Consider the following 55,564-nt stretch of genomic DNA (forward strand, 5'->3'; position numbering starts at 1 on the left):
ATGAGCAACGAGACGTGGGCTGCCGCCAAGCGCGGTATCAGCAATGACATCAGTGCGCATAACTACAAGGCGTGGATCGAGCCTCTGACCTTTGGGTCCATGGGTGCCGGCACGCTGCACCTCGTCTCGCCCACCGACTTCATCGGCAAATGGGTGGTCCAGAATTTCTCGGACGTGATTCTGCGTCACGTGACAGCCAATGGCGAACCGGCAACGCGGGTCACCTGCGCCGCGCAATCCACGGACGCCATTCTGCCCGTGACCACAGCCGCGCCGCGCAAATCCCGCACCGAAAGCGCGCTGGACAAACGGTTCACCTTCGAAAGCTTCGTGGTGGGCAAGTCGAACGAACTGGCCCATGCCGCCGCCCGCCGCGTCGCCTCGGGTGACAGCGTCTCGTTCAACCCGCTGTTCCTGCATGGCGGCGTCGGCCTGGGCAAAACCCACCTGATGCAGGCCATCGCCTGGGAATTGTCGCAGAATTCGCCCGAAACGCGGGTGATGTTCCTGTCCGCCGAACAGTTCATGTATCGCTTCGTGCAGGCGCTGCGCGAAAGGAACACGATGGATTTCAAACATCTGTTCCGCACCGTCGACGTGCTTTTGGTGGATGATGTGCAATTCATCGCCGGCAAGGACAGCACGCAGGAAGAGTTCTTCCATACGTTCAACGCGCTGGTCGATCAGGGCAAACAGGTGGTCATTTCGGCCGACCGCTCGCCCGCGCAGATTTCCGACCTGGAGGAGCGCATCACATCGCGCCTGCAATCCGGCCTCGTCGTCGATCTGCACCCCGCCGATTATGAGCTGCGCCTGGGCGTGCTTCAGAATCGGGTCGAGATGTTCATGGACCGTCACCCGGACTTCCGCATCGCCGACGGCGTGCTGGAATTCCTGGCCGCCCGCATCAGCACCTCGATCCGCGTGCTGGAAGGGGCTGTGACGCGTCTGTTCGCCTATGCCGACCTGATCGGCAAAGAGGTTTCGCTGGAACAGGCGCAGGATGCCCTGTCCGACCTGCTGCGCGAAAGCGACCGCAAGCTGACCATAGACGAAATCATGAAGAAGACCTGCGAGCACTATAACCTGCGCATGTCCGACATGACCTCGTCGCGCCGGTCCCGCTCGGTCGCGCGGCCGCGTCAGATGGCGATGTACCTGTCCAAGAAGCTGACCCCCCGCTCCTACCCGGAGATCGGGCGCAAGTTCGGCGGCAAGGATCACACCACGGTTCTTTATGCGGTGCGCAAGATCGAAGAGCTGATCGCGGCAGAGCCGCAGATCGCCGAGGATGCAGAGCTGCTGCAACGCAAGCTCGAAAGCTGAACCGTCGGATGGCGGGGATCTCCCCGCCCTGCACGGCCCTCTGGCGCGCATTCCCCATTGCACAGCCCCCCGGGACACGTATTCTGCGCGTCCGATCAGGTGAGGAAGCCCCATGAAGTTCTCCATCGAGCGCGCGGCGCTTCTCAAGGCGGTCAGCCAGGCACAATCGGTTGTCGAGCGGCGCAACACCATTCCCATTCTCGCCAACGTCCTGATGGAGGCGAACGGCGCGGACGTGTCGTTCAAGGCCACGGACCTCGACATCGAAGTCATCGACAAGACCCCGGCGCAGGTCGAGCGCGCGGGTGGCACCACGGTCAACGCCGTGCTGTTTCATGAAATCGTGCGCAAACTGCCGGACGGTGCGCTGGTTCAGGTGGTAGAGGATCAGGCTGCGGGGCGTCTGGCCGTGACCGCGGGCCGGTCCCATTTCCAGCTCGCCACCCTGGCCAAGGAAGACTTCCCGGTCATGGCCTCCTCGGATTACGAGGCCAACTTCTCTTGCAAGGCGCCCGATCTGCGGCGTCTGTTCGACAAGACCCGGTTCGCCATCTCGACCGAAGAGACGCGCTATTATCTCAACGGTGTCTATCTGCACGTCGCCGAAGGCGAAGAAGGCCGCGTGTTGCGCGGCGTCGCGACCGATGGCCACCGTCTGGCCCGGGTCGATGCGGACCTTCCGATGGGGGCCGAAGACATGCCCGGCGTCATCGTCCCGCGCAAAACCGTGGGCGAGCTGCGCAAACTGCTAGATGATGACGACGCGCTGATCGCCGTTTCCGTCTCCGAGACCAAGATCCGCTTTGCCACGCCTGAAATCACCCTGACGTCCAAGGTCATCGACGGCACGTTCCCGGACTATGCCCGCGTCATCCCGACCGGCAACACCCGCAAGCTGGAGGTGGACGCAGCCGAATTCGCGCGGGCCGTCGACCGGGTTGCCACCGTGTCCTCCGAACGGTCCCGTGCGGTGAAACTGTCGCTGGACGAAGACCGCCTGACCCTCTCGGTGAACGCCCCCGACAGCGGCAACGCCGAAGAAGAGCTGGCCGTGGCCTACGGCGACGAAAAACTGGAGATCGGCTTCAACGCCAAATACCTGCAGGAAATCGCCGCCCAGGTGGACCGTGAGAACGCCGTGTTCCTGTTCAACAACGCGGGCGATCCGACGCTGATGCGCGAAGGCGACGACACCTCCGCGATCTATGTCGTCATGCCCATGAGGGTGTGACGGCCCCGTCCGACACCGGACGGGTCACCGCACTTGCGCTGTCGCATTTCCGATCTCACCGGCAGACCCGGCTGACCTTTGACGCCCGCCCTGTTGCGATCTTCGGTCCCAACGGCGCAGGCAAGACCAACCTGTTGGAGGCGATTTCCCTGTTGTCACCCGGTCGCGGCATGCGCCGGGCCGCCGCCGAAGAGATCATTCGCACGCCCGAGGCGATCGGCTGGCGCATCGCAGCCCAGATCGCCCCCGATCACGAGGTGGAACTGCGCGCCGAGCCCGGCCAACCTCGTACCACCCGCATCGACGAAAAATCCGCCCCGCAGATCGCGTTGGCCCGTCTGCTGCGGGTCCTCTGGCTGGTGCCCGCCATGGACCGTTTGTGGCTGGAGGGGGCCGAGGGCCGCCGCCGTTTTCTTGACCGCATAACGCTCAGCTTCCTGCCCGACCACGGCGAAGCCGTGCTGCGCTACGAAAAGGCCATGCGCGACCGCAATCGCCTGTTGCGCGACGGGGTGCGCGACCCCCACTGGTTCACCGCCCTGGAGGTTCAGATGGCCGATGCCGGGGCGCAGATCCTCGCCCGCCGCCGCGAGGCCCTGACCCGTCTGCGCGCCGCCCAGCAGGTCGATGGCCCCTTTCCCGCCGCCCATCTGACCCTGTCCGACGACGACACCCCCGCCGACCCACAGGCCCTGCGCGACGCCTTCGCCACCTCCCGCCCCCGCGACATGGGGGCCGGGCGTACCTTGCTTGGCCCGCACCGTACCGACCTGGAGGCGACCTATGCCGCCAAGGACATGGCCGCGCGGCTGTGTTCCACGGGCGAGCAGAAGGCGCTTCTGATTTCGCTGGTCCTTGCCAATACCCGCGCGTTGAAGGCCGAAACCGGAACAGCGCCGATCCTGCTGCTGGATGAGGTCGCAGCCCACCTGGATGCGACCCGGCGCGCGGCGCTTTATGCGGAACTGACGGCGCTTGGCGGGCAGGTTTTCCTCACGGGAACCGGGCCGGAATTGTTCGATGACCTGGCCGGCGCGCACCGGCTGGAGGTGACGGAAACGGGTGGCGAAAGCCGGGTTTCGTCCGTCTGATCCCCCGCCATGCACGGCCGTGCCTGAAACCACCAAATCTTGTGTCACGCACGTGACAATCCCCCGCCCAAGGCGTATATATTGCGCAAGTAAGAGGGATCACTCCGACATGTCAGACCAGACCCCGACGCCCGAAGAATACGGCGCCGATTCCATCAAGGTTCTCAAAGGCCTGGAGGCGGTGCGCAAACGTCCCGGCATGTATATCGGTGACACCGACGACGGGTCGGGCCTGCACCATATGGTCTACGAAGTCGTCGACAACGGCATCGACGAGGCGCTGGCCGGTCACGCCACCGAAGTCAGCGTGAAAATCCACGCGGATTCCAGCGTGTCCGTCCGCGACAACGGACGTGGCATCCCCGTAGGCATCCACGAAGAAGAGGGCGTGTCCGCGGCCGAGGTCATCATGACACAGCTGCACGCGGGCGGAAAATTCGACCAGAATTCCTACAAGGTGTCGGGCGGTCTGCACGGGGTCGGCGTCTCGGTCGTCAACGCGCTGTCCGACTGGCTGGAGCTGCGCATCTGGCGCGACGGCAAGGAACATGTCGCCCGCTTCGAACACGGCGATACGGTCGAGCATCTCAAAGTGGTGCGCGAGGTCGAGGATTCCGGAACCGAAGTCCGCTTCATGGCCTCCACCCAGACCTTTTCAAACCTCGATTACGTGTTCGCCACGTTGGAAAAACGCCTGCGCGAACTGGCCTTTCTGAACTCCGGCGTGAAAATCATCCTGGAGGATGAGCGCCCCGCAGAGGCGCTCCGCACGGAGCTGTTCTACGAGGGCGGCGTGCGCGAATTCGTGAAGTATCTGGACCGGTCCAAGACCGCCGTCATGCCAGAGCCGATCTTCATGGAAGGCGAGCGTGACGGCATCGGCGTCGAGGTCGCGATGTGGTGGAACGACAGCTACAACGAGATGGTCCTGCCGTTCACAAACAACATCCCCCAGCGCGACGGCGGCACCCACCTGGCGGGCCTGCGCGGGGCGTTGACGCGAACCATCAACCTCTATGCGCAGTCTTCGGGCATCGCCAAGAAAGAGAAGATCAGCTTCACTGGCGACGACGCCCGTGAAGGGCTGACCTGCGTTCTGTCGGTCAAGGTGCCGGACCCGAAATTCTCCAGCCAGACCAAGGACAAGCTCGTCTCCTCCGAGGTGCGCCCGGCGGTCGAGAACCTGGTGAACGAAAAGCTGGCCGAATGGTTCGAGGAAAACCCCCAGATCGCCAAGCAGGTCGTGGGCAAGATCGTCGAAGCCGCCCTGGCCCGCGAAGCGGCCCGCAAGGCGCGCGAAATGACGCGCCGCAAGAACCCGATGGACATGAACTTCCTCAGCTCCAAGCTGAAGGATTGCTCGGACAAGAACCCGGCCAACACCGAAATTTTCCTGGTCGAGGGTGACAGCGCCGGCGGCTCCGCCCAGACCGGGCGCGACCGCAAAACCCAGGCGATCCTGCCGCTGCGCGGCAAGATCCTGAACGTGGAACGCGCGCGATTTGACCGGATGCTGGGCAGCCAGGAAATCGGCAACATGGTCATGGCCTTCGGCACCGGCATCGGGCGCGATGAGTTCAACCTGGACAAGCTGCGCTACCACAAGATCGTCATCATGACCGACGCCGACGTCGACGGCAGCCACATCCGCACACTGCTGCTGACGTTCTTCTACCGGCACATGCCGCAGTTGATCGAGGCCGGGCACCTCTATATCGCGCAGCCCCCGCTGTACAAAGTCGCCCGTGGCAAGTCCGAGGTCTACCTGAAGGATCAGGAGGCGATGGAGGATTACCTCGTCCAGCAGGGCGTCGACGGGGCCGTTCTGCGCCTGCCCTCGGGCGAGGAAATCGCCGGTGCCGATCTGGACCGCGTGGTGCAGGCCGCCCGGCAGTTCCGCCGCATCCTCGACGCCTTCCCGACCCATTACCCCCGCCACATCCTCGAACAGGCCGCGCTGGCGGGCGCGTTCGAGGCAGGTCAGGCCGATGCCGACCTGCAGGGCGTCGCCGACCGTGTGGCGGCCCGTCTCGATCAGGTCGCCGTCGAATACGAACGCGGCTGGATGGGCCGGATCACCCAGGATCACGGCATCCGCCTGGCCCGCGTCTTGCGCGGCGTGGAGGAGGTGCGGACGCTGGACGGTGCCGTTCTGCGATCGGGCGAGGCACGCAAGCTGGCGCAGATCTCGTCGGGCACTTCGGACGTCTATCGCGACCCCGCCCGCCTGATCCGCCGCGACCGTGAAAACATCGTCCACGGTCCCATCGATCTGCTGGAAGCGGTGCTGGCCGAGGGCGAAAAGGGTCTGACCCTGCAACGCTACAAGGGTCTGGGCGAAATGAACCCTGAACAGCTTTGGGAAACCACACTGGACCCCGAGGCGCGCACGCTCTTGCAGGTCAAGATCGAGGACGTGGCCGAGGCCGACGACGTCTTTACCAAGCTGATGGGCGACGTGGTCGAACCGCGCCGCGAATTCATTCAGGACAACGCGCTGAGCGTCGAAAACCTGGACTTCTAGACCCACGCAGACCGACAATCGGACCGGGCGGTGCCATCCAGCACCGCCCGGTTTCGTATCAGGCCTTCATCCGCTCGCCCGTCGGGTCGTAGAACGGCTTGAGCGAGGCCTCCGCCTTCACCCGCCGCCCGGCGATCTCCACCTCGTAGGACGACGCCAGCACATCCGCCGGCTTTTCGCCCGGGCATTTGACGTACCCCATGCCCATGCCCGCGCCGAGGTGGTGACCGTAGGCCCCCGACGTCAGGTGGCCCGCGATTTCGCCGTCCCGCAGGATCGGTTCGGCGTGGAACACCATGGCATCGGGTTCGGTCAGGCGGAACTGGACAAGCCGCAGTTGCAGCCCTTCGTCCCGCTTCCGTTCAACCGCGTCGCGGCCGATGAAATCGGTCTTGGTCTTGGACACCGCGAACCCCAGTCCCGCCTCCAGCACGTGATCCTCGGCGGTGATGTCGTGGCCAAAGTGGCGAAAGCCCTTTTCCATGCGCGCGCAATCCATCGCGTGCAACCCGCAGAGCGTCAGGTCCACATCCGCCCCGGCCTCGGCCAAAGTCTCAAAGGCATGGGCCGCCATCTCGGTCGGCACATACAGCTCCCAACCCAGCTCACCCACGTAAGACACGCGGTGCGCACGGGCCAGGCCAAGGCCCAGCTCGATCTCCTGCACGGTGCCGAAGGGATTGACGTCGTTGCCGAAATCGTTGGGCGACACCTGCGACAGCAGCTCCCGCGACCGGGGCCCCATGACCGCGATCACCGCCTCGGCAGAGGTCATGTCGATCAACGTCACCCGCGCCTGACCCTTCAACCGGCGCAGCCGCGCCAGATCCGCCACCAGCGTCGCGGCAGGCGTGACCATCAGATAGGCGTCGGACGACAGCCGGGAAACCGTCACATCCGCCTCGATCCCACCACGCGAATTGAGCATCTGACAATAGACGATCTTGCCCGGCGCGACCGCCAGATCGGCCCCGCAGACCCGGTTCAGAAACGCCTCCGCGTCCGGCCCCTCGATGCGGATCTTGCCGAAGGACGACATGTCGTAAAGGCCGACACCGTTGCGCAACGCCGCAAGCTCCCGCGCGGCATTGCCGAACCAATTCTGCCCGGCCCAGTCGTATTCATACGCGGGTACCTGCCCCGAATCTGCGAACCAATTGGCCCGCTCCCACCCGGCGAGTTCGCCGAACACGGCCCCGCGCGTTTTCAGATGCTCATGCAGGGCCGACCGCCGCACGCCCCGCGCCGTCGCCTTTTGGCGGTAAGGGTAGTGATCGGCATAAAGCAGGCCCAACGCTTCCTTGGCGCGCTGGAACAGATAGGTTCTATTGCCCTGAAACGGCTGCATCCGCGCGACATCCACGTCACCCAGATCAAAAGGTTTCTCGCCCGTGTCCATCCAGGACGCCAGCGCCATGCCCGCGCCGCCCGCCGACTGGATGCCGATGGAATTGAAGCCCGCGGCGACCCAATAGTTGTCCTTCTCCGGCGCTTGGCCCAGCAAATAGGAATCGTCGGGCGTAAAGCTTTCGGGCCCATTGAAGAACGTGCGGATCCCCGCCTCCGCCAGGATCGGCAGCCGTTCGACCGCCTGTTCCAGGATCGGCTCGAAATGATCGAAATCGGGCGGCAACTCGTCGAAGCTGAAATCCGGGCTGATCCCCTCCATCCCCCAAGGTTTCGCGACCGGCTCGAACGCGCCCAGCAACAGCTTGCCCGCGTCTTCCTTGTAATAAGCGCATTCGTCGGGAACGCGCAGAACCGGCAGGTTCTTCAGCCCCTCGATCGGGTCGGTGACGATGTAGAAATGCTCGCAGGCATGCAGCGGCACGTTCACCCCGCTTTTGCGACCCAGCCCGTGCGCCCACATGCCGCCGCAGTTGACCACGTGATCGGCCTCGATGGTGCCCGTCTCGTCGCCCCGCGCCCAGGTAACCGAGGTGATGCGCCGCCCGTCGCTGGCGGTGCCGGTGACCTGGGCGCCCTCGATGACCTGCGCGCCGCGCCGCGAGGCCCCCTTGGCCAAGGCCAGCGCGATGTTCGCCGGGTCGCCCTGACCGTCCAACGGCAGGTGGACGCCCGCAAGAACCCCGTCCAGATTGATATGCGGGTAAAGCGCGGCGATCTCATCGGGCGTCACCCGCGCCACCTCCACGCCAAAGGTTCGCGCCATCGACGCCTGGCGGAAAATCTCCTCGCGCCGATGCTCCGTCAGGGCCACGGTGATGGACCCGTTGCGGCGGAAGCCTGTGGCGATCCCGGTCTCTTCCTCCAGCGCGCCATACAGCTCCTGCGAGTACTTCGACAGCTTGGTCATGTTCTGGCTGGCGCGCAGCTGCGCGATCAGCCCCGCGGCATGCCAGGTGGTGCCGCAGGTCAGCTGTTTCCGCTCCAGCAGGACCACATCGGTCCAGCCCAGCTTGGTCAGGTGATAGGCCACCGAACAGCCGATGATGCCGCCGCCCATGATCACGACGCGCGCCTTGGACGGGATGGGTTTGAGGTCGCTCATGCCCGGAGCCTTTCGTTCTTCGGATCCCACAGACAGATGCGCGGCTGCACCTCGGCGGTGCAGTCGGTGCCATAGACATCGACGGTCAGCACGGTGCCGGGTGCCGCCGACCCGGCGTCGACCATGGCCAGCGCGATGGCCGCGCCAACCCGATGACCATAGGCCGCCGAGGTGACCTCGCCCACGATCCGCCCCCCCATCCGCACCGGTGCCGCCACCGGCGCATCCTTGTCGGACCCCTCGACAATCAGCGACACGATCTTGCGGGCGGCCGTGGCCGTCGCGACAGCAGCCTTGCCCGGATAGGCGGCGGGTTTGTCTTTGGCGATAAAGCGGTTCAGGCGCAGCTGCGCGGGCGTGTAATCGTGCGAAATCTCCGACTTCCACCCGGCATAGCCCTTCTCCAGCCGCATGGAGTTCAGGGCGTACATCCCGAAGGGCACCGCCCCCGCACCGGTCACCGCGTCCCACAGATCGGGCATCGCGGCGGGTGCGGCATGCAGTTCCCACCCCAATTCCCCTGCAAACGACACCCGCAGCAGGCACACCTCGTGCCCCGCGACCTGCGCCGTCTGGTGCGTCAGCCACGGCAGCGACAAGTCCCCATCCGTCAACGGCGCAAGGACGTCCCGCGCGCGGGCCCCGGTCACCAGCAGGGTCGACACCTCCCCCGTCCGGTTCGTGACCGTCACCGATCCGTCAACGGGCACAGCGGCCAGCAACAGGTCACGGTCATGCCATTCGGCGGCGGCGGCGGTGATCAACTCGAACCCGCCCTCGGTGCGGCGGATCGAAAACTCGGTCCGCAGCCGCCCGTCCTCGTCCAGCAGATAGGCCAACCCGACCGCGCGCCCCTTGGGCAAAGCGCAGGACAGCAACCCATCCAGCCAGCGCTCCGCCCCCGGCCCCTCGACCGCAAAGCGCGAAAACCCGCAGAGGTCCAGAACCCCGCACCCGTCGCGCACGGCGGCCACTTCCTCCGCGATCCGCGCCTCCCAAGGGCCGCTCCGCGACCAGGTCAGCGTCGCCTCCTGCGAGGTGTCGTCGCCGTCCTTGGCGTACCAATTGGCCCGCTCCCACCCGCCGTAGACGCCCATTTGACCGCCCGCCGCGCGCACCCGGTCGTCCACCGGCGACAGCTTGCGGTCGCGGCCCGCGGGCCAGGTGTGCTGCGGGAAATGCATCGCGAATTCATGGCCATAGGTCTCCTGGGCCTTGTCGATGCAATACTGCGGGTCGGTGTAGTCGGTGAACCGGCGCGGGTCGACGGACCAGCAATCCCACTCGGGCCGCCCGTCCACGATCCAGTCGGCCAGGACCTTGCCCGCGCCACCGCCCTGCACGATGCCAAAGGTAAACGCCGTCGCCTCAAAGGCGTTGGGCACCCCCGGCATCGGCCCGATCAGCGGCAGGCCGTCGGGCGCATAGGGAATCGGGCCGTTGATGACCTTGCTGATCCCGCTCTCACCCAGCTTGGGGACACGCGCCATGGCGTCCTCCATGTAGACTTCCAGCCGGTCCAGGTCGTCCGGGAACAGCTGGAACGAGAAATCCTCGGGCACCTCGCCCGCGTCCCCGCCAGTCCAATGGGCGCGGCAGTCGCGCTCATAGGGGCCCAGGTTGTAGCCGGTCTTCTCCTGGCGCAGATAATACGAGGTATCCACATCCCGCAGGATCGGCAGCTTGCCCCCGTTGGCGCGGGTCCAGGCCGCGATTTCGGGGATCTCGTCGGTCAGCATATACTGATGCGCCATCACGGCCATCGGCACGGGCCGCCCGCCGAACGGCTCGAACCAGGCCCCCACGCGTCCGGCGTAGTAGCCGGCGGCGTTCACCACGATATCGCAGGTGATCTCCCCTTTTTTATGCGCGACGACCCACTTGCCACCCTCGCGGCGCACCCCGGTCGCCGGGCAGAACCGCAGGATCTTGGCCCCGGCGTCCCGCGCGCCCTTGGCAAAGGCCTGGGTCACCTGCGACGGGTCGATGTCCCCGTCCCAGGGATCGAACAGCACCCGGTCCAGATCATGCGTTTCCGCAAAGGGATAGCGGGCCTGCATCTCGTCGGGCGTCAACATCTCGACGTCCATCATGCCCAGCCGCTGCCCCATGGACCGCACCTTGGCGAATTCCTGCGTGCGGCGGTCGTCATGGCCCAGCCGCACCGCGCCCGACACGTTGTAGTTCAACGGATAATCGACCTTCTCCCCCAGCGCCCGATACAGATCGGTGGAGTATTTCTGGATGCTCATGATCGCGAAATCGGTCGAGAACGTCGGGCAGTTTCCCGCCGCATGCCATGTGGATCCAGCGGTCAGTTCGTTCTTTTCCAGCAAGACACAATCGGTCCAGCCCTTCTGCGTCAGATGCCACAGGATCGAAGTGCCGACGATACCGCCGCCGATGATCACCACGCGCGCGGTCTGGGGGATGTCTGACATGGTCTTCGTTCCGTTCAATATACAGGAGGAGAGATGACCCAGATGGCAACCGCCGGGGTCTCGTAGGGGTTCGACCAGCTGTAGGGCTCGTCACGAATGCGGAAACTGTCGCCGGGGCCGACGGTATAGGCGGCCCCGTTGATGGAAAGGTCCAGCTGCCCCGACAGAAGGTAGCCGATTTCCTGCGTGGCCCGGCGGATGTCCGGGGCGCTTTCGGTGCCCGGATCAAAGACGGCGTGCACGATCTCGAAGGGGTCGGTCAGGTCGGGCGAAACCAGCGTTTCATACAGTCCGTCCTGACGCGGCCCGATGACCCGGCGATTGTCGGCGCGCACGATGCGCCCCGCCTCGCCCGGTGCTTCCTCGGTTGCGACCGCCAGCAGGCTGGGTGCCACGCCCAACGTCGCGGCCATACGGCGGCCATCTTCGGGGGTCAGGGTCGACAGGTCGCGTTCCACCTGGCTCAGCCAACCGACCGATCGGCCCATGGCCTCGGCCAGGGCCGTCAGGGTCAGCGATCTGCTTTTGCGAAGCGCCCGCAGGTCCGCCCCGTTCATTGTCTGAATCATGGTCATGGGACCAGAAGCCCGAGCTCCGTGAAAAAATCAACTCTTTTTTCACGGGGCGTCAGATTGACGGGGCCACGACCCTGCCCGGCTACGTCCGACCTGGATCACCCGTCGGTCACCCGTGGATCACCCCTCCGTCTGTCAGTGAAAATCCCGCGATTTCGGAATCACCGTGACGTCGCGCGGATGCTTCGACGTGTGGCTGGGCAGCGGGGCCTTGATATGATCGGCACGCGCCAGATCAGGCGACAATTCATCCTCGGACAGACGCAAAAGCGCGTCGTTGCGATCCACGATTTCGCGCGCGACCACATGGATGACGGCATCGTCGAACTGCACGTAACCATGTACCGCCATAAGTCGCGAAGACATGATTTCCTTGCGAAATTTCGTGAACACATCGGGCCAGACCACCACATTCACCACCCCCGCCTCATCCTCCAACGTGATGAAACAGACGCCCTTGGCGCTGCCCGGCCTCTGCCGAATCAGGACCAGCCCCGCGACCGAACATTTCTGATTGAATCCAAGGGTTCGGAGGCGATCCGACCGGGTATAGCCCCCCCGATCCATCGACCGCCGCATGAAGGCGACGGGATGCGCCTTCAGCGACAGCCGCGCGGTCTGGTAATCCGCCACAACCTGTTCACGCAAAGGCATTTTCGGCAATTCATGCACAGGATCCTGGCCAACGTCGGGCGCGTCCCCATGGGTGAACAAAGGCAGCTCCGGCGCGGTGCGAATGGCCTTCGCATCCCAAAGCGCCGCACGTCGATCCTGCCCGGCGGATCGGAACGCATCGGCATTGGCCAGCTGCTCACACCCCCGCTTGGAAATCCGCGTCCGCCGTCGCAGATCCTCCACCCCCTCAAAGGGCCGGTCCCGCGCCGCCACCAGCCGCGCCGCCTCTTCCTGCTTGAAGCCGGAAATCTGCCGAAACCCCAGGCGCAACACATGCCCCGTCCCGTCCGGTTGCAGGCTGTTGTCCCACTCCGACAGATTGACGTCGACCGGCAGGACGGAAACCCCGGACTTCCGCGCCATATCAACGATTTGCGCAGGCGCATAGAACCCCATCGGCTGCGAATTCAGCAACGCACAGGCAAAGACATCCGGGTGGTGACACTTCAGATAGGACGACACATAGACCAGATGCGCAAAGCTGGCGGCGTGGCTTTCAGGGAAGCCATACTCCCCGAAACCCTCGATCTGGCTGAAGCAGCGCGCGGCGAAATCGGCGTCATAGCCCCGCTCCACCATCCGCCCCACCATCCGCGCCTTGTGGTCGCTGATCTGCCCCTTCGACCGAAAGGTGGCCATGGCCTTGCGCAGCTTGTTGGCCTCCGCCCCGGAAAACTGCGCCGCGACCAGAGCGATCTTCATCGCCTGCTCCTGAAAGATCGGCACGCCCAGCGTACGGCCCAGAATGTTCTTCAACTCATCAGGGTCATGCGGCGGTCCGGGCTTTGGGAAATCAATGGTTTCCGCCGTATCCCCTGCCCGTCGCCGCTTCAGGTAGGGGTGCACCATGTCGCCCTGAATCGGCCCCGGCCGGACGATGGCGACCTGGATCACCAGGTCATAGAACTCCACCGGGCGCAGCTTGGGCAGCATCGCCATCTGCGCCCGGCTTTCCACCTGAAAGACGCCCAGACTGTCGCCCCGTTGCAGCATCTCATAGGTCGGCCTGTCGCCCTCCTTAACGGTCGCCAGATCCATCTCGATGCCCTTGTGGGCGCGCAACAGGCCAAAGCTCTTGGCGATGCAGGTCAGCATCCCCAACGCCAGCACATCCATCTTGAAGATGCCCAGCGTGTCGATGTCGTCCTTGTCCCATTCGATGAAGGTCCGGTCCGGCATGGCCCCGTTGCCGATCGGCACGGTCGAGGTCAGCGGCTGTTCCGTCAGGATGAAACCGCCCACGTGCTGCCCCAGATGCCGTGGCATCCCGATCAGCTGATCGGTCAGGATCATCACCCGCCGCACCAGCGGATCGGCCACGTTCACGCCCGTATCTTCGGGGTGCATCGCCTTGACCGAAGTGCCCCAGGACCCCCAGGCCGTGCGGGCCAGCGCGTTGGTCACATCCTCCGACAGGCCCATGACCTTGCCCACCTCGCGGATCGCCATGCGCGGGCGATAGTGGATGACGGTCGCGCACAGCCCCGCATGTCGGCGGCCATAGCGGGTGTAGATGTGCTGGATCACCTCTTCGCGGCGCTCATGCTCGAAATCGACGTCGATGTCGGGCGGCTCGTTGCGGTCGGCGGACATGAAGCGCTCGAACAGAAGGTCGTTCAGCGCCGGATCCACCGAGGTGATCCAGAGGCAATAGCAAACCGCCGAATTCGCCGCCGAGCCGCGCCCCTGACACAGGATCCCCTGCCGTCTACCATAGGCCACGATCTCCTGTATGGTGATGAAATAGCGGGCCAGATCCCGCTCGGCGATGAACACCAGTTCCTTTTCGATGGCCACGCGCACCTTCTGCGGCACGCCCTCCGGATAGCGCCGCGCGGCCCCTTCCTCGGTCAGGATGCGCAGGTGTTCGTCCGGGGTCCGCCCCTCGGGCACATCGTCGCGCGGGTATTCGTATTTCAGCTCATCGAGCGAGAACCTCAGCCGTTTGGCGATCGCCAGGCTTTCGCGAATGGCATGGGGCCAGCGCGCGAACAGGCGCTGCATCTCCTCGGGCGACTTCAGGTGCCGCTCGGCGTTGGGATGCAGGTGAAACCCCGCCTCCGCCAGTTTCACCTTCTCGCGGATGCAGGTCATCACATCCTGCAACGGGCGCCGCTCGGGCATGTGGTAATGCACGTCGTTGGTCGCCAGCAGGCGCAGCCCGTGGGCCCTCGCCAACCGGTCCAGCCGTTCGATCCGGGCGTCGTCGTCACCCCGATAGTGATACACGGCGGCGACATGGCACAGGCTGGGCAGGCGCGCGGTCAGACGCAGCAGTTCGGCCTCCCAACCGATCAGATCCTCGGGCGGGATCACGATCAACACACTGCCCGCCTGCCCGGCAGCCAGATCCGCCAGCGTGATGTCGCAGCGCCCCTTGTCCTGCCAGACGCCATCAGGCCCCGTCATCCGCCCCTTGGAAATCACCTCGCAAAGCCGCCCATAGGCGGTGCGGTCGGTCGGATAGGCCAGCAGCTCGGTGCCACAGGTCAGCACCAGCCGAGTGCCGATAAGCGGGCGCATATGGGTAGTCTTCGCCTCTGCATGGATCCGAACCACCCCGGCCATGGAATTGCGATCGGCGATCCCGATGGCGTGATAGCCCATCTTCCAGGCGGTGCTCGCCAGATCAACGGCATCCGAGGCCCCGTGCAGGAACGAGAAACACGAGGCCACCCCCAGTTCCACAAAGGGCGCGGGCGGGTTCGGGGTAAAGACCTGCGCGGGGTCAAGGCTTCGCTTGTCCGGGGTCAGGGGTGCGTCGGGCATCGTCGGGCTTCGATCTCAGGGGGTGCGCCTGACGGCGCGGCGGGAGGGGGGCTCTGCCCCCCGTCGGCCAAGGCCGCCTCCCCCCGAGGTATTTCCGGCCAGAGGAAGACAGACAAACCGCCCGCGGCCCAGGCTCCGCGGCACAGTCCAGCCAGTAACCACGCGTTAAGGTTAACGTGCGATAGTGCCCCTACGGTACAGGCTGAGGAGCTGATGACCGTGCCAGGGGAAGACGCCTCGTTGCCTGTTCCGCCAAGCTGATGCCAGGCGCGGGGCGTCGGAACCACCTGAGGTCCCCGTCTCGATTCTGCGCGGGCCTGTCTTCCTCTGGCCGGAAATACCTCCGCCGGAGGCCACGGGCGCAGGGGGGCTCGATGCCCCTCTGCGCCCGCTCCCTGCGCGACGGGCCTGCCCGGCGCAACACCTGGGGCCTGCCCCCACCTGATCACGCAAACAACCCATGCAGGAACCAGTCGGGAATGGCCCCGCGCCCATCCCCCGCGACCCCCTCGCGATAGAGCCAGTAGCGCCCGCCATCCGCCACCTCGACCTTATAGTAATCCCGCAGTCGCGCATGGGCCGGCACGCGCCACCATTCCGGCGACAGCCGTTCCGGTCCCTGATGCCGGCGGATCAGATAGGGCCTGCGCCGCCACCTGAAGCGGATCGGCGGGCCTTCGGGCACGGCATAAAGCACCTCGATCCGCTCGGGTGCTTGCAGCAGGCGCAGCGGACGCTCGCGGGGGGGGGCGACCAGACCGCCTCCGCCCAGCCCGCCAGGGGCCAGCCGGTCCGCCCGCAGGCCGAGCGCCGAGGTCCAGACCTCGGCCCGTTCCGGCATATGGCTTTCGCAGGGGTCCGGGCGTTGCACTCCGCGAGGCCCCAAGCGGCTGGACAGCCGGTCAATCAACGTGGCCACGGCCACCGCGCCATCGGCCTCACCGTCCAGGCGGGTCTGTGCCGCGGCCTGTTCCTCGACCCGCACCGCCTCCACGGCGAGCGTATCGAAGCCGTAGCCCGCGTCGAGACCCTCAAACCGTTTCTCCAGCAGGCGGCGCAGGTGGTCGGGGTCGCGGCTGGCGCGGGCGGTCAGCGCCTCGAACACGTTGGCATGGCCATCCACCCGGTAAAGATCCAGCCGGATCGCCCGCACCCCCTGCCCCGCCCGCGCCAGATCGCGGCAGAGCGTGGCCAGCAGGCCCGGCAGCCAGGGCTGCGGATCCATCACCGGCTCGGCCAGGCGCTGCACCGCGCGGAACCGCTGCGGCGGCGCAGGGCTGACCACTGGTTCCGGCAGCATGCCCAGCGCCTGATCCAACCGCCGCAGAGGGGTCGTCAGCGCCTTGCCGTCGCGCCCAAACCGGCGGTCCAGGCTGGCCCGGGGCACCTGCATCAGGTCACCCACCCGTTTCAGCCCCAGACGGCGCAGGGTCAGCAGGGTCGCTCCATCGAGACGCAGCGCCGCCATCGGCAACATCGCCAACCGCACGCGCAGCGCCTCTGGCCCGCAAACCTCCTCCGCGCCCCCATGGCGTGCAATCGCCCAGGCCGCGCCATGGGTCGGGGCCACGGCCAGCCGCGCCTCTTGCCCCAGATCACCCAGCCGGGCGGCCATATCGGCCAGCATCGCAGCCTCGCCCCCCCAAAGATGGGCCGCACCTGTGGTGTCCAGCACCAGCCCATCGGCCCCGTCGGTGGCCGACCAGGGGCACCAGCGCCGCGACCAGAGCGCGAGCCGCCCCAGCGCCACCGCGTCACCCGCCAGATCGGCGGGCAGCGCGACCAGGTCGGGACACAGGCTGCGGACATCCACGACCCGTGCCCCAACGGTGGCCCCGGCGGCGCGCGCGGCTTCGGACAGGGCATGGATCACCGGACCGTGGCGGCCCTCGGCGGCCAGGACCAGCGGGGTTGCGGGGTCATGTTCAGGGGCGGCCGCTTCCTCCCAGGGCGCGGGGGTGGGGCGCGGCATCCGGGCCTGCGCCCTCTCCCACCGGGCGATCGCGAAGCGGGGCAGCCAGATCGAGACGATGCGCCGCGCGGTCATGGGCGGCCACCCAGGTGCCCGGTTGGCTGCGGCGCGACCGAAACAGCTCGGCGTGCCACTGCGGCGCGCCGGGGGCGCGGGGATCGAAGGGATGCGCCCCCGAGGGGGCAGAGGCCACGCGCCACCGGTCGGGGGCCACCGACAGCGACGGATCCGCATCCGCGCGGATCAGCCACAGCGGCACGCCCGAGCGCGCCGAGCGCAGCGCCAGCCGCTTGCTTGCTGTGAAGTCGAGCACCTTCGGGTTGCCCCAGATCTCTCCGATGACGGCGGATAATGCGGCGCATTCCAGTCCCTCCTCCATCGCCCAGAGCGCCTCTGCCGCAGTGCGGGCCGCGACCCTGAGGATGGGCATATCCAAGCCGGTGACCCCCGCGATGCCGCGCCCATAGGGCAGCCCGCCTTCTTGCGCGGCAAGGCGGTCCTGCACCCACAGGATCGGTCCGCCGCCACGGCGGGCGGCGTCCAGCTGCGCCAGCACCAGCCCCGTCGCCGCCCCGTCACGGGACGCGCCGAAGGCCTCGCTCAGGGCGGGCAGCTGCGGATCCGGTGTCGGCAACATGGCGGGCAACTCGGGAATCGGTTCAAATGTTCACCTAATGTTCTCATTTCTGCCCTGCTTGTCGAGTCCCCTTCGTCATGTGTCAGCAGGTCGTGATCGCCCACACCGTTGGCGCGACAGCCCCCAAGGCGCTCAGGCCCCCCTGCCAACGCGGCCCGCATCGACAGCCGACGATACCCGGTCGGCCCCGATCGTGATAGAAACGCACCAATCCAAGGCGGAGCGGGGCGCATGCAGACCGAGATGACGACGGCGGACCGGCTTTACCGCGACAAGGACTGGATCCAGGCGACGGCGGGGGTGGCCAACGCGGGCGTCGCGCTTGCCATCGTCGACCCGGACAGCATTGGCTGGGCGAAAGTGGCCTCTCTGCTGGAAGACTACGGTTTCATCGGGTTCACAGCCGCAGAAAAGGACAGGGTATTCGATCAGATCCGCGCCAATCTCGGTGGGGACGGTGACCTGCCCTATTGGGATTCCTTTACGGCATCCGCCACACATGCGCTATCAACCTGCGAGGCCATCACCGGGACCGCGGGCGACCGCTACATATTGCAGAGCGACCGAGCGCCGGAGGCCGCAATCCTGCAGGAGGTCACCGACCTGAACCGGATCGTCGGCGTGTCCCCCCTTCCAGAATGGTACATGCGCGGCGAGGGGCCGCCATCCCTGACCGGCTGGATCCGCGCGCCCGACGGTCGCATGATCGCCTGCGCAAACGGCAGCATGCGCTATCACCCGCAAAGTCGGTTGGCCGGGACATACTACGTGGGCACCGTCTCGGTTGCGCCATCCGCGCAGGGGCTTGGCCTGGGAACCCTCGTCACGGCCCTGCTGGTCCGGGATGGCCTGCGGGCCTTCGACGCCACATCCGTGACCGCCGTGGCACAACCCGGCAACGCGCCGTCACGTGCCATGCTGGCACGATGCGGGCTGCGTCATGATCCAAGCCGGGCGACGGTCATCCTCAATCGCTCCGGCGCGTTTCACACACGCTAGGGACGGAATATGGGGGCCGGCCAACCGTCCCGTAAGGGCGACGGCCGACCCAGGCTCCGACACAGCGCGTTAGGGGGCGAGACAGTCCGCCATGTTTTGCGCCAAGGCCCGAAGGAGCGCGGGATACTGCTGCGGGCCGGGGGCCTGCGCGGCACCGGTCGGGTCCAGAACGGCCAGACGGACGCCGTTGCCCTCGGCCACCGTGGCGGCCAGGCCCGGATCGAACTGCGGCTCGCTGAACAGGCAGACGATCCCCTCTGACGCGACACGGTCGCGCAGCTCGGCCACATGGGCCGCCCCGGGGGACGTCGCATCGCCTAGGCGAATCGACCCGGACGAGGGGACGTCGAAGCGCGCCTCGAAGTAGCCGTAAGCGTCGTGGAAGGTCAGGAACCCGCGCCCGCGCAACGGGGCCAACAGCGTCTCGATCTCTACCTCGACTGCGGTCAGCTCGGCCTGACCAGCGGTCGCATTGGCGCGGTAGGTCGCCGCGTTCTCGGGGTCGACGGTCGCCAGAACGTCCGCGATCTGCGCCAGCCAGAGCTTGCCGTTCACCGGGTCGAGCCAGGCGTGGGGATCGACCCCGCCCGCGTGGTCGTGGCCATGGTCATCGTGGCTACCATGGCCCTCGGCGGAGGCCGCATGACCGTGCGCGTCATGGTCGTGGTCCTTGTGATCGGAGTGATCCTCGTGATCGGCGTCATGGTCAGCGTGGTCGTCATGACCCGCGTGATCGCCGTGGTCTTCGTGCCCATGAGGATCGCTTGCGGCCTCATGGTCGTGATCGTCGTGGTCGTCGCCAAAGGCACGCAGAGCCGTACCGTCCAGATCCAACAAGGTTACCCGTTGCGCGTCCGCGGCCAGGGTGTCGAGCGCTCCGTCCAGCCAGGGGGTCAGCGCGGGGCCGATCCAGACCACGACATCCGCCGCCTCCAGCGCGGCCGCCTCGGAGGGGCGCATGGCGTGACCGTGGGGCGACGCATCGGCCGGCACCACAAGGTCCGGAACCCCAACCCCCGCCATCACGCGGGAGACGAGGCCGTGAACCGGCAAGATATCGGTGGCCACGCGCGGGGCATCGGCAAATGCGGGCGCGGCGGCGAGACAGGCGGGGAGGAGGAATGTGCGTATCATGGCGGGCTTGCTAGATGTGATATTATAACATATCAACCCCCCATGACACCACTCGGCTTTGACCCGCACAATCACGCCCATTGCATTCGCGACGCCGTTGCGGCGGCCCAGGACCATTGCGCCGCCGAGGGGCTGCACCTGACCCCCGTGCGCCGCCGGGTGCTGGAGCTGCTGCTGGACCGGCATCGCGCGATGGGGGCCTATGACATCCTCGACGTGCTGCGCGCCGAGGGGCTGGGCTCGCAGCCACCAGTGGCTTATCGCGCGCTGGAATTTCTGACCAAGCACGGCTTTGCCCATCGGATCGAGCGTCTGAACGCCTTTGTCGCCTGCACCCATCCGGCGGCCCCCCACGACCCCGCCTTTCTGATCTGCCGCAAATGCGAGGCGGTGGCCGAGACGGCGGCAGACGCGCGCCTGGGCCGTGCCGCCGCCGACACCGGTTTTCACGTCGAAGAAACGGTGGTCGAGATGCAGGGCCTTTGCCCCAAGTGCCAGGACACCGACGCCCCATGACCGACCCGCTTGTGCAACTGGATCGCCTGACGGTGCGTCAGGGCGGTCAGGTCACCCTTCAGGATGTGACGCTGGCGCTGCGCCCGGCAGAGATCGTCACCATCGTCGGCCCGAACGGGTCGGGCAAGTCGACCCTGCTCAAGGCCCTGATCGGGGCAATCCGGCCTGCGTCGGGTCGGGTGACCCGCGCGCCGGGCCTGCGCATCGGCTATGTTCCGCAGACGCTGGCGATCGACCCGACGCTGCCCCTGACCGTGCGGCGATTCCTGTCCCTGCCCCGCCGCGTCACCGACGCCGAGGCCGCCGAGGCATTGGACAAGACCGGGGCCGGGACGCTGTCGAACCGGCAGATGACCGACCTGTCGGGGGGACAGTTCCAGCGCGTTCTTCTGGCCCGCGCATTGTTGTCCAATCCGCAGCTTCTGGTGCTGGACGAGGCGACGCAAGGGCTGGATCAACCCGGCTCTGCCGCCTTTTACCGATTGATCGAGGCGATCCGCCGCGACATCGGTTGCGCGGTTCTGATGGTCAGCCATGAATTGCACGTGGTCATGGCCGCCTCGGACCGGGTCATCTGCCTCAACGGGCACGTCTGCTGCGAGGGGCACCCGGAACAGGTGGCCACCGCGCCCGAATATCGCGCGCTGTTCGGGACGGGCACGCAGGGGGCGCTGGCGCTTTACCGGCATGAACACAGTCACACCCACGACGACGGGTCGGCCTGCACCCACGACCATCCTCACCCGGCGGAGGCCACCGAATGACCATGCTCGACAGCTTCCTGACCCGGGCCACCCTGGCGGGCCTGGGCGTGGCGCTGGCGGCTGGGCCGCTGGGCTGTTTCGTGGTCTGGCGACGGATGGCCTATTTCGGCGATGCGACGGCCCATGCGTCGATCCTGGGCGTGGCGCTGGCGCTGGCGTTTTCGACCTCGGTCTTTCTGGGCGCTCTGATCGTGTCGCTGGCCATGGCGGTGGCGATCACGCTGCTGTCCGGGCGGGGCATGGGCACCGACACCCTGCTGGGCGTTCTGGCGCATTCGGCGCTGGCCCTGGGGTTGGTCGCGGTGTCCTTTCTGGACGGGGTGCGGATCGATCTGATGGCCTATCTGTTCGGAGACATCCTGGCTGTGGGCAAGACCGACCTGGCGGTGATCTGGGCGGGTGCGGCGGCGGTTCTTGGGCTGTTGGCGTGGCGCTGGCAGAGTCTGCTGACCGCGACGCTGAACCCCGACCTGGCGCAGGCCAGCGGCATCGATCCGAACCGGGAGCGTTTGATCCTGACGCTGGCGCTGGCGCTTGTGGTGGCCGTGGCGATCAAGGTGGTGGGGGCCCTGCTGATCTCGGCCCTGCTGATCATCCCTGCCGCCGCAGCCCGCCCTTTTGCCACCACGCCCGAGCGGATGGCGATTCTCTCGGCGGGACTGGGCGGGCTGGCGGCCCTGGGCGGCATGCGCCTGTCCTACAGCTTCGATACGCCCACGGGCCCCACGATCGTGGCGCTGGCCGCCGGGTTGTTCGCGGTATCGTCCCTGTACCGCAGCCTGATGCGGCGCGACTAAGTCCCAGAGAGATCTGAGAATTTCCTGACCGCGACCAAGTCGACGGCGATCTTCCCGTGGTTGGACGCCTTACAATTGTCTTGACTGATCGATCAGTCAGGATACCCTCTCGCCATGTCGAAAGCACAGCTCAAATCCAGGGATGCCCCGAACGAGACGGTCGAAAAGATCCTCGTCGCGGCAGAAGTCGAGTTTTCCGAACGGGGGTTCGACGGGGCGGGGATGAAGGCGATCTCTGCTCGGGCCGACGTGTCGCAGGCGCTGCTGCACTATCACTTCGGCAACAAGGATCGGCTTTATGACGAGGTGATCGAGCGTCGGTCAGACATGATCAATTCCGAACGCCGCACCCTGTTGGCCGCAGTCGATCCTGACGCGCCCGACGCGCTGGACGGCATCCTTGCGGCGCTGTTCCGGCCGCCGCTTGGGCCGTCAGGCGGCCAACATGCCTATGCGCGTATCTTCTCCAACCTCGTCGTCGGGCGGGAGCGGGAGCGGGCGCTGGTGCGCCGCTGCTATGACCCGACGGCCCGCACCTTCATCGAGGCGATCTGCCGCGCGACGCCTGGCACGGATCAGGCCACGGCGGCCATGGCCTACACCCTGTCACTTGGCGCCCTGATCGCCGTGATCGGCCGCGATGGCCGGGTGGAGCGGCTGATGGGCCGCGACGACATCCAGACCCAGGACCAGATCCTGGCCCAGCTCGTGCGCTTCACCAAGGGAGGGGTGCTGGCGCTGACGGGGACCGGCTGACTCACCGACCATTCATTCGTTTTTCAAGGGAGGAAAACATGAAGACCCTGACCAAAGGCGCCCTGCTTGCGTCCACACTTCTGCTGCCTGCAACCGCCTTCGCCGACAGCTATTCGGCCACCATCGCCGCGGGCCACCCGCCCGTGTTCCGGTGGGTCAAGATGCTGGACGAGGCCTTCGTGCCCGCCGTCACAGCCAAGCTGGAAGGCACCGGACATTCCATCGACTTCACCGGTCAATACGGCGGCGCCATCGCCGGCGTGGGCGAGGAATTGGAGGCGGTGGAGGCGGGCCTTGCCGAACTGGGCACCTGCCAATCGCTGTTCGACCCCGCCAAGATGGCGGCGCAGAACGTCACCTACTACACGCCCTTCGTCAGCGACGACCCCCGCACCATCGGCACCTTGATGCACCGCCTGCAGTTGGAAAACGAGAACATGCAGCGCAGCTATGCCGACAACGGCGTCGTCTACATCGGCGCGCCGATGGTGATCGACGACTACCTGTTGATGACCAACTTCCCGATCGAAAGCCTCGCCGACCTGGACGGACGCAAGATCGCGGCCCCCGGCCCGGCCATAAACTGGCTGTCGGGGACGGGCGCTGTCGGCGTCTCGGGCAACCTGACGACCTATTACAACGAGCTGAAGTCAGGCGTCTTCGACGGGGTGATCGTCTTCGCCTCTGCCGCGCTGCCGGGCAAGCTGTACGAAGTGGCCCCTTACGTGACGCGCGCGGGTCTGGGCGCGCAATACGCGGGCTCCATCTGCGCCAATATCGACTGGTACGAGGGCCTGCCGGAGGAGGTTCAGACCGCGCTGCACGAGGCTGCGGCCGAGACCGGGGAATGGTACGTCTCCGCGTTGGAGGGTGCCGTGCAGACGGCCTTTTCGGTTATGGGCGAAAACGGAGCGACGATCACGGAAGCCTCGGATGACATGCGCGCGGCATGGGCCGCTGGCATGGACAATGCCGCACAGGCCTGGGCCAAGGGTCTGGACGACAACGGCATCGCCGGGTCCGAGGTCCTGACCACCTACATGGGTGAGATGCGCGCCGCCGGGGCCACCCCGCTGCGCGACTGGGACAGCGAGTGATCCGTGCCCGACGTCACGCAAAGTGACCTGCGGCCCCTGCGTTGGCTCGATCAGCTGACGCAGGTGGCCAACGTGGGCGGCTCGCTTCTGATCGTGGGGCTGGTGGTGTTGATCGGCATGGATGTCTTCGCCCGCAACGCCTTCAACGCACCGATCTCCGGCGTGCCGGAAATGGTGACCCTGTCGATCGTGGCCATCGTTTTCCTGCAGGCCCCGCAGGCGTTGAAGGCCGGGCGCATGACCCGATCGGACGCGCTGTTGGGGGCGCTGACCAAGGGGGCACCGCGCATCGCACGGGGGCTGGAAACGCTGTTCGACCTGTTGGGCGCGCTGGTCATAGGCGTGATCCTCTATGCGACCTGGCCCATCTTTGCCCGCGCCTGGACCCGCGGAGAGTTCATCGGGGCGGCGGGCGATTTCACCGCCCCGGTCTGGCCGGTCAAGGCGATGATCCTGCTGGGCGGCACCCTGCTGGCGCTGCAATTCCTGGCGCGCATCCTGCGCCGCCACGCACCGCAGGACGACGCGACATGACACCCTTCGACATCGGTCTGCTGGCCCTGGGCGGCATGGGCGTTTTCGTCTTGGGCGGCATGTTCGTGCCCATCGCGCTGATCCTGTGCTCGTTTCTGGGCGTCTGGGCGATCAAGGGCTCTCCGATCCTTGCGGCCAAGATGTTGGGCCTGGCGGCCAATGACGCCATCGCCAGCTATTTCTTCGGGGTCGTCCCCCTGTTCGTTCTGATGGGCTTTCTGGTGTCCGAGTCGGGCATCGGGCGCGATGCCTTCGACGTGGCCAACGCCATGTTCCGCCGCATCAAGGGCGGGCTGGGCGTGGGCACCGTGGCGGCCAATGCGATCTTTGCCGCCGTCACCGGCATCTCCATCGCGTCGGCGGCCGTTTTCACCAAGATCGCGGTGCCGGAAATGCGCCGCCACGGCTATTCCAGCCGCTTCGCCGTGGGCGTGGTGGCGGGCAGTTCGGTGCTGGGCATGCTGATCCCGCCCAGCCTGCTGCTGATCCTGTTCGGATTGCTGGCCGAGCAATCCATCGGCGACCTCTTTGTGGCGGGCATCGGGCCGGGCTTGTTGCTGGCGCTGTTCTTCGGGCTGGGCACAGTGGCGATGGCGACCTTCACGCCCCGGTTCGTGGGCGAACGGCTCAGCGAGGACAGCGCCCCCCTCAGCCGCAGAGAGCTGATTTCCAAGGGGGTGCCGATCACCGCATTGATCGGGCTGGTGCTGGGGGGGATCTATGCCGGGCTCTTCACACCAGTCGAGGCGGGGGCCATCGGGGCCATCGGGGCGCTGGTCATCGGCTTACTGAAACGGCGCCTCAGCCTGCCCGCGCTTTGGCGGGTGCTGGTGGACACCGGGCTGGTCACCGCCTCGGTCTGCTTTCTGATCATCGCGGCGCAGATGTATTCGCGGATGCTGGCCTTTTCCGGCGTGCCGAACGCCTTCGGCGAGTTGGCGGCGACGGCGGACCTGGGTCTGCTGGGGCTTATCTTCCTCTATGTGTTGGTGGTGATCCTGCTGGGCATGATCCTCGACAGTTCGTCCATCATGCTGATCCTGGTGCCCCTGATGCTGCCGATCGTGACGCCCATGGGCGTGGACCTGATCTGGTTCGGCATCGTCACCGTCATCGCGGTTGAGATCGGGCTGTTGACGCCACCGTTTGGAATATCGGTCTACGTCATCAAATCCACGCTCGACGACGACAGTATCAGCCTGTGGGACATCTTTGTCGGTGCGGCCCCCTTCGCCTTGATGATGCTGCTTTGCCTGATCCTGATCATCCTGTTCCCGCCCATCGCCATCGGTCTGCTGTAGGAGGCCCCGCGCATGTCACGACGATTCATCGACCTATCCGTCCCACTGGAGGCGGAGATCCCCTCCGACCCGGAGATCATGTTGCCGCAGATCGAATACTTCGATCACAAGGACACCGCCGCGCAGATGGCCGGATTCTTTCCGGGCCTTGCCCCCGACCAGCTGCCGGGCGGGGATGGCTGGGCGTTGGAGAAGCTGACGATCTACACCCACAACGGCACCCATCTGGACGCGCCCTATCATCACCATTCCACAATGGATGGCGGCAAACGGGCGATCACCATCGACGAGGTCCCGCTGGAATGGTGCTTTGCCCCCGGCGTGCGCCTGGACTTCCGCCACCTGCCCGACGGCCACATCGTCACGCCCCAAGAGGTGGACGCCGAACTGGACCGGATCGGCCATGTCCTGCAACCGCTTGATATCGTGCTGGTGAACACCGCCGCCGGCGCGCGATATGGCCACGACGATTACCTGATGCGGGGCTGCGGCATGGGCCGCGACGCGACTTTGCACCTGTTGAAACAGGGCGTCCGCGTCACCGGCACCGATGCCTGGAGCTGGGACGCCCCCTTTCCGCTGACCGCAGAGCGGTTTGCCGAAACCGGCGATCCCGGCGTCATCTGGGAAGGCCACCGCGCCAGCATGGACATCGGGTATTGCCACATCGAAAAGCTGGCCAACCTCGACGCCCTGCCGGGGGCTGGCTTCACCGTCTCCTGCTTCCCGTTCAAGATCAAAGCCGCCTCTGCCGGGTTCGTCCGGGCGGTCGCCATCCTCGAGGACTGACATGCCCAAGACGATCATCACCTGCGCCGTCACCGGCGCGATCCATACGCCCACCATGTCGGACGCCCTGCCCTACCGGCCCGAAGACATCGCGCGGCAGGCCATCGACGCCGCCCACGCCGGGGCCGCGATCCTGCATCTGCACGCCCGCAACCCCGAAGACGGCCGCCCCTCGGTCGATCCGGCGCATTTCGCGGCGTTCCTGCCGATCATCCGGGCCGAGACGGACGCCATCGTCAACATCTCGACCGGGGGTAGCATCACCATGGGCATCGAGGACCGGTTGGCCCCCGCCGCCGCCGCCTCGCCCGAGATGTGTTCGCTCAACATGGGGTCGCTGAACTTTGCCTGCCATCCGCTGGCCGACCGCTACGACAGCTACAAGTTCGACTGGGAGGAGGCGCATATCCGGGGGTCCGAGGGCGGTATCTTCCGCAATACCTTTGCCGATATCAAACAGGTCGCCGCCACCATGGGCGGGGCCCCGCATCACGCCAAGTTCGAACATGAATGCTACGAGGTCGGGCATCTCTACAATCTGGCGTTCTGCCTGAAACAGGGGATGTTTCAGGCTCCGATCTTCTTGCAGTTCGTGATGGGCATCCTGGGCGGGATCGCCGCCGATATCGACAACCTCGTGTTCATGAAACGGACCGCCGACAAGCTGTTCGGCACGGACTACCAGTGGTCGGTGATCGGCGCGGGCGGGCAACAGATGAAGCTGGCCGCCGTCGCGGCACAGATGGGCGGCCACGTGCGCGTCGGGTTGGAGGATTCGCTCTTCATCGAAAAGGGTCGCCTTGCCACGTCGAACGCCCAGCAGGTCGAAAAGGTGCGCAAGATTCTGGAGTTGCAGGGCAATGCCATCGCCACCCCCGCCGAGGCGCGCGCGATGTTGGGCCTCAAGGGGACCGACAAGGTCAGTTTCTGACCCTTGCTGCCAATCAGATCCCGGAGGACGCCATGACCGTCGACCAACCCAAAGACCCCCTAGAGGTCATCTTCACCTGTTCGGGCCATGCCACAGGCAAGATGCGCAACGATCTGGATGTGCGCATGACACACCCGATGGAAGAACGCTTTGCGATGGCCACCGACGAAGGCCCGTTTCATGGCGGCGACGCCACCGCGCCGCCCCCGCTGGCGCATTTCATCAGCGGGCTGACAGGGTGCATCATGACGCAGCTGCGGGCCTTTGCGAAACGGATGAACGTCGAGATCACAGACCTGAAGGTCGACTGCCGCATCGTCTGGCAATGGACGCCGGTGGGCCGCATCTACGAAACCGCGCCCAAGAGCTTTGACATCGACATCCTGCTGGACAGCCCGAACCCTCTCGAAGAGCAGATCGCCCTGATCGAGGCGGCCAAGAAGGGGTGTTTCGTGGAACAGACCCTGTCGCAGGCCAATACCGTCACGCACCGGTTGAAGACCGAAGGCGGGTTCCTGCGGCTTCGCTAGGGTCGCGTCAGGCCCCGCCCCGGAACAGCGAAAAGCCCCAGGGCGTGAACTTGAACGGCAGATGGAAGTGTTCCGTCACCCGGTCGATCCCGAACCGAAAGACGGCCGTGTCGACGAAGGACGGCTCGGGCAGGTCCCAACCGCTCTGCCGGTAGTAGTCTCCGACGCCGAAGCGCACCTCATAGAGCCCGCGCGTCACACCCTGCCCGTCCACCATCGGATGCGGCAAGTGGCCAGTCGGGGCGCAGACGTCATGAACGATCTCTGCCGGGTCGGGATCAAGCCGGAGCAGCCGCACCGACAGCCCCGCAGCCGGGATGCCACGCGCCACGTCGACGGCGTGAACCGAGATGCCGCCCGCCTGCGGCTGCGGGGCCACGCTCATGCCGCGGCCTCTATCTCGGGGCCGTCATAGGTCGTGGAAACCTGCAACTCCCCCGCCGAGACCTGCGCGGCGGTGGCGTCGATCCTGGTCCGCAACCCCGCAGGAACCTCTGGCCCCATGGCCAGCCCCACGGCCCCCTCTGCCAGGCCAAGCCGCACGATCGACCCTGCGCCCCGGCCCGCACGCATGTCCTGCACGGCGCGCACGACCCCCAGGTCGATACGTGCCAGGGCCGAGGCGACAAACACCTCCGGCTCCGCCGCGCACCAATCGGTGACATTGCCGATCTGGCGCATGCCGGTCACGCGGCAGGCACGGGTGGCCCCGTCGCGTGCGGCGTTGAGCATGGTGAACAACACATCCGCCCCGGCGTCCGCGATCCGCGTGGCCCAGGCCTCGGTGACGGTGCTGTCGTCCTGCGTTCCGCAGAAGCCGGTGATCAGACGCACATCCGGGTCGGCATGACGGACACCGGCGGCAAAAGCCGCGCGGCCCTTCAACCCCGGCACGACACGGTGACCGGACAAGTGGCCGACGCAGCCGGTCTGCGTGTGCCGCGCCGCCAGCACACCGGCAAGAAAGGCCGATTGTTCCTGCAGGACGTCATAGCTGGCAAGGTTTGGAGCCGTGACCGCGCCCTGAACGACAGCAAAGGCACATTCCGCAAAGGCCTCGGCCACCGGTGGGGTCACAAGGTTGCCCTGCCCGCCCACAAAGACCACCCCATCCGAGCGTCCAGCCGCCGCCTTCAGCGCGCTGGTCATCGCGGCGGGATCATAGGGGATGCCGTCCACGATCTCGATCTCGCCAGCCGCGGGATCGGCTTGCATCCTTTCCGCCCCATCAAGGGCGGATTGGTTGAAGCCGCCGTCGCGCAGCGCCCCTACGAACAAGATTGAAATACGCATCCGGTCTCTTTCTCATGATACGGCGGCGCACCGGGGCGCGCCGCCGTCAGGCTGGATCAGCCGTTGACCTTGGCCGACAGGATCAGCGGTGCCCAGGTGGCGATGGCGTCTTCGACAAAGGTCGTGAACTCTGCGGATTCCATGGGCGTGTGGGCGATGCCGAACTGGGCCAGCTGCGCGATCACCGCGTCCAGCTGCATGATCTCGGCGACGGTATCGTTGATCGTCTCGACCATGGCCGGATCCATGCCTGCGGGCCCGGACAGACCGGTCCAGTTCTCGATCACGACATCATGGCCCAGCTCGCGGAAGGTCGGGATATCAGGGAACAGCGGCGAACGGGCAGGCGCGGCCAGGGCGATGGGCTGCGTCTCGCCCTCGGTGATCAGGTCCCGGTTCAACGCGACCATGTCGTAATAGGCCTCCAGCACCCCGGCACGGAAATCCTGAATCGCGGGCGCGCTGCCCTGATAGGGGACGTGGATCTGCTCGATCCCGAGCGCCCCGTCGACGGCCTGGCCCAGGATATGGGTGATCGACCCGACCCCGGACGACCCATAGGTGATGCCCTCGCCCTTGGCCTGGTCGATATAAGCCTCGAGCGAGGTGATGCCCGAGTCGGGTTGCACGAACAGCGCGGGCGTCGAGGCGCCCAGATAGGCGATATGGGTGAAGTCGCCCATCGGGTCGTAGGGCAGATCCTCGAACTGGGTGGGCGCGATGGTAAAGGGCGCGTTGTTGCCCAGGATCAGGGTTGTCCCGTCCGGGTCCTGATCGGCCACGAAGTCGGCCGCCACGGTACCGCCCGCGCCGGGGCGGTTGTCGACCACGGCCTTCTGGCCATACTCGCTCTCGAAATACTGGGCCAGGACGCGGGCGATCAGGTCGCTGGTCCCGCCGGGCGGGAAGGTGACGACGATGCGCACCGGCTCATCGGTCCATTTGCCCGGTTCGGCCAGGGCGGGCGTGGCCATCAGCAGGGCGGCCGTGCCGAAGGTGAGGATCTGTTTCATTTCAGTAGGTCCTTGATTGGAGGTTTCGGAAGTCAGGTTTGAGAGGCAAGCAGTGCGCGGCGGCGGGCCCGCCTGCGGCGCAGCGCGGAAAAGACGGCATAGGCCAGGATCAGCACCGTGATGGCGATCAGCGTCCCGCTGATCGGGCGGGTCAGGAAAACGGTGGCATCGCCCCGTGACAACAGCATCGCCCGGCGCAGCTGCTCCTCCATCATCGGGCCCAGGACGAAACCGATCAGAAAGGGGGCCGGCTCAAACCGGAACAGGCGCATCAGATAGCCCGCCCAGCCGAAGGCCAGGGTCAGCCAGATGTCGAAGACGTTGTTGTTGAGCGAATAGACGCCCACGCAGATCAGAACGATGATCGTCGGATACATGTAGCGGTAGGGGATCTTGAGCAGCCGCACCCACAGCCCGATCAGCGGAATGTTCAGCACCAGCAACAGAACATTCCCGATCAGGAAGCTGGCGACCAGCCCCCAGAACAGATCGGAATGTTCCACCAGCAGGCGCGGGCCGGGCACGATGCCGTACATCATCAGCGCCCCGATCACGAGGGCCATGGACGCGCTGCCGGGCACACCCAGGGTCAACGTCGGGATGAAGGCGGTCTGCGTGGCGGAGTTGTTGGCCGCCTCGGGCACGGCGACGCCCTCGATCGCGCCCTTGCCGAAATTGGCGCGGTTGGGCGAGATCTTCTTTTCGACCGCGTAGGCCACCGCCGAGGCGACGGTCTGCCCGGTGCCCGGCAGCGCCCCGAAGAAGCTGCCGATGCTGGCCCCGCGCATGATCGGGGCGAACATTGCCTTCCACTGGGCGCGGGTGGGGTAGAATTTGGCGTAGTCGATTTCATTCTGATGCGCGCCCTGGGCGTTGGCACGGATTGACACGATCAGCTCACCCACCCCGAACAGGCCCATGGCCACGATCACCAGATGCACACCGTCGCGCATCTCCGGGATGCCCAGGGTGAAACGTTCGGCCCCGGTGGTGATGTCGACGCCCACGGTGCCCAGCATCAGACCGGTGACGACCATGGCGATGCCTTTCAGGGGGCTGCCGTTCGACACCGCCGAGGCGGCGACCAGCCCCAGCAGGATGACCGCGAAATATTCCGTCGGCCCGAAATTCAGCGCCAGTTCTGCCAGACCCGGTGCCAGGACCGCCATGACCAGCATGCCCACGATGCCGCCCCCAAAGGACGCGATGGCGCTGGCGAAAAGCGCGATGCCCGCGCGGCCCTCGCGCGCCATGGGATAGCCGTCGATGCAGGTGATGGACGACGACGGCGTGCCGGGAATATTCATCAGGATCGAGGCGATGGACCCGCCGTATTCCGCGCCGTAGTAGACGCCCGCGATCATCACCAGGGCAGCCGTCGGCTCCAGGTAAAACGTCAGCGGCAGGATCATCGAGATCGCCGCCATGGACCCGATCCCCGGCAGCACGCCGATGAAGGTGCCCAGGAACACGCCGACGAAGCAATAGAACAGGTTCGCCGGCTCCATCGCGACCAGCAACCCATTGCCGAAACCTGCAAGGATCTCCATCGCTCAGATCCCCCTGAAGGCGTCGAAAGGCAGGCCGATCACCCCGATGAACAGCCCCCAGCAGGCCACGCCCACCAATGCGGCCAGCGCCATCTTGCCGGGAAAGCGCAGGGACGGATCCGGCAGGCTGGCCGTGATCACCGTCAGAAAGACGCCGGGCACCAGACCGATCCGCCCCACCGTCAGCGCAAAGACCGCCAGGGCCGCGCCGATTGCCACGAAGGAAATCCAGTCCGGGCGTTCCGCATCCGACCGGTCACGCAGATCGGCGGCAATGACCGCCAGGGCCAGCAGCGCAAGGATGCCCCCCGTCAGCACCGGAAAGGCCCCGGTGCCAAGACGCCTGGGCGAACCGACGCCCAGGTCGACCCCACCCAGGATGAACACCAGGGCCAGCGCGAACAGCCCCACGCCACCCAAGGCCCCCAGATAGGCATGCGGCGGTCGGGCCGCCTCTTCGTTTCGGCGCAGGCGCAGCAGGAGCTGTCTCATGGGGCGTCGTCTCCTCTGATGGTGGCGGCGGACGCCGGAATGGCGCGGGCGGACCGGCCGCCGGTCAGCGCGGCAAGCCGCGCCTTCATGACCGAGGCGACCTCGTCCAGGGCGCGGGCCAGCTCCTCCTCCGGGTCAGCGTTCAAACGCTGCTCGAACGCTGTCAGAACGCTGGCCAGATCGGTCTGCGCATGGAGCGCGATGACAAAGGGATAGCCGTGGCGGCGCAGGTAGCGGCGGTTCAGATCCGTCAGCCGCGTCGCCAGAGCCGTATCGGGATCCAGCAGGCGCAAGCGTCCCTGTTCCCGCTGCGACGCCTGCGTCATCTCTGTGGGGTGGGGCGGCGATAGTTCCGGATGCGCGCAGAGCAGTTGCACGGCGTCTTCATGGCTCAACGCCCGCACCGCCGTCTCCAACCAGGTGGCCAGATCCGCCGCATCGCGGAATGGCCGCGCGGCGGCCGCACGATGCGCCAACCAGGCCGACCGCTCGACGATCCGATCCATCATCGCCGCCGCCTGGGTGTCCGTGGCGCGGTTCAACGTATCGATCGAAAAGCTGAGCGGTGCTCTGTCCTGCATCTGATCCCCCGGATGTCGGATCAAACCTAGAACCGGGTTGTCGTTGCCATCTATTACAAAAAAATCCATTCTGCATTCTCAAAACGGCAACGCTAGGCACCCGAGATCCCATGGCACTGCATATCCTGCCCCGCACCCTGACCTACCTGGAGGCGGTTGCGCGCATCGGCTCCGTCCAGGGGGCGTCACGGACGCTTGGCATCGCGGCCTCGGCCATCGACCGACAGATCATCGCGTTGGAAGACGCCTGCCAAACCCCTCTGTTCGAACGACATCCACGCGGTATGCGCCTGACCTCCGCAGGGGAGGCGGTGGTTCTGCTGGCGCGACGGTGGCGCGCAGATGAAGACCGGTTGGAAGAGAATTTGCGCGCCATGCGCGGAGAGCAATTCGGCACCGTCCGCCTGGCCGCGATGGACAGCCTCGCCAACTCGATCCTGCCGGATTTCGTCACGATCTTTTCGGGGCGCTATCAGCGGATTCGCTTCGCAATAGACATCATGACGCCAAAAGAGGCAGCGCGCGAACTCGAGATCGGCAGCATCGACCTCGCGCTCGCCTTCAACCTGCCCCCCGACAAGGCGCGCCATGTCCTGTGGTCCGCCCCCCTGCCCTTCGGCTGCGTCGTCGGGCGCGGCCATCCGCTCTGGGGACAAGCGGGCACGACGCTCAGCGAGGCCGCAAAGCACCCGCTGGCCGCGCAAAGCAGGGTCTTGCCGGTGCGCGAATACCTCGACAAACGCTATGGCTGGCTGTTCGACCAGGCCGAGCCGGCGCTGGTCACCAATTCGCTTCAATTCCTGAAACAGGCGCTGATCTCGGGCGACTATCTGGCGATCACCTCTCAGCTTGATGCCCTGCGGGAGTTGGAAACCGGAAGCCTGAGCTTCGTTCCCCTGACCGATCAGGGCCTGCGTCCCCAAACCATCAACATCGCAGTCGACGCCCGCCGCAGCCTGCCCCGCGCCGCCCGCCTGGTGGGCGAGGCCCTGTCGGAGATGATCCCCGCAAGGCTGACCGCCCTGGAAGGGGACAAGCCGGGCAACGACCAATCAGGCTATCAGACCGAAACCTTGCACCCGTGACGCCGCATTGTGTCGTGCGTCGCCTGTGGTCCGGGCGCGGGGCAATGCATGCCGCGGTGCCCCGTTCGTGGCGTGACCCTGTCGGCAGGGCGGGCTAACCTGATGCAATGACTGACCTCCTGTCCGCAAAACCCTGCTGCACGCCCCCGCGCGCCGCCCCGCCCCTGACAAAAGGTGAAATCGCGGTCGACCCCGCGGCGGCGCGGGTCCTGAAGGACGCCGCCGCCCCTGTTCCCGGCGGTCGCGGTCTGCTGGGCACGCACGACGCGCAGATCGCCGACGACGGAGAGTCGCCCCTGCGAACTACCCGGATTTCGCCGTTCCGAATGGGGCGCAACAGCGTGACAAACGCTGAGTTCGCGGATTTCGTCGCGGCCACCGACTACATCACAGAGGCCGAGCGCTTCGGCTGGTCCTTCGTTTTCTGGGCCCAGGTGCCCCGGTCGGTTGGTCCGACACAGGGGATCGTCGGCACCGAATGGTGGCGACGCGTGGATCGGGCAAATTGGCGCGATATCAATGGCCCCGACACGATGGACGCAGCCTGGCATCCGGATCATCCGGTCGTGCAGGTGTCCTGGAACGACGCGCAGGCCTATGCGAAATGGGCGGGCGGCAGATTGCCGACCGAGGCCGAGTGGGAACATGCCGCGCGGGGCGGGCTGCGCGACGTCCGCTTCCCCTGGGGCAACGCGGAGCCGAACGAGACCGACCACACACCCTGCAACATCTGGCAGGGGCGTTTTCCGGAGACCAACACAGCCGCGGACGGCTATCTGACAACCGCCCCTGCAGGCAGCTTTTCGGCCAATGGGTACGGCTTGTTCAACATGGTGGGGAACGTCTGGGAATGGACTGCGGACCCCTTTCGCATCGCCTCGCTCAAGAAACAGGTGAAAGAACGCCTGGCGGGCATGAAGGGCTACAAACTGTCCAAGGGCGGCTCGTTCCTGTGTCACGCGTCCTACTGCTACCGCTACAGGATCGCCGCCCGTTCCGGCACGTCACCGGACAGCGCGACACCGCATCAAGGGTTCCGGGTGATCTGGCCGCAGGAACGCTGATCCCTGGCATCGACCGCACGCCCCCTTTGGCAGGTTCTTCCGGGTCGTGGAACAATCAGCAGGACCATCAATTGAAGACCGCGCCGTGTCTTGGCCTGCCCGTGCAACAAGTTCAGCGCCAAAGTCGGATGGCTCTACTCCGCGCCCTTCGCAACTGCAGGCCGAAAGCCCCACCGATCACGGAGCGCGGGCGGCGGGCCGTCTTGTGACCCTGTTTGGGAGGAACGCGCGGTGTTCACCGGAAGCAAAAGCCCGTCACAGTCTGCAAGTCTGCAAGGCCCCTTAAAATTAGGCCTATCGGGTTCCCTTACCATATCTGGAAGTGAATACGGTGCCGCTGAAGGGACTCGAACCCCCGACCCCATCATTACGAATGACGTGCTCTACCAGCTGAGCTACAGCGGCTCCGTGGGCGGCTCTCTAGCAGGGGTCCGGGGCCGTTTCCAGCCCCGAATTTTGCTTAGTTTCGTGACGCGGCAGACGGCGTCTCTTCGGGCACATCGCCGTTACCCGGTGCCTCTCCGACCGGGATCACGACCGGCTCGGACACGTCGCGGGTCGTGCCCACGACCTCGGGATCGACCACGGTGTTCACCGGCTCGGCCACGGGGGGGTGGGTCACCTCGGGTGTCACGACCGGCAGGTCATCCGCGGGGGTGTCAGTCGGGCCACCGACCAGCAGCGGCAACATGTCGGACGGCAAGGCGCTGGTGGCGGCTGCGGCGTTGGCCGGTTCTGTCCAACTGAGGCTGTCGAAGGCCTCGCAAGAGGTACAGACCGGCACCCAGGCCGAATGCACGGTGCCGCAATTCTCGCAGACCCACTGAGGCCCGCGCGACGCGCCCAGCGCCTTGGCAAGCCAACCGCGCACCACCGCCTCCGAGGCACCTTCGCCCCGTTCGATCGCCGCCATCATCGACAGGACGCGCGCCGTGGGTCGGGTCTCGTACAGGGTGCCCAGCGCCCGCCGCGCAGCCGGGAAATCCTCGGCCGCCAGATGCAGCTCTGTCTCAAGCATCTTGGTCTCGGGCGATCCGGGCACGATCTTGAGCAGGGCCTGAAAGCGGCGCAAGCGGGCCTCGGGCGTCTCGTCAGGTTCGATTTCGGCGAAAACTGCGGCCAGATCGGGATGCTGGGTTTTCTGCCACGCGGCCTTGATGACCTTGGCCGCGCGCTTCTTCTCGCCGCTTTCGATCAACATTCGGGCCGCCAGGACCGCAGCGGGCACCAGTTCGGGCGACAGGCGGTTTGCCTCCAAGGCCTCGTGCCGGGCCTTGTCGCCCGCCCCCTTGGCCACTTGCGCGCGGGCATCGGCCAGCGACAGCACCGCCTCGCGACGCTTGTAGACATCCTTGGGCAAGCCGCCGGATTTCAGCTTGGCGGTCAGGACCTTGCGCGCGCCGTCCCAGTTTTCGTCGCGGGCCTGCAGGCGCAACAGAACGTCCTGAACCTCGACATGTTTCGGTTTGATGGCAAAGGCCTTCTCCGCCAGTTTCATGGCAGTGTCGGTATCGCCCTCTTCCAGCTTCTGGCGCATCAATCCCCGCACGCCGACGAACCGGGTGCGGTCGTGTTTGACCAGCGTTTTCCAGGCCTCCGTGGCGCGCGCCTTGTCGCCCGCCGCTTCGGCAGCCTGGGCCACGACAAGGGTCGTCACCTCGGGTTGTTGCAGGTATTTTTCGGCTTTCTGCGCCTTGGACGCCGCCTCGCGGGAGTCCCCGGACGCCAGCGCGACCAGAGCATCGGACAGCGCCTGATACCCCTTCCGCTCGCGATTGCGTTCGAAATAGCGGCCAATGGCCGTGTCGTCACCGTTGATGAAATGCAGCACCGCAATCAACAGGCCCGCCAGCTTGAACAGCACATAAAGCGCCAGCATCAGCAGCAGCGCCCCCAGCAGGACCATCAAGGGCGACAGGACCATTTCCTGGCCGGAGAAGCGGACGATAACCTCGCCCGACATGGCCAACAGGGCCTGGACCCCAAAGGCCAGCGCCACGACCATGGCGACAAACAGGAGGATCTTGAAAAGCGACCAAAGCATTGCGGATCCTCACTCAGTCTCAAAATAGTCTTGCAGGGCGGCGGTTGCCCCGGCGCGGGCGCGCGCCCTGTCGGTCCAGGCCGACAATGCGTTCTGGGCCTCGGGCGGCAGCGTCTCGATCTCGGCCAGGGCGGCGTCGATATCCCCCATCCTGACGGCGGCCTCGGCGCGGCTCAACACGGCGTCGGGGTCGTCGCCTTCGCGCGGCTCCAGGGATCGGGCCCCTGTCTGACGGCGCAGAAACGCGGTCAGCGGGTTGCCGTCGTCCGGGGTGACAGATCGTGCTGCGCGCAGGGCGGCACGGGCGACTGCCGGGAAATCAGAGGCCAGCGCGGACGTGGTCGGAACCCCGCCTTCGGCCATGTCAGACAGCGCAGGCGGCACATCGCCCAGCAAATCGACTTGCTCCGTGAACGGCTGTCCGGTGTCGACGGCCAGGCGCATCTGATTGCGAGCGGCATCGCGCGCCAGATCCTCGGCGCTGGCCTCGATCGAGGCGGCTTCGACCGACATGTCCTGCAACCCAGCTTCGACGGCGGCAACGCGGTCAGCCAGTTCAGCGTCCACGCGCGGCAGACCATCGACGTCTTGGCGCAGCGCCGCCAGATCGTCGGACAGCGCCACCAGTTCAGCGCGGAGCGTTTCGGTGGCCTCGGACGCGATATCTGCGGTGGACGCCGATGCGGCCTGCGTCTGGGCGTTGGCAATGTCCCGACCTTCGACGGCGTCGAGCCTGGCAGCCAGCGCATCAATACGCGCGGAAAGATCCGCCTGCGCGCCCTCCACCCCCGTCAAATCCACATCGGCGGGGGTCAGCGCGGCGATCTGTGCCTCCAACGCGTCTACCCGTGACATGTCGATCTCTGCGGGCGGCGGCGGGGGGGTCTCGGTCAAAGTGGCGACGCCATAACCGATGCCGCCGGCGATCAACCCACCAAGCACCAGAGGCAGGAAGCCGGGGCCGCTTTTTGCGGGCGGGGGCGGTGCCGTCACGGGCAGCGGCGCCTGCGCCTGCTTCGCGTCCCGGTCCTCGACCGGGTCGGCGCTGGCGGTCGGCTCCTCCCCCTGGGGCGGAATGACGACCGTGCCGGCACCATCGGCCAGAGTGACTTCGTCAGACGGCGCGCCGCCCGCGGGAACCTCATCTGCGGGGGACTCGTCTGCGGTCACGGCGTCGGCGGACGCCTCCGGGGCCCCCTCCGACACGGCATCCGCGTCCGTCGCCTCTGCGTCGGGCACTGTCGGATCGGCTTGAGCATCATGCCCATCTACAGACACGACCTCCGCGTCTTCGATCACGTCGCTTGGCGGGACCGCTTCGTCCGCGATCGGGGTCGCCTCCGGCGCTCCGCCTTCGGTGGCAGGCAGGGTATCGTCCTGTGGCGTTTCGGCCTCGGGCTCGTTCGTCTTGCTGGTGTTCTTCTTGCGCGCCAACGCATTCCCTCCGACTCGCAGGGTCCGGAACGGATCCGGACGGGCTAGCAACACCTAGTGCGAACGCGGGGGTCCCTCAACCGTCGATCCGAAAACGGCACTTAGTATCGCTCGATACATTGCCGCACCGTCGGGCGTTTTGGCAATCGGCGCGGAAACGGGCAGTGCCCGCGCAACCGCCGCGCTGAGCGCGAGCGGGCGCAGATTTGCCAACAGACCCGCCGGACAGCCCGCCACCAGCAAACCCGCCGTGCGGGGCGAATAAAGCGGCACGAGCGTCGGGCGCGACAACACCCGAACCGCCGGAGCCGAAAGCGGCAGCGCATCCTGCCGGTAGATCACCGCGTCCTGTGCCGCCAGACCACGCGCCCGCAGATCGGACGCCAGATCACCACGCTGCACCGCGCCCCGCAGATGCAAAAGCGGCGGCGCGTCGGCCGGGATCGCCTGGGCGAGCGTCGCCGCATCCGGTGCCGTGCCCCGCAGGTCCAGCCCCGCCGCCTGTGCCTCGGCCCCCGTGCGCGGCCCCACGCACCAGACCGGCAGGCCGGGCGGCCCGCCCAATCCCCGATAGGCCGCGACCCCGTTGGGCGAGGTGAAAATCAGCCCCGCAGCCAACTGCGGCAGGGCGGCCACGGGCACGATCCGCAACAAGGGGGAGACGACGACCTCTGCCCCTCGGGCCCGCAAATCCCGCGCCAACGGCAGAGACGCGGCTTCGGGCCGGGTCAGCAGGACGGGCAGTAACGGGGCTGGCACGTTGTCACTCCGGACGGGGATGGCTAGATGGAGGACGACACTGGACCCCGGCGCATCATGGCACAAGACCACCTTATTCTGGGGCTGGAAAGCTCCTGCGACGATACCGGGGCTGCCGTTGTCCGACGACGCGCGGATGGTGCGGCACAGATCCTGTCGAATGTGGTCATGGGGCAGGACGCGCTGCATGCGGCCTTTGGCGGGGTGGTGCCGGAAATCGCCGCGCGCGCCCATGCCGAAAAGATCGACCTCGCGGTCGAAGACGCCTTGGCCGTGGCGGGTGTTGCGCTGCGCGATTGCGATGCGGTGGCGGTGACCGCCGGTCCGGGCCTGATCGGCGGCGTGTTAGCGGCGGTGATGTGCGGCAAGGGGTTGGCGGCCGCGGCGGGTCTGCCCCTGATCGGCGTGAACCACCTGGCGGGCCATGCCCTGACGCCGCGCCTGACCGATGCGGTCCCCTATCCATATCTGATGCTGCTCGTCTCGGGTGGCCATTGTCAGTTTCTGCGGGTCGACGGGCCGGATGCCTTCACCCGGCTGGGCGGCACCATCGACGACGCCCCCGGCGAAGCCTTCGACAAGGTTGCCCGCCTGCTGGGCCTGCCGCAGCCCGGCGGCCCCTCGGTCGAGGTCTGCGCCGCGCAGGCAGAAGGCACGGTCCGCCTGCCCCGCCCCCTGCTGGACAGACCCGGTTGCGACATGTCGTTTTCGGGGCTGAAGACGGCCGTCCTGCGGGCCCGCGACGATCTTGTGGCGGAACATGGTGGCCTGCCGCGCGGGAAACGCGCCGACCTTTGCCACGGCTTTCAGGAGGCGGTGCGCGACGTGCTGGCAGAAAAGACGCGACGCGCGCTGGCTCAATGCCCCGGCATGACCGCGCTGACCGTCGCGGGCGGGGTGGCGGCGAATGGACGACTGCGCGCGGCCCTGCAGGATGTCGCGCGGGACGCGGGCCTGCCCTTTGTCGCTCCGCCCCTGACGCTCTGCACGGACAACGCCGCCATGATCGCCTGGGCCGGGGCGGAGCGGTTTGCCGGCGGCGACCGTGACGACCTGACCCTGGCCGCGCGCCCGCGCTGGCCGTTGGACCAAACCTCCGCGCCGATGCTGGGCTCAGGCAAGCGGGGGGCCAAGGCGTGATCGGCGTCGTTGGCGCAGGTGCCTTTGGCACGGCCCTGGCGGTCAGCATGGCCGCCCGCGGCGAGGTCCTTCTTTGGGGCCGGGACGCAGACACGATGGCCACCGCCGCCGGGACCCGCACCTTGCCGCGCCTGCCGGGCGTGTCCCTGCCCGAGGGTCTGCATCCGACCGCGGATCTGACCGCTTTGGCCGTGTGTGAGACCCTGTTGCTGGCCGTTCCGATGCAAAGCCTCGGGGGCCTGTTGCCCGATCTGGCCCCCCTCGCGCCGCGCCATGCCGTCGCCGCCTGCAAGGGGATCGACCTGGCCACCCGTCGCGGCCCCATCGCCCTGATCCGTCAGGGGCTGCCGGCATCCGTTCCCGCCATTCTGTCCGGACCCAGTTTCGCCGCCGACATCGCGCGTGGCCTGCCGACGGCGCTGTCGCTTGGCTGCGCCGACGACGCCGTGGGCGCGGCCTTGCAACGGGCGCTGTCGACGCCTGTTCTACGGCTTTACCGGACGACGGATACGACGGGTGTGGAAATCGGCGGCGCGCTCAAGAACGTCATTGCCATCGCCTGTGGGGCCGCCATCGGGGCGGGTCTGGGCGAATCGGCGCGCGCCGCGTTGATGACGCGCGGCATGGCCGAAATCATGCGCCTGGCTCAGGCCATGGGCGCGCGGGCGGAAACCTTGATGGGCCTGTCCGGGCTGGGCGATCTGGCGCTGACCTGCGCCTCGCCCGCGTCGCGGAATTTCTCGCTGGGGTTGGCGCTGGGCCGGGGCGAGACGCCGCCCCAGGCCACGGTCGAGGGGGCCGCCACTGCCCGCGCGGCCCTGGATGTCGCCCGCGATCACGGTGTCGACATGCCGGTCAGCGCGGCGACGGCAGGCCTTGTCGCGGGCGCGCTGACGGTAAAAGATGCCATGCGGTCGCTGCTGACCCGCGACCTGACCACGGAATGGAGCCCCTGATGTTTGCCTTGATCTGCACCGACAATCCCGACAGCCTCGCCCTGCGCATGGCCAACCGCGAGGCGCATATCGCCCACCTGAAGGCCAGCGAAACCGTGCGCCAGGCAGGGCCCTTTCTGAACGCGGCCGGCGAAATGTGCGGGTCCCTGATCATCTTTGAAACCGACGATCGCGCCACCGTCGAGGCCTTTGCCGCCGCCGATCCCTATGCCGTTGCGGGCCTGTTTTCTGAGGTGCGAATCGAACAGTGGAACCGGGTCATCAACGCGTGAAGTACTGGCTGTTCAAGTCAGAGCCCGGCGTCTGGTCATGGGACGATCAGACCGCCAGGGGCGAGACGGGCGAGGAATGGGACGGCGTGCGCAACTACCAGGCGCGCAATTTCATGCGCGACATGGCGCTGGGCGATCGCGGGTTCTTCTACCACTCGCAGGGGGAAAAGGCCGTGGTCGGCATCGTCGAGGTCTGTGCCACGGCCCATCCCGACAGTACCACCGACGACGACCGCTGGGACTGCGTGGACATCCGCGCCGTGGCCCCCCTGACCCGACCCGTGACCCTGGCTGAAATCAAGGCGACAGAAGCGCTGTCCGAGATGGTCCTGGTCCGCAACAGCCGCCTGTCGGTGCAGCCGGTCACCGAGGCCGAATGGCAGACGGTTTGCGCCATGGGCGGGATCGAACAGAATTAACCGGAAACTAATTCCTCTCTGCTAGCGTTTGTTCGCGAAGGAGACGGATATGACAAAGCCCCGCATCGTCTATGTCGCCGGCGTCGAGCACGATCTGATTGCCGGAAAGGTCACCGGAACCGTCATTCGACGGCATCCCAACGGCGGCTTGACCCGCCGCCGCGTCGCGGCCCCGGCCGATCCCACCTGCACCCACGACGAGGCGGAACGCCGCCTGCTGCACGCCAGCCGCGACTGATCGGCTGCGGTCACCGTGGGGCCATCCCCGCAGGCCTTGCATGCGACGCCCGCCCCTGTCGGTCGTCCCCTTCGGTCGCGGACACTTCCCGGTCGACCTTAATTGCGACAGGTCGCGGCGACGCCGACTTGCGCAGCGCGCAGCGCGCCATGGGTCGGGTCAGAGTTTTCCAAACCGCTGATCAGTTCGACCCGGGAATTTGGCGATCTGGACGCGCCGACCCCCTGCCGAAATATCACAGCTGTCCCCACACCCGGTCAATGCGGCGCGCGGCACGCCCCTCTGCTCTGGACAGCCGCGCGCCCGCGCCCTACCCCGGCGCGAAGTTCAGCGAGCCGGAGGCCCCCATGTCCCAACCGAACCTGTCCGACGACCGCCTGATCGTGGCGCTCGACGTGCCCAACGCGCTGGCCGGCCTGACCCTGGCCGGGCAGCTGGGCGATGCGGTGTCCTTCTACAAGATCGGGCTGGGCATGCTGACCGGGGGCGGGCTGGCCTTGGCGAACGAACTGAAGGAGGAGCACGGCAAGCGCATCTTCCTCGACATGAAGCTGTTCGACATCGGGGCCACGGTCGAGGCCGCCGTGCGTGGCCTGGCGCAATTCGACCTGGATTTCCTGACGGTACATGGCGACCCCCACGTCGTGCGCGCGGCGGCGCAGGGCAAAGGGGACATGAAGATCCTGGCGGTCACCATCCTGACCTCGCTCGACCGCGCTGATCTGGACGACGGGCTGATCCAACCCGGCGACATTCCCGACCTGGTCGCGACCCGCGCCGCGCGCGCGCTGGAGGCCGGGGCCGACGGGGTCATCGCCTCGCCACAGGAGGCCGCGCTGATCCGCGCCCTGCCCGAAGCCGCGGGCAAGCTGATCGTCACGCCCGGCGTGCGACCCGCAGGTGCGGCGCTTGGGGATCAGAAACGGGTGATGACACCGGGCGAGGCGATTGCGGCCGGGGCCGATCACATCGTTGTCGGGCGCCCCATCCATGGCGCGACCGATCCGGCGGCCGCCGCGCGCGCTGTTCTGGCCGAACTTGGCTGACCCGCTCGCGGCGCGCGCGCGCACCCGGTGAGGGGCTGAACCAAGGCTCGCCCGGCCACGTCGGGCCAGTCCCCAGGGTTCAGTGTCCGCACCTGTGCGGTTCGGGCCTGCAATGACGCGTGTCCTGACCGCGACCACTGCGGCGACCGCTCCCGTTCTGGACGTTGGCTGCGCCCCCATGGCAGGCGCACAGGCCCTGTCGATCAGTCGTTCACGTCTTGATCGAACGTCCTGGCCCGCCCCGGTGCCCCGAACACACGGCGCAGGGCAATCCAGGCCAGCAAGGACAGGATCGCAAAGACGACCAGAAGCGCCGGAAACCCGTAGCCCCCCGCAAGTGCCACCAACGGCCCCAAGATGCCCAGCAACAGGCCCATCCCGACCAGCGCCGCGCCGATGGCAAAGCCCAACAGGATGAAACCCGGGACCAGCATTTCCAGCATGGCCAGCACCAGGCCCGCGACAATCCAGGCCCACCAAAGCATCAGACCTTGCCCTTCAGCATCTTGAAGGCCTCGCCGAAGGCATCCATCGCCGACGCAGGCACCACGATGGTTTGCGACCCGGTGCCGTTGCCCAGCTTGGTCAGGGCCTCCACCTGTTTCAGGGCAACCTGATACTGCGCCGCCTCCAGCCCGTTGTCGGCAATGGCGCGGGCCACGACTTCGGTGGCATAGGCTTCTGCGTCGGCGGCGATACGGCGGGCCTTGGCGGTTTGCTCGGCGGCATAGAGCTCTGCGTCGGCGTTCAACTCCACCGCGCGCTTGTGCCCCTCCGCCTCCGTGACGGCGGCGCGGCGGGCGCGTTCGGCGTTGAGTTGTTGCAGCATGGCGTCACGGGTCTGCTTGTCGAGGTTCACATCCAGAATCTCGGCCCGCGTCACCTCGATCCCCCAGTCGTCGACGGCATCGGCCACCTGGGTCTTGATCTTATGAATGACCTCGGCACGGTTCGACTGCACCTCGTCCAGCTCCATCATGCCGATTTCGGCACGCACGATGCCTGCGACCGTGGTGGCGATGGCCGCGTCGACGTCGCGGATCCGGTATACGGTGCGTTCAGGGCTGAGGATGCGGTAGAAGACCGAGGTTTCCACCTGCACCAGGACGTTGTCGCGGGTGATGGCGTCCTGGCTGGCATTGGGCAGCTGACGTTCCAGGATCGACACCTTGTGCGCCACCTTGTCCAGAAACGGCACGATCAGGTTGATGCCGGGTTCCAGAACCGAGCGCAGGCGCCCGAACCGTTCGACCACGTATTTCTCGGACTGCGGCACGATCCGCACGCCCAGCATGATGCAGACGATGACAAACAGCGCCAGCGCGATCAGCACCGCGTTGTTGCCCGCAAAGCGGAGAAGTTCCTGTTCGATGTCCATGACCTGTCCCCTCGGGGCTGTGTGCACTCAAGCTAAGTCAGGTGCGCCCCGGGGGCACTGGCGTCAACCCTCGGCCGGGACGATCACCCCTTCGGCCTCGGCCCCCTCGGGTGCCTCGTCGGCAAAAAGGAACGCGACCAGCAGGATGGCAACGATCAGGCCAACCATCGCCGCAAGGCCCCATTTGGCGCGACTGGATCGCGGTGCGTCCACGGCGGCATGGCTGGACCCGTTGGGTGGGGCGGTGCCGTGGTCGGGGGTGGGGCGTACATCGGTCATGAGGCGGCTCCGGCTTGCAGGTTGGTTGTGTTGGAAACGCCCGAGGGGCGGGGGGCGGTTCCCTCCTCTGCGCGGTTCCGGTCCCGGGCAGGGGGCGCTAGACTGTCCCCCATGCCCGCCCTTTGCCGCCAATGCCTGCACAGCTTCGACAACGCGCGCCGGTGCCCGTCCTGCGGCAGCCCGCGTGTGACCCGGCACGCCGAACTGCACAGCCTGTCGGTGGCACATATGGATTGCGACGCCTTCTATGCCTCGGTCGAGAAACGCGACCGCCCCGAATTGGCCGACAAGCCCGTCATCATCGGCGGCGGGCGCCGGGGCGTTGTGTCGACCTGTTGCTATGTGGCGCGCATCCGGGGCGTGCGGTCCGCGATGCCGATGTTCAAGGCGCTGGAACTTTGCCCCGAGGCGGTGGTCCTCAAGGGGCGGATGTCGCTCTATGTCGAGGTCAGCCAACAGGTGCGCGCCCTGATGGAGGAACTGACCCCCGCCATCGAGCCGTTGTCGCTGGACGAAGCCTTCCTCGACCTGACCGGCACCGAACGACTGCACGGCCACCCGCCCGCCGTGATGCTGGCGCGGCTGGTCAAGCGGATGCAGGAAGAGATTGGCATCACCGGGTCGATCGGTCTGTCGCACAACAAGTTCCTGGCCAAGATCGCCAGCGACCTGGACAAACCGCGCGGCTTTTCAGTCATCGGGCGGGCGGAGACGCAGGACTTTCTATCCGACAAACCGGTGGGCATCATCTTTGGCATCGGGGCCGTCGGGCAGGAGTCGCTGCGCAAGGCCGGGATTCACACCATATCCGACCTGCGTCGCTGGGACCGGCGCGACCTGGGGCGGCGATTCGGGTCGATGGGGGACCGGTTGTGGCATCTGGCGCGGGGCGAGGACCGGCGCGCCGTCAGCCGGAATCGTCCGGTCAAGTCGATCTCCAAGGAGACGACCTTCAACGAGAATACCGACGATGCCGACATCCTGGATGGTCACCTGTGGCGGTTGGCCGAACAGGTCAGCGACCGGGCCAAGGCCAAGGGCATGGCCGGGCGCGTCGTGACGATGAAGTTGAAACGCGCGGATTTCAGCGCCATCACCCGCCGCCACGCCCTGTCTGAGCCGACGCAGATGGCCGACCGCATCTATCGCGAGGCGCGGGCGTTGTTCGACGCGGTGGGACGCACGGGACAGGTGCGGCTGATCGGGGTCGGGGTTTCGGATCTGGTCGCGGCGGATCAGGCGGACAGGGCGGGCGACCTGTTGGACCCGCAGGCGGGCAAACGCGCCGCCGCCGAACGGGCAACGGATGCGATTCGGGCAAGGTTCGGCAGCGATGCCATCGTGAAGGGGCGCGCGCTGCGCTAGGGCGTCACTCGGCCGCCAACCCCTGCGCGCCGACCGACAGATCGCGAATACGCAGTATCGCCTCGCTCAGCAGGTTGCGGATCGAATCGAACCGCGCGTTGGGCCGCAGCGTCGCTTCGTCCATGTAGAGGGTTCGGTCGATCTCGATCTGGATGGCGTGGCGACCCTGTGCGGGCTTGCCGTAGGTCTGCAGGATGTAGGCGCCGGCAAAGGGCGCATTGCGTGCGACCCGGAACCCCAGATCGCGAAAAATCGTCTCGACCGCGTCCACAAGCGCGCTGTCGGCTGCCGCGCCAAAACGGTCACCCAGCACGATCTCCGGGACACCACGCGCGCCACCCGTGCCCTCGATCGCCTCGTGGGGCATGGAATGACAGTCGATCAGGATCGCCTGACCGAATTGCGACCGTGCCGACGCCATCAGGCTGTCGAGTTGCCGGTGGTAGGGATGCCAGACGCGGTCGATCCGGTCCTGCGCCTCGGCGCGCGTGATCTTTCCCCGGTAGATGGCACGGCCCTGGGCCACGACGCGGGGAATCACCCCCAGGCCGGAACTGACCCTTGGGTTGCTGGCGCCGCGTGGCACGTCGTGCACGACTGCGGGATCCAGCTCGGCCGGGGATCGGTTGAGATCGAGGAACGCGCGTGGCGCCTCTGCGACCAGAAGCGGCATGCCCATTTCCGGGACCCGTTCCAGCAGCAGATCGACGAATGCATCCTCGGAGGAGCGAATCCGCCCCGCATCCAGAACCGATCGGGAAAGAAACGCAGCCTCATAGGCCCGCCCGGAATGGGGCGACGCGACCACGACAGGCGCGGTAACCCCTTTGGGAAGGTGCAGACGATATGGCTTTCGCGGCATTGTGGGGCGCTCTCCTCTTCCCTTAGATAGTGCTTTCAGAAAACCGTCGAAAGCCCCCTTGCACGGCCTCGTGAAAGGCACTATCCACCGCCCACCAACGCTCAGGGGTGGCCGGGAAGTTCCCGGTTTCTTCGGGCAAAGGGGTGATTAGCTCAGCGGTAGAGCACTTCGTTGACATCGAAGGGGTCACTGGTTCGATCCCAGTATCGCCCACCATTCCACCCTCGAACAGAGGGTCGGGTTCACCGCCTCCCTCGGGGGGCACGATATTCACCTTGGGGCGTCACCCCGCAGGCAATAGGAGAGCAGCCATGAAGGTTCGCAATTCCCTCCGGTCGCTGAAGAACCGGCACCGCGACTGCCGCGTCGTGCGCCGCAAGGGCCGGGTCTATGTGATCAACAAGACCCAGCGCCGGTTCAAAGCCCGCCAGGGCTGAGCCATTCGGCACAGAGATCGGGCCGCTCCTTCGGGGGCGGCCTTTTTCTTTGTGTGCACAGGGCTTGACCCTTCGGCCCGGGGCTGCGTTCGTTGCCCCATGGCAAAACCGCATTCTCCCAAACAACTCGCCGAGTTGATCGATACCCTGGCCCCGGCTTTGCGCCGACTGCAAGGCAAAGGGGCGGCCCACGGCCCGCGTATCACCGCCCTGTCCCATCTGGCCAAGGATGGTCCCGCCACCATGCGCGACCTGGCGACACGGCTGAACATCTCGCCGCAGGCCGTCACCGGTTTAATCGACGGGTTGGAGCAGGAAGGTCTGGTGGCCCGCGAACGGCATCCGACGGACCGCCGAAAGGTTCTGATTCGGCTCAACGATCACGCCGCGCCGCAGGTTCAGGCCGCGCGTGCCGACCGGACCGACACCCTCGCATCCCTGTTCGAGGGAACCACCAAGGAAGATCGGGCCGCCTTTGCACGGGTGGCCGAGACGCTGTTGGCGCGTCTCGGCTGAGGGAACCTCAGGCAGAGGGATCCTTGGTCATCCGCAGATAAGGGAAATGCGTGGTGAAATCGCCGAACTTCGCCTTGGCATCCGCATCCGATACCGCCGCCGGAATCACCACATCGCGACCCTGCTCCCAGTTGGCGGGGGCGGCCACGCCATGCTTGGACGCCATCTGCAACGCGTCGACCGCGCGCAGGATTTCCGCAAAATTGCGGCCGACGTTCATCGGATAGGTCATCGACAGCTTCAGCTGCTTGTCCGGACCGATGATGTAGACCGACCGGACAGTCGCGGTGTCGTTGGGCGTGCGGCCGTCCGGCAGATAGGCGTCGGCGGGCAGCATGTCATAGGCCTTGGACACGGTGAGATCTTCGTCAGCGATAATCGGGAAGGTCGGGTCCGCCTTGCCGAAGGTGGCGATGTCGGACTTCCACTTGCGATGGCTTTCGGCGTCGTCGACCGAGATGCCGATGACCTTCACGCCGCGCTTTTCCCATTCGTCGGCCAGTTGGGCGACGGCACCGAACTCGGTCGTGCAGACGGGGGTGAAATCCTTGGGGTGGCTGAACAGAATCGCCCAGCTGTCGCCGATCCAGTCGTGGAACTTGATCGGTCCCTCGCTGGTCTCGGCTTCGAAATCGGGCACGACTTGATTGATGCGCAGTCCCATGGCGGGTCTCCTTGCTTGGTCCTGACCGTTACCTATGCATCCAGGTGACAGGGGGGAAGGCAAAGCTCCGCCTATCTTCGTGCGCGCGCTTGGCGCAGGGCATCGGCGCGGCTACCTCTGGAAAAAAAGAACGGATCGAGCTGATGAAACGCGCCCCTGTCCTTGCCATGCTGGCTGCGATCGCTGCCATATTGTTCGCGTCACTGGACGTGCCCGCGCCCAAGGCCGGAATGACCCCTGTCGAGGGGATTCGCGCCGTGCAGCGGACATCCTCCGGGCCCGTCTCTCTCTGACGTCAGAACGGACAGGGTGCCTCCAGCCGCATGACCTGTCCATCGATCGGGTGCTCGAACTTCAGGCCCTCGGCGTGCAGCATCATGCGCGGGAAATCCTGCGCCGCGCCCGAGGCATAGAACGGATCGCCCAGGATCGGGTGGCCCAGCGACTGCATGTGCACGCGCAACTGGTGGCTGCGCCCGGTGCGCGGCATCAGGCGCATTCGGGTGGTGCCATCCTCGACCGCGACCCGGTGCCAGTCCGTCACCGATGGCTTGCCCGTCTCGAAATTCACGTGTTGCAGCGGCCGGTTCGGCCAGTCCACGATCAGCGGCAGGTCGATGGTGCCCGATGCCTCTGCGACCGCGCCCCAGACCCGCGCGATGTAGCGTTTCTTGACGCGCTTGGTCTCGAACATCCGCCCGATTTTGCGCTGCGCTTCCTTGGTGAGGGCAAAGATCATGATGCCCGACGTATCCCGGTCCAGCCTGTGACACAGCAAAACCTCGGGCCAGTCGGCGGCCAGCCGCGACAGCAGGCAGTCGGCCAGATGTTCGCCCCGGCCCGGCACCGACAGCAGGCCGTGGGGCTTGTCGACCACCAGCAGGTGATCGTCGTGATAGACGGTGGCGATGGGGCCGGTCGGCGGGTCGTAGGGCGTAGACGGGTTTGGCATGCCACGCCCTACCCCGCCCCGTCAGCGGCGACCAGACCCGCGCAAACGCCGCAGACGACGCAGCGCCCAGATGACGGTGCCGCCAAAGAACGCCCCCGCGATGCCCACCACCTCGATCGCCGCGATACCGCCGACGCCCCGAAGGACGACGGCCAGCACCAGAAGGCCAAGCCCGGCGACCGAAACCGCCAGGTAGAGCCGTGTTTCCCGCAGCCCCGGGCCAAAGTCGCGCGGGCCGTCCGCGTCAGGCAAGATAGACGCGGAACCAGGCGATGGTCTTGTCCCAGGCCGCCTCTGCCGTTTCGGCGTCATAGCGGGGCGTGGTGTCGTTGTGGAAACCGTGGTTCACGTCCGGCCAAATGGCGGCCTCATAGACCTTATCGTTGGCTTCCAATGCCTTTTGCATCGCGGGCCAACCGGCGTTGATGCGGCTGTCCAGCGCGGCATACTGGAACAGCAGCGGCGTCTCGATCTTCGGCACGTCGTCGGCCGCGGCCTGGCGGCCATAGAACGGCACGCCTGCGTTCAGCTCCGGGTAGGCCACCGCAAGCGCATTCACGACGCCGCCACCATAGCAGAAACCGGTGGCCCCGACCTTGCCGTTCGTCCCCTCCAGTGCAGCCAGGAATTCATAGCCCGCAAAGAAGTCGTTCATCAGCTTTTCACCGTCGACCTGACGCTGCATCTCGCGGCCTTCGTCGTCGGTGCCCGGATACCCCCCCATGGAGGTCAGCCCGTCCGGGGCCAGCGCGATGAACCCGGCCTTGGCAACCCTGCGCGCGACATCGCGGATATAAGGGTTCAGGCCCCGGTTCTCATGCACGACCAGAACGGCAGCCGGGGTTTCCACGCCCACCGGGCGCACAAGATACCCGTTGACCGCCCCATGGCCATTCGGACTGTCGTAGGTGATGTCCTCGCCGATGATGTCGCCGTCATCTTCGGCCACCTGCTGGGCCAGGGCATAATTCGGGCTGAGCGTGTTGAGCAGGGCCAGCGCCGTCACGCCGCCCACGGCCCATTTTCCGGCACGGTCCAGAAACTCACGTTTGCTGATCTTTCCGTGGGCATAGAAGTCATAAAGATCCAGAAGCTCTTGGTCGAAGTCCTTGGCGGTCATACGTGTCATCTGTCAGGTTCCTGTCCCGGTGCGCGGTCGTTCCCTCGGGAACATAGTTCACAAACGAAACACGACACGGAACAATCACGTGACCCGGAGAATTGGTCTTTCATGAAACACTTCGCACATGCCACGGCTCTTGCCGCCTGCCTCGCCCTGCCCGCCGCCGCTGAACAGGTGGGCGAGGTCGGGGTGGACTGGGTCGGCAACGACATCATCATCGACGCCATCCAGGACCCCAAGGTCGAAGGCGTCACCTGCCACATCGCCTATTTCGACCGCTCGCTGATTGACCGGCTGTCCCAGGGCAATTGGTTCGAGGACCCGTCCAACGCATCAATCGCCTGCCGCCAGACAGGCCCGATCAAGGTCGGGGACATCGACCTGTCCGAGGACGGTGAACAGGTGTTCCGCGAAAGCCGCTCGATCATTCTGAAATCGCTGCGGATCAAGCGCATCTTCGACGAACCGAACCAGACGCTGATCTACCTGGTTCACGCGCAGGAATTGACCGAAGGCTCGGCCAAGATGTCGATCTCGACCGTGCCACTTTATGGGGCGACGCTGGCCGATTGACGCGACTCCTGCCGGTCAGGGTGGCCTGACCGGCAGCGTTCTGCCGCACCGGATGTGGCGGAGTGTCACAGAAAGGGCGCAGACGCCCGCCGGATGGGCCTGGCGGGATGGACGAACGATCCCTGGACCCTAGGTCCTTCCACAGCTCACCCGCCCCGACCCCGACAGACGGAACCCCCTTTACGTGCCTTTTGAACCGACAACGCCCCACCCCCGCCGGATTGCGGTGGTCGGCGGCGGCATCAGCGGCATGGCCGCTGCGCATCTGCTTTCACGCGACCATTCCGTGACCCTGATCGAGGCCGCGCCGCGCCTGGGCGGTCACGCCCGCACGATCCTGGCGGGCAAACGGGGCGATCAGCCGGTCGACACCGGCTTTATCGTCTTCAACAAGGTGAATTATCCGAACCTGCTGACCCTGTTCGAGGATCTGGACGTGCCGCTGGCCCTGTCGGACATGTCCTTTGCCGCGTCGCTGCGCGGCGGGGCCGTGGAATACAGCACGCAGACGCTGGACACGGTCTTTGCGCAACGGTCCAACCTGCTGTCGCCACGCTTTCTGCGGATGGTGCGGGACATCGTGACCTGGAATGCGCGCGCTGCGTCCTCTGCCAGCGACCCGGATCTGCCGCTGTCTGCCTTTCTGGATCAACTCGGCCTGGGGCAGGCTTTTCGCGACTGGTATCTGGGCCCGATTTCCGGGGCGATCTGGTCGACGCCGTCCCAGGACGTGATGGATTTTCCCGCCGCCGCGATGGTCAAGTTCTTTGCCAATCATCACCTTCTGTCCAATTCCGGCCAGCATGACTGGTACACGGTGCAGGGCGGATCGGTCGAATATGTGACGCGGCTGCAGGCCCGGCTGGAACGGGTCGGGGTCGACATCCGCCTGGGCGCGCCCGTGGCCGGCATCCGCCGCGAAGGCGGCCCGGCCGTGCGAATGCAGGGCGGCGATTGGGAACATTTCGACGACGTGATCCTGGCCACCCATTCCGACGACAGCCTGTCGCTGCTGTCAGATCCCACCCCGGATGAAACGCGCCTGTTGTCGCGCATCCGCTATCAGCCGAACGTGGCGCTCACCCATTCCGATGCCTCTCTGATGCCACGGCGGCAGAAATGCTGGGCGTCCTGGAACTATGCCGAACCCACGGGGGCCCGTCCCGACCGGATCGGCCTGACCTACTGGATGAACCGGCTGCAACCGATCCCCAAGGATGATCCGCTGTTCGTGACGCTTAACCCCCAGACCCCAATCCGGGAGGAGCTGATCCACGATGAGAAGGCGTTCCGCCATCCGGTCTACGACCTGTCGATGATGGCCGCGGTCGAGGACCTGCGCGGGATCAACGGGGCGGGTGGCACGTGGTTCTGCGGGGCCTGGATGCACAACGGCTTCCACGAAGACGGTTTCCGCAGCGCGGTGGATGTGGCCCAGGCCCTGAACCGGCGCGGCACCCTGCCCGTCGCGGCCGAGTGACCCTGGCCCAGCATATCCCCGCGCAGACCTTTCATGGGCGCGCGGGTGAGGGCGTGACGAACGCCTTTCGCTACGGCATCGACTACGTGCTGATCGATGCGGAACGGCCCGCCCCCCTGCCCCGCCTGTTCCGGCGCAATGGGCGCGGGCTGGTCGCTTTGAACGATCGCGACCATGGCGGCGCGCCGGGTCAGGGGCGCGGGGCACCCTGGGCGCGGGCGGTTCTGGCGGCGCATCAGATCACCGTGGCGGACGGGCCGCTTCTGCTGTTGGCGCAGCCGAGGGTGCTGGGCCATGTCTTCAACCCGGTCAGTTTCTGGCTGTGCCATGATCAAGGCGGCGCGCTGCGTGCCGTCATCGCAGAGGTCACAAACACCTACGGCGATCGCCATTCCTATCTGTGCCACACCCCCGACCTGACCCCAATCACACGAGACATGCGACTTTGCGCGCAGAAGATCTTTCACGTCTCGCCGTTCCAGCCGGTCGACGGCAGTTATACCTTTCGCTTTGACATCTCTGCGGCCCGGATCGGCATCTGGATCGATTACACCGGCGACCATGGCCGCCTTTTGGCCACGCTGACCGGTCCGCGCCAACCATTGACCAATCGCGGATTGCTGCGCGCGGCGCTGCGCCGACCGATGGGCACGCGACGGGTTCTGGCGTTGATCCACTGGCAGGCGCTGAAGCTTTGGTGGAAGGGGGCCAGGTTTCGCAACCGGCCCAAGCCGCCCGCCTCCGAGGTGTCCCGCTGACCGGCCTGCCGCGCTATGCGGGTTTTGCCGCGGTGCTGGCGGCGGCTGGCCTGCCGATCTACATCCATGCGCCGAAGTTCTATGTCGACAGCTACGGCGTCACCCTGGCGCAGCTGTCCGTGGTTCTGTTTGCCCTGCGGCTGATCGACGTTGTGCAGGACCCCCTGCTGGGCCGTCTGGCCGAAGTCACCCGCGCCCACCGCGCTGCGATGTGCGCCGGGGCCGGGGCGGTCATGGCCGTGTCGATGGTGGCGTTGTTCGCCGTGCCGCCGCTGCTGCCGCCGGTCTGGTGGTTCGCCCTGACACTGGGCGGGTTGTTCAGCGGGTTCAGCTTTCTGACGATCTGCTTTTACGCTCAGGGCGTGGCCAAGGCCGAGGCGATGGGCGACGGCCACGTCCGTCTGGCCACCTGGCGCGAAACGGGGGCCCTGTCGGGGGTATGCCTGGCCGCCGCCCTGCCCGCCCTGCTGGCCGGCACCGGCGCGCCGTTCACGATCTATGCGCTGATCTTTGCCGCGCTGACGGCTGCGGCGCTTTGGGCGATGCGGCCTGAATGGTCCGCGCAGGCTGCGGGACCGGCCCCCAGTGGATTGCACGCCGTTCTGGGAGATGCGACCGCGCGCCGCCTGTTGCTGATCGCGCTGGCCAATGCGACGCCGGTGGCGGTCACCTCGACCTTGTTCCTGTTCTTCGTCGAGGATCGCCTTGGCGCACCTGACATCGCAGGCCCGCTGCTCCTGCTGTTTTTTCTGTCGGCGGCCTGCGCCGCGCCGCTTTGGGGGCGGGCCGCCACCCGCTGGGGCACGCATCGGGCCTTGTTGGCGGGCATGGCTTTGGCGATCGTGACCTTCGGCTGGGCGCTGACGTTGGGCACCGGCGACGTGTTGGCCTTTGCCGTGATCTGCGCGGCCTCCGGTGCGGCGGTCGGGGCGGATCTGACGCTGCTCCCCGCGCTGTTCGCACGGCGCATGGCGGTGATCGCGCCCTCGGCGGCGGACGGCTTCGGCCTCTGGTCGTTTGTCAACAAGGCGACGCTGGCGGTCGCGGCCATTGCGCTTTTCCCGGCGCTGGATCGCGCGGGCTTCGCACCCGGTGGCGACAATGCAGATGGGGCGCTGACGATGCTGACGTTCCTCTATGCCGGGCTACCTTTGATCCTGAAGGCGCTGGCGGCCCTGCTGCTGGTGCGATTGAACATGACGGAGACGGATGATGCGTGACTGGCGCGGCAAGCGATACTGGCTGATCGGGGCCTCGGACGGGCTGGGGGCGGCGCTGGCGCGAAAACTGTCGGCTTGCGGGGCCGAGGTGATCCTGTCTGCCCGCTCTGAAGACAAGCTACAGCAGGTCGCGGACGGCCTGCCGGGCCGGTCCGAGGTGGTGGCCTGCGACGTCTCTGACAGGGACAGCGTTGCCGAAGCGGCGGCGCGGATCGGGCATATTGACGGCATGGTGTTCCTGGCGGGCGTCTATTGGCCGCTCAAGGCGCAGGAATGGGACGCGCAGAAGATCGAGGCGATGTGCGACGTCAACTTCACCGGGGCTGCCCGCGCGGTGGGCGCGGTGATCGGCGACATGGTGGCACGCGACGCGGGGCATATCGTACTGACCGGGTCGCTGTCGGGGTTTCGTGGGTTGCCTGGGGCCTCGGGCTATGGCGCATCCAAGGCTGGCGTCATGTGGCTGGCCGAAGGGATGTATGCCGACCTGCGCCACACCGGTGTGCAGGTGCAGGTCGCCAACCCCGGTTTCATCAAGACCCGGCTGACGGACAAGAACGACTTCGACATGCCGTTCCTGATGGAACCGGACCAGGCCGCGCAGGAGATGTTCGAGCTGATGAATTCCGACGGCTTCAAGCGCAGCTTTCCGACGGTGTTTTCCTGGCTG

At 66.5% G+C, this 55,564-nt stretch carries 56 protein-coding genes and 2 tRNA genes (1 of these 58 cut by a window edge); 33 read left to right on the forward strand and 25 right to left on the reverse strand.

Annotation, left to right across the window (positions count from 1 at the left end; genetic code table 11):
* From dnaA to gyrB, 4 genes are all read left to right on the forward strand, one after another.
* On the forward strand, window positions 1-1,326 hold the full coding sequence (gene dnaA, locus K3551_RS00005) for a chromosomal replication initiator protein DnaA (RefSeq protein ID WP_259916522.1): 1,326 nt from the start codon (window positions 1-3) through the stop codon (window positions 1,324-1,326).
* A 112-nt stretch (window positions 1,327-1,438) separates the two neighbouring features.
* On the forward strand, window positions 1,439-2,557 hold the full coding sequence (gene dnaN, locus K3551_RS00010; RefSeq protein WP_259916523.1) for a DNA polymerase III subunit beta: 1,119 nt from the start codon (window positions 1,439-1,441) through the stop codon (window positions 2,555-2,557).
* Entirely contained in the window at window positions 2,554-3,648 is a 1,095-nt protein-coding gene (recF, locus tag K3551_RS00015) for a DNA replication/repair protein RecF (RefSeq protein ID WP_259916526.1), read from the forward strand. The genes dnaN and recF overlap by 4 nt, the downstream gene beginning before the upstream one ends.
* A 109-nt stretch (window positions 3,649-3,757) precedes the next feature.
* Entirely contained in the window at window positions 3,758-6,172 is a 2,415-nt protein-coding gene (gyrB, locus tag K3551_RS00020; protein WP_259916528.1) for a DNA topoisomerase (ATP-hydrolyzing) subunit B, read from the forward strand.
* A gap of 58 nt (window positions 6,173-6,230) precedes the next feature.
* On the opposite strand, the gene K3551_RS00025 is transcribed toward gyrB, so the two are convergent.
* The 6 genes from K3551_RS00025 to K3551_RS00050 all read right to left on the reverse strand — a co-directional run bounded on the left by K3551_RS00025 (window position 6,231) and on the right by K3551_RS00050 (window position 17,753).
* Window positions 6,231-8,684: an FAD-dependent oxidoreductase gene (locus K3551_RS00025; RefSeq protein ID WP_259916530.1), complete on the reverse strand. Its 2,454-nt coding sequence runs from the start codon at window positions 8,682-8,684 to the stop codon at window positions 6,231-6,233.
* Entirely contained in the window at window positions 8,681-11,125 is a 2,445-nt protein-coding gene (locus tag K3551_RS00030; protein WP_259916533.1) for an FAD-dependent oxidoreductase, read from the reverse strand. Before K3551_RS00030 ends, K3551_RS00025 begins: the two co-directional genes overlap by 4 nt.
* 14 nt (window positions 11,126-11,139) lie before the next feature.
* Entirely contained in the window at window positions 11,140-11,700 is a 561-nt protein-coding gene (locus K3551_RS00035) for a helix-turn-helix domain-containing protein (RefSeq protein WP_259916535.1), read from the reverse strand.
* A gap of 135 nt (window positions 11,701-11,835) precedes the next feature.
* A complete protein-coding gene (locus tag K3551_RS00040) occupies window positions 11,836-15,144 on the reverse strand; it encodes an error-prone DNA polymerase (protein ID WP_259916538.1) in 3,309 nt (1,102 codons plus the stop codon).
* Window positions 15,145-15,589: 445 nt separating this feature from the next.
* On the reverse strand, window positions 15,590-17,116 hold the full coding sequence (locus K3551_RS00045) for a DNA polymerase Y family protein (RefSeq protein WP_259919683.1): 1,527 nt from the start codon (window positions 17,114-17,116) through the stop codon (window positions 15,590-15,592).
* Complete coding sequence (locus tag K3551_RS00050; RefSeq protein WP_259916540.1) at window positions 17,070-17,753, reverse strand: ImuA family protein; 684 nt, start codon at window positions 17,751-17,753, stop codon at window positions 17,070-17,072. Before K3551_RS00050 ends, K3551_RS00045 begins: the two co-directional genes overlap by 47 nt.
* Window positions 17,754-17,984: 231 nt before the next feature.
* Here K3551_RS00050 and K3551_RS00055 point away from each other — a divergent pair, with 231 nt between their 5' ends.
* Window positions 17,985-18,752: a GNAT family N-acetyltransferase gene (locus tag K3551_RS00055; RefSeq protein WP_259916543.1), complete on the forward strand. Its 768-nt coding sequence runs from the start codon at window positions 17,985-17,987 to the stop codon at window positions 18,750-18,752.
* 69 nt (window positions 18,753-18,821) lie between these two features.
* On the opposite strand, the gene K3551_RS00060 is transcribed toward K3551_RS00055, so the two are convergent.
* A complete protein-coding gene (locus K3551_RS00060; RefSeq protein WP_259916545.1) occupies window positions 18,822-19,886 on the reverse strand; it encodes a zinc ABC transporter substrate-binding protein in 1,065 nt (354 codons plus the stop codon).
* A gap of 42 nt (window positions 19,887-19,928) precedes the next feature.
* Here K3551_RS00060 and K3551_RS00065 point away from each other — a divergent pair, with 42 nt between their 5' ends.
* The 10 genes from K3551_RS00065 to K3551_RS00110 all read left to right on the forward strand — a co-directional run bounded on the left by K3551_RS00065 (window position 19,929) and on the right by K3551_RS00110 (window position 27,901).
* Entirely contained in the window at window positions 19,929-20,402 is a 474-nt protein-coding gene (locus K3551_RS00065) for a transcriptional repressor (protein ID WP_259916546.1), read from the forward strand.
* Entirely contained in the window at window positions 20,399-21,166 is a 768-nt protein-coding gene (locus K3551_RS00070; protein ID WP_259916549.1) for a metal ABC transporter ATP-binding protein, read from the forward strand. The genes K3551_RS00065 and K3551_RS00070 overlap by 4 nt, the downstream gene beginning before the upstream one ends.
* Window positions 21,163-21,963 (forward strand): iron chelate uptake ABC transporter family permease subunit, encoded by an 801-nt coding sequence (locus K3551_RS00075; RefSeq protein ID WP_259916551.1) that lies wholly within the window; start codon window positions 21,163-21,165, stop codon window positions 21,961-21,963. Before K3551_RS00070 ends, K3551_RS00075 begins: the two co-directional genes overlap by 4 nt.
* Window positions 21,964-22,077: 114 nt before the next feature.
* A complete protein-coding gene (locus tag K3551_RS00080) occupies window positions 22,078-22,719 on the forward strand; it encodes a TetR/AcrR family transcriptional regulator (protein ID WP_259916552.1) in 642 nt (213 codons plus the stop codon).
* Window positions 22,720-22,757: 38 nt separating this feature from the next.
* Window positions 22,758-23,816: a C4-dicarboxylate TRAP transporter substrate-binding protein gene (locus K3551_RS00085; RefSeq protein WP_259916553.1), complete on the forward strand. Its 1,059-nt coding sequence runs from the start codon at window positions 22,758-22,760 to the stop codon at window positions 23,814-23,816.
* Between the two features lie 3 nt (window positions 23,817-23,819).
* On the forward strand, window positions 23,820-24,350 hold the full coding sequence (locus K3551_RS00090) for a TRAP transporter small permease subunit (RefSeq protein ID WP_259916555.1): 531 nt from the start codon (window positions 23,820-23,822) through the stop codon (window positions 24,348-24,350).
* The gene (locus K3551_RS00095; protein WP_259916557.1) at window positions 24,347-25,651 is read left to right on the forward strand and encodes a TRAP transporter large permease; all 1,305 of its coding nucleotides are present in this window, start codon (window positions 24,347-24,349) and stop codon (window positions 25,649-25,651) included. Before K3551_RS00090 ends, K3551_RS00095 begins: the two co-directional genes overlap by 4 nt.
* A 12-nt stretch (window positions 25,652-25,663) precedes the next feature.
* A complete protein-coding gene (locus K3551_RS00100) occupies window positions 25,664-26,440 on the forward strand; it encodes a cyclase family protein (protein WP_259916559.1) in 777 nt (258 codons plus the stop codon).
* A 1-nt stretch (window position 26,441) separates the two neighbouring features.
* Window positions 26,442-27,371, forward strand: a complete 930-nt coding sequence (locus K3551_RS00105; protein ID WP_259916562.1) for a 3-keto-5-aminohexanoate cleavage protein — start codon at window positions 26,442-26,444, stop codon at window positions 27,369-27,371.
* A gap of 32 nt (window positions 27,372-27,403) precedes the next feature.
* Window positions 27,404-27,901 (forward strand): OsmC family protein, encoded by a 498-nt coding sequence (locus tag K3551_RS00110; RefSeq protein ID WP_259916564.1) that lies wholly within the window; start codon window positions 27,404-27,406, stop codon window positions 27,899-27,901.
* A gap of 7 nt (window positions 27,902-27,908) precedes the next feature.
* Here the strand turns inward: K3551_RS00110 and K3551_RS00115 are convergent, their stop codons facing one another.
* From K3551_RS00115 to uraD, 6 genes are read right to left on the reverse strand one after another with little or no spacing between them, the layout of a single operon-like run.
* Window positions 27,909-28,286, reverse strand: a complete 378-nt coding sequence (locus K3551_RS00115; protein WP_259916566.1) for a hydroxyisourate hydrolase — start codon at window positions 28,284-28,286, stop codon at window positions 27,909-27,911.
* Entirely contained in the window at window positions 28,283-29,194 is a 912-nt protein-coding gene (locus tag K3551_RS00120) for a BMP family ABC transporter substrate-binding protein (RefSeq protein WP_259916567.1), read from the reverse strand. Before K3551_RS00120 ends, K3551_RS00115 begins: the two co-directional genes overlap by 4 nt.
* 56 nt (window positions 29,195-29,250) lie before the next feature.
* A complete protein-coding gene (locus K3551_RS00125) occupies window positions 29,251-30,207 on the reverse strand; it encodes a tripartite tricarboxylate transporter substrate binding protein (protein WP_259916569.1) in 957 nt (318 codons plus the stop codon).
* Between the two features lie 32 nt (window positions 30,208-30,239).
* Window positions 30,240-31,757 carry a tripartite tricarboxylate transporter permease gene (locus K3551_RS00130; RefSeq protein WP_259916570.1) on the reverse strand — a complete coding sequence of 506 codons (1,518 nt, stop codon included), beginning with the start codon at window positions 31,755-31,757 and terminating at the stop codon, window positions 30,240-30,242.
* A gap of 3 nt (window positions 31,758-31,760) precedes the next feature.
* Window positions 31,761-32,249 carry a tripartite tricarboxylate transporter TctB family protein gene (locus K3551_RS00135; protein WP_259916571.1) on the reverse strand — a complete coding sequence of 163 codons (489 nt, stop codon included), beginning with the start codon at window positions 32,247-32,249 and terminating at the stop codon, window positions 31,761-31,763.
* Window positions 32,246-32,830: a 2-oxo-4-hydroxy-4-carboxy-5-ureidoimidazoline decarboxylase gene (gene uraD, locus K3551_RS00140; RefSeq protein ID WP_259916573.1), complete on the reverse strand. Its 585-nt coding sequence runs from the start codon at window positions 32,828-32,830 to the stop codon at window positions 32,246-32,248. Before uraD ends, K3551_RS00135 begins: the two co-directional genes overlap by 4 nt.
* Before the next feature lie 110 nt (window positions 32,831-32,940).
* On the opposite strand from uraD, the gene K3551_RS00145 reads away from it, so the two are divergent.
* Window positions 32,941-33,915 carry a LysR family transcriptional regulator gene (locus K3551_RS00145; RefSeq protein WP_259916576.1) on the forward strand — a complete coding sequence of 325 codons (975 nt, stop codon included), beginning with the start codon at window positions 32,941-32,943 and terminating at the stop codon, window positions 33,913-33,915.
* A gap of 107 nt (window positions 33,916-34,022) precedes the next feature.
* A complete protein-coding gene (locus tag K3551_RS00150) occupies window positions 34,023-34,979 on the forward strand; it encodes a formylglycine-generating enzyme family protein (RefSeq protein WP_259916578.1) in 957 nt (318 codons plus the stop codon).
* A gap of 332 nt (window positions 34,980-35,311) precedes the next feature.
* Here the strand turns inward: K3551_RS00150 and K3551_RS00155 are convergent.
* The 4 genes from K3551_RS00155 to K3551_RS00170 form a co-directional block, all read right to left on the reverse strand.
* Window positions 35,312-35,384: transfer RNA gene (locus tag K3551_RS00155), tRNA-Thr, on the reverse strand.
* A gap of 55 nt (window positions 35,385-35,439) precedes the next feature.
* Window positions 35,440-37,023 carry a heme biosynthesis protein HemY gene (locus K3551_RS00160; protein WP_259916580.1) on the reverse strand — a complete coding sequence of 528 codons (1,584 nt, stop codon included), beginning with the start codon at window positions 37,021-37,023 and terminating at the stop codon, window positions 35,440-35,442.
* 9 nt (window positions 37,024-37,032) lie between these two features.
* The gene (locus K3551_RS00165) at window positions 37,033-38,457 is read right to left on the reverse strand and encodes a COG4223 family protein (RefSeq protein ID WP_259916582.1); all 1,425 of its coding nucleotides are present in this window, start codon (window positions 38,455-38,457) and stop codon (window positions 37,033-37,035) included.
* Between the two features lie 54 nt (window positions 38,458-38,511).
* Window positions 38,512-39,216 (reverse strand): uroporphyrinogen-III synthase, encoded by a 705-nt coding sequence (locus K3551_RS00170; RefSeq protein ID WP_259916584.1) that lies wholly within the window; start codon window positions 39,214-39,216, stop codon window positions 38,512-38,514.
* Window positions 39,217-39,273: 57 nt separating this feature from the next.
* On the opposite strand from K3551_RS00170, the gene tsaD reads away from it, so the two are divergent.
* The 6 genes from tsaD (at window position 39,274) to pyrF (ending at window position 43,287) form a co-directional block, all read left to right on the forward strand.
* The gene (gene tsaD / locus K3551_RS00175) at window positions 39,274-40,356 is read left to right on the forward strand and encodes a tRNA (adenosine(37)-N6)-threonylcarbamoyltransferase complex transferase subunit TsaD (protein WP_259919686.1); all 1,083 of its coding nucleotides are present in this window, start codon (window positions 39,274-39,276) and stop codon (window positions 40,354-40,356) included.
* Window positions 40,357-40,403: 47 nt separating this feature from the next.
* A complete protein-coding gene (locus tag K3551_RS00180; RefSeq protein ID WP_259919688.1) occupies window positions 40,404-41,312 on the forward strand; it encodes an NAD(P)H-dependent glycerol-3-phosphate dehydrogenase in 909 nt (302 codons plus the stop codon).
* Complete coding sequence (locus K3551_RS00185; RefSeq protein ID WP_311199749.1) at window positions 41,312-41,584, forward strand: YciI family protein; 273 nt, start codon at window positions 41,312-41,314, stop codon at window positions 41,582-41,584. The genes K3551_RS00180 and K3551_RS00185 overlap by 1 nt, the downstream gene beginning before the upstream one ends.
* Window positions 41,581-42,003 (forward strand): EVE domain-containing protein, encoded by a 423-nt coding sequence (locus tag K3551_RS00190; protein ID WP_259916586.1) that lies wholly within the window; start codon window positions 41,581-41,583, stop codon window positions 42,001-42,003. The genes K3551_RS00185 and K3551_RS00190 overlap by 4 nt, the downstream gene beginning before the upstream one ends.
* 49 nt (window positions 42,004-42,052) lie before the next feature.
* Window positions 42,053-42,241 carry a hypothetical protein gene (locus tag K3551_RS00195; protein ID WP_259916588.1) on the forward strand — a complete coding sequence of 63 codons (189 nt, stop codon included), beginning with the start codon at window positions 42,053-42,055 and terminating at the stop codon, window positions 42,239-42,241.
* Between the two features lie 347 nt (window positions 42,242-42,588).
* Window positions 42,589-43,287 carry an orotidine-5'-phosphate decarboxylase gene (gene pyrF / locus K3551_RS00200; RefSeq protein WP_259916590.1) on the forward strand — a complete coding sequence of 233 codons (699 nt, stop codon included), beginning with the start codon at window positions 42,589-42,591 and terminating at the stop codon, window positions 43,285-43,287.
* Between the two features lie 203 nt (window positions 43,288-43,490).
* Here pyrF and K3551_RS00205 read toward each other — a convergent pair whose 3' ends face one another.
* From K3551_RS00205 to K3551_RS00215, 3 genes are all read right to left on the reverse strand, one after another.
* Window positions 43,491-43,772 carry an NfeD family protein gene (locus K3551_RS00205; RefSeq protein ID WP_259916591.1) on the reverse strand — a complete coding sequence of 94 codons (282 nt, stop codon included), beginning with the start codon at window positions 43,770-43,772 and terminating at the stop codon, window positions 43,491-43,493.
* A complete protein-coding gene (locus tag K3551_RS00210) occupies window positions 43,772-44,665 on the reverse strand; it encodes an SPFH domain-containing protein (protein ID WP_259916592.1) in 894 nt (297 codons plus the stop codon). Before K3551_RS00210 ends, K3551_RS00205 begins: the two co-directional genes overlap by 1 nt.
* A 63-nt stretch (window positions 44,666-44,728) precedes the next feature.
* Window positions 44,729-44,944: a hypothetical protein gene (locus tag K3551_RS00215; protein WP_259916593.1), complete on the reverse strand. Its 216-nt coding sequence runs from the start codon at window positions 44,942-44,944 to the stop codon at window positions 44,729-44,731.
* A 111-nt stretch (window positions 44,945-45,055) separates the two neighbouring features.
* Here K3551_RS00215 and K3551_RS00220 point away from each other — a divergent pair, with 111 nt between their 5' ends.
* Window positions 45,056-46,309, forward strand: a complete 1,254-nt coding sequence (locus K3551_RS00220; RefSeq protein ID WP_259916595.1) for a DNA polymerase IV — start codon at window positions 45,056-45,058, stop codon at window positions 46,307-46,309.
* A 4-nt stretch (window positions 46,310-46,313) separates the two neighbouring features.
* On the opposite strand, the gene K3551_RS00225 is transcribed toward K3551_RS00220, so the two are convergent.
* The gene (locus K3551_RS00225) at window positions 46,314-47,171 is read right to left on the reverse strand and encodes an N-formylglutamate amidohydrolase (RefSeq protein ID WP_259916596.1); all 858 of its coding nucleotides are present in this window, start codon (window positions 47,169-47,171) and stop codon (window positions 46,314-46,316) included.
* Between the two features lie 141 nt (window positions 47,172-47,312).
* Here K3551_RS00225 and K3551_RS00230 point away from each other — a divergent pair.
* The 3 genes from K3551_RS00230 (at window position 47,313) to K3551_RS00240 (ending at window position 48,124) form a co-directional block, all read left to right on the forward strand.
* Window positions 47,313-47,387 (forward strand) — tRNA-Val (locus K3551_RS00230).
* A 95-nt stretch (window positions 47,388-47,482) separates the two neighbouring features.
* The gene (ykgO, locus tag K3551_RS00235) at window positions 47,483-47,608 is read left to right on the forward strand and encodes a type B 50S ribosomal protein L36 (RefSeq protein ID WP_005850168.1); all 126 of its coding nucleotides are present in this window, start codon (window positions 47,483-47,485) and stop codon (window positions 47,606-47,608) included.
* A 99-nt stretch (window positions 47,609-47,707) separates the two neighbouring features.
* Window positions 47,708-48,124 carry a MarR family winged helix-turn-helix transcriptional regulator gene (locus K3551_RS00240; RefSeq protein WP_259916597.1) on the forward strand — a complete coding sequence of 139 codons (417 nt, stop codon included), beginning with the start codon at window positions 47,708-47,710 and terminating at the stop codon, window positions 48,122-48,124.
* Window positions 48,125-48,131: 7 nt separating this feature from the next.
* Here K3551_RS00240 and K3551_RS00245 read toward each other — a convergent pair whose 3' ends face one another.
* Complete coding sequence (locus K3551_RS00245) at window positions 48,132-48,788, reverse strand: peroxiredoxin (protein WP_259916599.1); 657 nt, start codon at window positions 48,786-48,788, stop codon at window positions 48,132-48,134.
* A gap of 143 nt (window positions 48,789-48,931) precedes the next feature.
* Between K3551_RS00245 and K3551_RS00250 the strand changes: the two genes are divergently transcribed.
* Entirely contained in the window at window positions 48,932-49,081 is a 150-nt protein-coding gene (locus tag K3551_RS00250) for a hypothetical protein (protein ID WP_259916602.1), read from the forward strand.
* A gap of 2 nt (window positions 49,082-49,083) precedes the next feature.
* Here K3551_RS00250 and K3551_RS00255 read toward each other — a convergent pair whose 3' ends face one another.
* From K3551_RS00255 to yghX, 3 genes are read right to left on the reverse strand one after another with little or no spacing between them, the layout of a single operon-like run.
* The gene (locus tag K3551_RS00255) at window positions 49,084-49,740 is read right to left on the reverse strand and encodes an RluA family pseudouridine synthase (protein ID WP_259916605.1); all 657 of its coding nucleotides are present in this window, start codon (window positions 49,738-49,740) and stop codon (window positions 49,084-49,086) included.
* 21 nt (window positions 49,741-49,761) lie between these two features.
* Window positions 49,762-49,992 carry a hypothetical protein gene (locus tag K3551_RS00260; RefSeq protein WP_259916607.1) on the reverse strand — a complete coding sequence of 77 codons (231 nt, stop codon included), beginning with the start codon at window positions 49,990-49,992 and terminating at the stop codon, window positions 49,762-49,764.
* A complete protein-coding gene (gene yghX, locus K3551_RS00265) occupies window positions 49,985-50,869 on the reverse strand; it encodes a YghX family hydrolase (protein WP_259916609.1) in 885 nt (294 codons plus the stop codon). Before yghX ends, K3551_RS00260 begins: the two co-directional genes overlap by 8 nt.
* 102 nt (window positions 50,870-50,971) lie before the next feature.
* Between yghX and K3551_RS00270 the strand changes: the two genes are divergently transcribed.
* From K3551_RS00270 to K3551_RS00290, 5 genes are all read left to right on the forward strand, one after another.
* A complete protein-coding gene (locus K3551_RS00270) occupies window positions 50,972-51,436 on the forward strand; it encodes a CreA family protein (RefSeq protein WP_259916611.1) in 465 nt (154 codons plus the stop codon).
* A gap of 184 nt (window positions 51,437-51,620) precedes the next feature.
* Window positions 51,621-52,916, forward strand: a complete 1,296-nt coding sequence (locus K3551_RS00275; protein WP_259916614.1) for an NAD(P)/FAD-dependent oxidoreductase — start codon at window positions 51,621-51,623, stop codon at window positions 52,914-52,916.
* Window positions 52,913-53,674 carry a DUF1365 domain-containing protein gene (locus tag K3551_RS00280; RefSeq protein ID WP_259916617.1) on the forward strand — a complete coding sequence of 254 codons (762 nt, stop codon included), beginning with the start codon at window positions 52,913-52,915 and terminating at the stop codon, window positions 53,672-53,674. The genes K3551_RS00275 and K3551_RS00280 overlap by 4 nt, the downstream gene beginning before the upstream one ends.
* A complete protein-coding gene (locus K3551_RS00285; RefSeq protein ID WP_259919692.1) occupies window positions 53,671-54,894 on the forward strand; it encodes an MFS transporter in 1,224 nt (407 codons plus the stop codon). The genes K3551_RS00280 and K3551_RS00285 overlap by 4 nt, the downstream gene beginning before the upstream one ends.
* Window positions 54,887-55,564, forward strand: the 5' portion of a protein-coding gene (locus tag K3551_RS00290) for an SDR family oxidoreductase (protein WP_259916619.1). The gene runs 63 nt beyond the window's last position; only the first 678 of its 741 coding nucleotides appear in the window; the start codon lies at window positions 54,887-54,889; its stop codon lies off the right edge, out of view. The genes K3551_RS00285 and K3551_RS00290 overlap by 8 nt, the downstream gene beginning before the upstream one ends.

The organism is Jannaschia sp. M317, assembly GCF_025141175.1.
Taxonomy (GTDB): domain Bacteria; phylum Pseudomonadota; class Alphaproteobacteria; order Rhodobacterales; family Rhodobacteraceae; genus Jannaschia.

Coding starts and splice junctions, on each gene's coding strand:
- K3551_RS00050 (WP_259916540.1), bottom strand. CDS start 17,753: ATGTTGCCGACACCGGATCCGCAGCTGCCCGCCCTGAGCGAGGCCTTC.
- K3551_RS00240 (WP_259916597.1), top strand. CDS start 47,708: ATGGCAAAACCGCATTCTCCCAAACAACTCGCCGAGTTGATCGATACC.
- K3551_RS00185 (WP_311199749.1), top strand. CDS start 41,312: ATGTTTGCCTTGATCTGCACCGACAATCCCGACAGCCTCGCCCTGCGC.
- K3551_RS00195 (WP_259916588.1), top strand. CDS start 42,053: ATGACAAAGCCCCGCATCGTCTATGTCGCCGGCGTCGAGCACGATCTG.
- K3551_RS00045 (WP_259919683.1), bottom strand. CDS start 17,116: ATGCCGCGCCCCACCCCCGCGCCCTGGGAGGAAGCGGCCGCCCCTGAA.
- yghX (WP_259916609.1), bottom strand. CDS start 50,869: ATGACACGTATGACCGCCAAGGACTTCGACCAAGAGCTTCTGGATCTT.
- K3551_RS00110 (WP_259916564.1), top strand. CDS start 27,404: ATGACCGTCGACCAACCCAAAGACCCCCTAGAGGTCATCTTCACCTGT.
- K3551_RS00180 (WP_259919688.1), top strand. CDS start 40,404: ATGGCCGCCCGCGGCGAGGTCCTTCTTTGGGGCCGGGACGCAGACACG.
- K3551_RS00035 (WP_259916535.1), bottom strand. CDS start 11,700: ATGACCATGATTCAGACAATGAACGGGGCGGACCTGCGGGCGCTTCGC.
- K3551_RS00150 (WP_259916578.1), top strand. CDS start 34,023: ATGACTGACCTCCTGTCCGCAAAACCCTGCTGCACGCCCCCGCGCGCC.
- K3551_RS00055 (WP_259916543.1), top strand. CDS start 17,985: ATGCAGACCGAGATGACGACGGCGGACCGGCTTTACCGCGACAAGGAC.
- K3551_RS00075 (WP_259916551.1), top strand. CDS start 21,163: ATGACCATGCTCGACAGCTTCCTGACCCGGGCCACCCTGGCGGGCCTG.
- K3551_RS00130 (WP_259916570.1), bottom strand. CDS start 31,757: ATGGAGATCCTTGCAGGTTTCGGCAATGGGTTGCTGGTCGCGATGGAG.
- K3551_RS00145 (WP_259916576.1), top strand. CDS start 32,941: ATGGCACTGCATATCCTGCCCCGCACCCTGACCTACCTGGAGGCGGTT.
- K3551_RS00270 (WP_259916611.1), top strand. CDS start 50,972: ATGAAACACTTCGCACATGCCACGGCTCTTGCCGCCTGCCTCGCCCTG.
- K3551_RS00210 (WP_259916592.1), bottom strand. CDS start 44,665: ATGGACATCGAACAGGAACTTCTCCGCTTTGCGGGCAACAACGCGGTG.
- K3551_RS00040 (WP_259916538.1), bottom strand. CDS start 15,144: ATGCCCGACGCACCCCTGACCCCGGACAAGCGAAGCCTTGACCCCGCG.
- K3551_RS00245 (WP_259916599.1), bottom strand. CDS start 48,788: ATGGGACTGCGCATCAATCAAGTCGTGCCCGATTTCGAAGCCGAGACC.
- gyrB (WP_259916528.1), top strand. CDS start 3,758: ATGTCAGACCAGACCCCGACGCCCGAAGAATACGGCGCCGATTCCATC.
- K3551_RS00205 (WP_259916591.1), bottom strand. CDS start 43,772: ATGCTTTGGTGGGCCTGGATTGTCGCGGGCCTGGTGCTGGCCATGCTG.
- K3551_RS00215 (WP_259916593.1), bottom strand. CDS start 44,944: ATGACCGATGTACGCCCCACCCCCGACCACGGCACCGCCCCACCCAAC.
- dnaN (WP_259916523.1), top strand. CDS start 1,439: ATGAAGTTCTCCATCGAGCGCGCGGCGCTTCTCAAGGCGGTCAGCCAG.
- K3551_RS00100 (WP_259916559.1), top strand. CDS start 25,664: ATGTCACGACGATTCATCGACCTATCCGTCCCACTGGAGGCGGAGATC.
- K3551_RS00105 (WP_259916562.1), top strand. CDS start 26,442: ATGCCCAAGACGATCATCACCTGCGCCGTCACCGGCGCGATCCATACG.
- K3551_RS00250 (WP_259916602.1), top strand. CDS start 48,932: ATGAAACGCGCCCCTGTCCTTGCCATGCTGGCTGCGATCGCTGCCATA.
- K3551_RS00025 (WP_259916530.1), bottom strand. CDS start 8,684: ATGAGCGACCTCAAACCCATCCCGTCCAAGGCGCGCGTCGTGATCATG.
- K3551_RS00220 (WP_259916595.1), top strand. CDS start 45,056: ATGCCCGCCCTTTGCCGCCAATGCCTGCACAGCTTCGACAACGCGCGC.
- ykgO (WP_005850168.1), top strand. CDS start 47,483: ATGAAGGTTCGCAATTCCCTCCGGTCGCTGAAGAACCGGCACCGCGAC.
- pyrF (WP_259916590.1), top strand. CDS start 42,589: ATGTCCCAACCGAACCTGTCCGACGACCGCCTGATCGTGGCGCTCGAC.
- K3551_RS00080 (WP_259916552.1), top strand. CDS start 22,078: ATGTCGAAAGCACAGCTCAAATCCAGGGATGCCCCGAACGAGACGGTC.
- K3551_RS00125 (WP_259916569.1), bottom strand. CDS start 30,207: ATGAAACAGATCCTCACCTTCGGCACGGCCGCCCTGCTGATGGCCACG.
- K3551_RS00255 (WP_259916605.1), bottom strand. CDS start 49,740: ATGCCAAACCCGTCTACGCCCTACGACCCGCCGACCGGCCCCATCGCC.
- K3551_RS00070 (WP_259916549.1), top strand. CDS start 20,399: ATGACCGACCCGCTTGTGCAACTGGATCGCCTGACGGTGCGTCAGGGC.
- K3551_RS00060 (WP_259916545.1), bottom strand. CDS start 19,886: ATGATACGCACATTCCTCCTCCCCGCCTGTCTCGCCGCCGCGCCCGCA.
- K3551_RS00065 (WP_259916546.1), top strand. CDS start 19,929: ATGACACCACTCGGCTTTGACCCGCACAATCACGCCCATTGCATTCGC.
- K3551_RS00095 (WP_259916557.1), top strand. CDS start 24,347: ATGACACCCTTCGACATCGGTCTGCTGGCCCTGGGCGGCATGGGCGTT.
- K3551_RS00030 (WP_259916533.1), bottom strand. CDS start 11,125: ATGTCAGACATCCCCCAGACCGCGCGCGTGGTGATCATCGGCGGCGGT.
- K3551_RS00085 (WP_259916553.1), top strand. CDS start 22,758: ATGAAGACCCTGACCAAAGGCGCCCTGCTTGCGTCCACACTTCTGCTG.
- uraD (WP_259916573.1), bottom strand. CDS start 32,830: ATGCAGGACAGAGCACCGCTCAGCTTTTCGATCGATACGTTGAACCGC.
- tsaD (WP_259919686.1), top strand. CDS start 39,274: ATGGCACAAGACCACCTTATTCTGGGGCTGGAAAGCTCCTGCGACGAT.
- dnaA (WP_259916522.1), top strand. CDS start 1: ATGAGCAACGAGACGTGGGCTGCCGCCAAGCGCGGTATCAGCAATGAC.
- K3551_RS00115 (WP_259916566.1), bottom strand. CDS start 28,286: ATGAGCGTGGCCCCGCAGCCGCAGGCGGGCGGCATCTCGGTTCACGCC.
- K3551_RS00135 (WP_259916571.1), bottom strand. CDS start 32,249: ATGAGACAGCTCCTGCTGCGCCTGCGCCGAAACGAAGAGGCGGCCCGA.
- K3551_RS00160 (WP_259916580.1), bottom strand. CDS start 37,023: ATGCTTTGGTCGCTTTTCAAGATCCTCCTGTTTGTCGCCATGGTCGTG.
- K3551_RS00120 (WP_259916567.1), bottom strand. CDS start 29,194: ATGCGTATTTCAATCTTGTTCGTAGGGGCGCTGCGCGACGGCGGCTTC.
- K3551_RS00225 (WP_259916596.1), bottom strand. CDS start 47,171: ATGCCGCGAAAGCCATATCGTCTGCACCTTCCCAAAGGGGTTACCGCG.